This is a genomic window from Fusibacter sp. JL298sf-3, from assembly GCF_053842995.1.
Genome location: NZ_CM132608.1, coordinates 230,687 through 288,357 on the forward strand (window position 1 = coordinate 230,687; position 57,671 = coordinate 288,357).

Annotated in this window: 56 protein-coding genes and 1 other annotated feature (2 of these 57 running past the window's edge); of the genes, 19 read left to right on the top strand and 37 right to left on the bottom strand. The window is 44.6% G+C overall.

The window, feature by feature from the left end; translation table 11 throughout:
* Positions 1-310, top strand: partial view of a B3/B4 domain-containing protein gene (locus ACR6HW_RS01105; protein ID WP_455730845.1) — the 3' portion only. Its footprint begins 179 nt before the window's first position; the window shows 310 of its 489 coding nt (coding positions 180-489); the start codon falls outside the window, past its left edge; its stop codon occupies positions 308-310.
* Positions 311-412: 102 nt separating this feature from the next.
* Here ACR6HW_RS01105 and ACR6HW_RS01110 read toward each other — a convergent pair whose 3' ends face one another.
* On the bottom strand, positions 413-1,543 hold the full coding sequence (locus tag ACR6HW_RS01110) for an IS4 family transposase (RefSeq protein ID WP_455727911.1): 1,131 nt from the start codon (positions 1,541-1,543) through the stop codon (positions 413-415).
* A 320-nt stretch (positions 1,544-1,863) separates the two neighbouring features.
* Entirely contained in the window at positions 1,864-3,183 is a 1,320-nt protein-coding gene (locus ACR6HW_RS01115) for an IS1380 family transposase (protein ID WP_455728668.1), read from the bottom strand.
* Positions 3,184-3,560: 377 nt separating this feature from the next.
* Between ACR6HW_RS01115 and ACR6HW_RS01120 the strand changes: the two genes are divergently transcribed.
* The 14 genes from ACR6HW_RS01120 to ACR6HW_RS01185 all read left to right on the top strand — a co-directional run bounded on the left by ACR6HW_RS01120 (position 3,561) and on the right by ACR6HW_RS01185 (position 18,734).
* Positions 3,561-4,250, top strand: a complete 690-nt coding sequence (locus ACR6HW_RS01120) for a radical SAM protein (RefSeq protein ID WP_455730846.1) — start codon at positions 3,561-3,563, stop codon at positions 4,248-4,250.
* 544 nt (positions 4,251-4,794) lie between these two features.
* Complete coding sequence (locus ACR6HW_RS01125) at positions 4,795-6,387, top strand: diguanylate cyclase (RefSeq protein WP_455729328.1); 1,593 nt, start codon at positions 4,795-4,797, stop codon at positions 6,385-6,387.
* A 262-nt stretch (positions 6,388-6,649) separates the two neighbouring features.
* Positions 6,650-7,663: a deoxyguanosinetriphosphate triphosphohydrolase gene (locus tag ACR6HW_RS01130; protein WP_455729329.1), complete on the top strand. Its 1,014-nt coding sequence runs from the start codon at positions 6,650-6,652 to the stop codon at positions 7,661-7,663.
* A gap of 189 nt (positions 7,664-7,852) precedes the next feature.
* A complete protein-coding gene (gene dnaG, locus ACR6HW_RS01135) occupies positions 7,853-9,628 on the top strand; it encodes a DNA primase (protein ID WP_455729330.1) in 1,776 nt (591 codons plus the stop codon).
* Positions 9,629-9,643: 15 nt separating this feature from the next.
* Positions 9,644-10,843 (top strand): RNA polymerase sigma factor RpoD, encoded by a 1,200-nt coding sequence (rpoD, locus tag ACR6HW_RS01140; protein WP_455729331.1) that lies wholly within the window; start codon positions 9,644-9,646, stop codon positions 10,841-10,843.
* 531 nt (positions 10,844-11,374) lie between these two features.
* Positions 11,375-12,100, top strand: a complete 726-nt coding sequence (locus ACR6HW_RS01145) for a tRNA (adenine(22)-N(1))-methyltransferase (RefSeq protein WP_455729332.1) — start codon at positions 11,375-11,377, stop codon at positions 12,098-12,100.
* Positions 12,084-12,875: a Nif3-like dinuclear metal center hexameric protein gene (locus ACR6HW_RS01150; protein ID WP_455729333.1), complete on the top strand. Its 792-nt coding sequence runs from the start codon at positions 12,084-12,086 to the stop codon at positions 12,873-12,875. The genes ACR6HW_RS01145 and ACR6HW_RS01150 overlap by 17 nt, the downstream gene beginning before the upstream one ends.
* 128 nt (positions 12,876-13,003) lie before the next feature.
* On the top strand, positions 13,004-13,270 hold the full coding sequence (locus tag ACR6HW_RS01155) for a stage V sporulation protein S (protein ID WP_455729334.1): 267 nt from the start codon (positions 13,004-13,006) through the stop codon (positions 13,268-13,270).
* A 14-nt stretch (positions 13,271-13,284) separates the two neighbouring features.
* Entirely contained in the window at positions 13,285-13,545 is a 261-nt protein-coding gene (locus tag ACR6HW_RS01160) for a stage V sporulation protein S (RefSeq protein WP_455729335.1), read from the top strand.
* A gap of 197 nt (positions 13,546-13,742) precedes the next feature.
* Complete coding sequence (locus ACR6HW_RS01165; protein ID WP_455729336.1) at positions 13,743-14,138, top strand: MarR family winged helix-turn-helix transcriptional regulator; 396 nt, start codon at positions 13,743-13,745, stop codon at positions 14,136-14,138.
* The gene (locus ACR6HW_RS01170; protein ID WP_455729337.1) at positions 14,138-14,989 is read left to right on the top strand and encodes an SDR family oxidoreductase; all 852 of its coding nucleotides are present in this window, start codon (positions 14,138-14,140) and stop codon (positions 14,987-14,989) included. The genes ACR6HW_RS01165 and ACR6HW_RS01170 overlap by 1 nt, the downstream gene beginning before the upstream one ends.
* A 238-nt stretch (positions 14,990-15,227) precedes the next feature.
* Positions 15,228-16,658: an adenylosuccinate lyase gene (gene purB / locus ACR6HW_RS01175; RefSeq protein ID WP_455729338.1), complete on the top strand. Its 1,431-nt coding sequence runs from the start codon at positions 15,228-15,230 to the stop codon at positions 16,656-16,658.
* 268 nt (positions 16,659-16,926) lie between these two features.
* Complete coding sequence (locus ACR6HW_RS01180; protein WP_455729339.1) at positions 16,927-17,430, top strand: QueT transporter family protein; 504 nt, start codon at positions 16,927-16,929, stop codon at positions 17,428-17,430.
* Between the two features lie 170 nt (positions 17,431-17,600).
* Positions 17,601-18,734: a tyrosine-type recombinase/integrase gene (locus ACR6HW_RS01185; protein ID WP_455729340.1), complete on the top strand. Its 1,134-nt coding sequence runs from the start codon at positions 17,601-17,603 to the stop codon at positions 18,732-18,734.
* A 70-nt stretch (positions 18,735-18,804) separates the two neighbouring features.
* Here the strand turns inward: ACR6HW_RS01185 and ACR6HW_RS01190 are convergent, their stop codons facing one another.
* Positions 18,805-19,128 carry a LysM peptidoglycan-binding domain-containing protein gene (locus ACR6HW_RS01190; protein WP_455729341.1) on the bottom strand — a complete coding sequence of 108 codons (324 nt, stop codon included), beginning with the start codon at positions 19,126-19,128 and terminating at the stop codon, positions 18,805-18,807.
* 156 nt (positions 19,129-19,284) lie between these two features.
* Here ACR6HW_RS01190 and lexA point away from each other — a divergent pair, with 156 nt between their 5' ends.
* On the top strand, positions 19,285-19,917 hold the full coding sequence (gene lexA, locus ACR6HW_RS01195) for a transcriptional repressor LexA (protein WP_455729342.1): 633 nt from the start codon (positions 19,285-19,287) through the stop codon (positions 19,915-19,917).
* Positions 19,918-20,054: 137 nt separating this feature from the next.
* Positions 20,055-21,392 carry an NADP-specific glutamate dehydrogenase gene (gdhA, locus tag ACR6HW_RS01200; RefSeq protein WP_455729343.1) on the top strand — a complete coding sequence of 446 codons (1,338 nt, stop codon included), beginning with the start codon at positions 20,055-20,057 and terminating at the stop codon, positions 21,390-21,392.
* A gap of 50 nt (positions 21,393-21,442) precedes the next feature.
* On the opposite strand, the gene ACR6HW_RS01205 is transcribed toward gdhA, so the two are convergent.
* The 17 genes from ACR6HW_RS01205 to ACR6HW_RS01285 all read right to left on the bottom strand — a co-directional run bounded on the left by ACR6HW_RS01205 (position 21,443) and on the right by ACR6HW_RS01285 (position 40,791).
* Positions 21,443-22,615, bottom strand: coding sequence for an NAD(P)-dependent malic enzyme (locus ACR6HW_RS01205; RefSeq protein ID WP_455729344.1), 1,173 nt, complete (start codon positions 22,613-22,615; stop codon positions 21,443-21,445).
* Between the two features lie 70 nt (positions 22,616-22,685).
* Positions 22,686-23,966 (bottom strand): methionine gamma-lyase family protein, encoded by a 1,281-nt coding sequence (locus ACR6HW_RS01210; RefSeq protein ID WP_455729345.1) that lies wholly within the window; start codon positions 23,964-23,966, stop codon positions 22,686-22,688.
* Positions 23,967-23,978: 12 nt separating this feature from the next.
* Positions 23,979-25,604 carry a putative manganese-dependent inorganic diphosphatase gene (locus ACR6HW_RS01215; RefSeq protein ID WP_455729346.1) on the bottom strand — a complete coding sequence of 542 codons (1,626 nt, stop codon included), beginning with the start codon at positions 25,602-25,604 and terminating at the stop codon, positions 23,979-23,981.
* Between the two features lie 78 nt (positions 25,605-25,682).
* Positions 25,683-26,390 (bottom strand): purine-nucleoside phosphorylase, encoded by a 708-nt coding sequence (deoD, locus tag ACR6HW_RS01220; protein WP_455729347.1) that lies wholly within the window; start codon positions 26,388-26,390, stop codon positions 25,683-25,685.
* Positions 26,391-26,461: 71 nt separating this feature from the next.
* The gene (locus ACR6HW_RS01225) at positions 26,462-30,673 is read right to left on the bottom strand and encodes an acyl-CoA dehydratase activase-related protein (RefSeq protein WP_455729348.1); all 4,212 of its coding nucleotides are present in this window, start codon (positions 30,671-30,673) and stop codon (positions 26,462-26,464) included.
* A gap of 17 nt (positions 30,674-30,690) precedes the next feature.
* Positions 30,691-31,521 carry a response regulator gene (locus ACR6HW_RS01230; RefSeq protein ID WP_455729349.1) on the bottom strand — a complete coding sequence of 277 codons (831 nt, stop codon included), beginning with the start codon at positions 31,519-31,521 and terminating at the stop codon, positions 30,691-30,693.
* Between the two features lie 16 nt (positions 31,522-31,537).
* The gene (locus tag ACR6HW_RS01235) at positions 31,538-32,686 is read right to left on the bottom strand and encodes an AI-2E family transporter (RefSeq protein ID WP_455729350.1); all 1,149 of its coding nucleotides are present in this window, start codon (positions 32,684-32,686) and stop codon (positions 31,538-31,540) included.
* Between the two features lie 245 nt (positions 32,687-32,931).
* Complete coding sequence (gene deoC / locus ACR6HW_RS01240) at positions 32,932-33,597, bottom strand: deoxyribose-phosphate aldolase (protein WP_455729351.1); 666 nt, start codon at positions 33,595-33,597, stop codon at positions 32,932-32,934.
* Between the two features lie 85 nt (positions 33,598-33,682).
* Complete coding sequence (hpt, locus tag ACR6HW_RS01245) at positions 33,683-34,228, bottom strand: hypoxanthine phosphoribosyltransferase (RefSeq protein WP_455729352.1); 546 nt, start codon at positions 34,226-34,228, stop codon at positions 33,683-33,685.
* 54 nt (positions 34,229-34,282) lie between these two features.
* Positions 34,283-35,194 carry an FHA domain-containing protein gene (locus tag ACR6HW_RS01250; protein WP_455729353.1) on the bottom strand — a complete coding sequence of 304 codons (912 nt, stop codon included), beginning with the start codon at positions 35,192-35,194 and terminating at the stop codon, positions 34,283-34,285.
* On the bottom strand, positions 35,188-35,379 hold the full coding sequence (locus tag ACR6HW_RS01255) for a Flp1 family type IVb pilin (protein ID WP_455729354.1): 192 nt from the start codon (positions 35,377-35,379) through the stop codon (positions 35,188-35,190). Before ACR6HW_RS01255 ends, ACR6HW_RS01250 begins: the two co-directional genes overlap by 7 nt.
* 18 nt (positions 35,380-35,397) lie before the next feature.
* Positions 35,398-35,904 (bottom strand): hypothetical protein, encoded by a 507-nt coding sequence (locus ACR6HW_RS01260; protein WP_455729355.1) that lies wholly within the window; start codon positions 35,902-35,904, stop codon positions 35,398-35,400.
* Positions 35,905-35,917: 13 nt separating this feature from the next.
* Complete coding sequence (locus ACR6HW_RS01265) at positions 35,918-36,613, bottom strand: type II secretion system F family protein (RefSeq protein WP_455729356.1); 696 nt, start codon at positions 36,611-36,613, stop codon at positions 35,918-35,920.
* A complete protein-coding gene (locus tag ACR6HW_RS01270) occupies positions 36,585-37,778 on the bottom strand; it encodes a CpaF family protein (RefSeq protein ID WP_455729357.1) in 1,194 nt (397 codons plus the stop codon). Before ACR6HW_RS01270 ends, ACR6HW_RS01265 begins: the two co-directional genes overlap by 29 nt.
* Positions 37,769-38,548 (bottom strand): hypothetical protein, encoded by a 780-nt coding sequence (locus ACR6HW_RS01275; protein ID WP_455729358.1) that lies wholly within the window; start codon positions 38,546-38,548, stop codon positions 37,769-37,771. The genes ACR6HW_RS01270 and ACR6HW_RS01275 overlap by 10 nt, the downstream gene beginning before the upstream one ends.
* A 351-nt stretch (positions 38,549-38,899) precedes the next feature.
* Positions 38,900-39,241, bottom strand: coding sequence for a hypothetical protein (locus ACR6HW_RS01280; protein WP_455729359.1), 342 nt, complete (start codon positions 39,239-39,241; stop codon positions 38,900-38,902).
* Positions 39,242-39,393: 152 nt separating this feature from the next.
* Positions 39,394-40,791 (bottom strand): oxaloacetate decarboxylase subunit alpha, encoded by a 1,398-nt coding sequence (locus tag ACR6HW_RS01285; RefSeq protein ID WP_455729360.1) that lies wholly within the window; start codon positions 40,789-40,791, stop codon positions 39,394-39,396.
* A gap of 143 nt (positions 40,792-40,934) precedes the next feature.
* Between ACR6HW_RS01285 and ACR6HW_RS01290 the strand changes: the two genes are divergently transcribed.
* The gene (locus ACR6HW_RS01290; RefSeq protein ID WP_455729361.1) at positions 40,935-41,384 is read left to right on the top strand and encodes an Lrp/AsnC family transcriptional regulator; all 450 of its coding nucleotides are present in this window, start codon (positions 40,935-40,937) and stop codon (positions 41,382-41,384) included.
* A 195-nt stretch (positions 41,385-41,579) separates the two neighbouring features.
* Here the strand turns inward: ACR6HW_RS01290 and ACR6HW_RS01295 are convergent, their stop codons facing one another.
* The 12 genes from ACR6HW_RS01295 to ACR6HW_RS01350 all read right to left on the bottom strand — a co-directional run bounded on the left by ACR6HW_RS01295 (position 41,580) and on the right by ACR6HW_RS01350 (position 50,506).
* Positions 41,580-42,344, bottom strand: a complete 765-nt coding sequence (locus ACR6HW_RS01295; protein ID WP_455729362.1) for an MBL fold metallo-hydrolase — start codon at positions 42,342-42,344, stop codon at positions 41,580-41,582.
* A gap of 37 nt (positions 42,345-42,381) precedes the next feature.
* Complete coding sequence (locus ACR6HW_RS01300) at positions 42,382-42,924, bottom strand: hypothetical protein (protein WP_455729363.1); 543 nt, start codon at positions 42,922-42,924, stop codon at positions 42,382-42,384.
* A gap of 15 nt (positions 42,925-42,939) precedes the next feature.
* Positions 42,940-43,710, bottom strand: coding sequence for a tRNA threonylcarbamoyladenosine dehydratase (locus tag ACR6HW_RS01305; RefSeq protein WP_455729364.1), 771 nt, complete (start codon positions 43,708-43,710; stop codon positions 42,940-42,942).
* Between the two features lie 117 nt (positions 43,711-43,827).
* A complete protein-coding gene (locus tag ACR6HW_RS01310) occupies positions 43,828-44,091 on the bottom strand; it encodes a hypothetical protein (protein ID WP_455729365.1) in 264 nt (87 codons plus the stop codon).
* Positions 44,088-45,338: a DNA polymerase Y family protein gene (locus tag ACR6HW_RS01315; RefSeq protein ID WP_455729366.1), complete on the bottom strand. Its 1,251-nt coding sequence runs from the start codon at positions 45,336-45,338 to the stop codon at positions 44,088-44,090. The genes ACR6HW_RS01310 and ACR6HW_RS01315 overlap by 4 nt, the downstream gene beginning before the upstream one ends.
* A 124-nt stretch (positions 45,339-45,462) precedes the next feature.
* Positions 45,463-45,675, bottom strand: a complete 213-nt coding sequence (locus ACR6HW_RS01320) for a hypothetical protein (RefSeq protein ID WP_455729367.1) — start codon at positions 45,673-45,675, stop codon at positions 45,463-45,465.
* A gap of 325 nt (positions 45,676-46,000) precedes the next feature.
* Positions 46,001-46,801: a metallophosphoesterase gene (locus tag ACR6HW_RS01325; RefSeq protein WP_455729368.1), complete on the bottom strand. Its 801-nt coding sequence runs from the start codon at positions 46,799-46,801 to the stop codon at positions 46,001-46,003.
* A gap of 13 nt (positions 46,802-46,814) precedes the next feature.
* Positions 46,815-47,753: an amidohydrolase family protein gene (locus ACR6HW_RS01330; protein ID WP_455729369.1), complete on the bottom strand. Its 939-nt coding sequence runs from the start codon at positions 47,751-47,753 to the stop codon at positions 46,815-46,817.
* Positions 47,754-47,762: 9 nt separating this feature from the next.
* On the bottom strand, positions 47,763-48,482 hold the full coding sequence (locus tag ACR6HW_RS01335; RefSeq protein WP_455729370.1) for a class I SAM-dependent methyltransferase: 720 nt from the start codon (positions 48,480-48,482) through the stop codon (positions 47,763-47,765).
* Between the two features lie 167 nt (positions 48,483-48,649).
* Positions 48,650-49,408 (bottom strand): MerR family transcriptional regulator, encoded by a 759-nt coding sequence (locus ACR6HW_RS01340; protein WP_455729371.1) that lies wholly within the window; start codon positions 49,406-49,408, stop codon positions 48,650-48,652.
* Positions 49,409-49,465: 57 nt separating this feature from the next.
* A complete protein-coding gene (locus ACR6HW_RS01345) occupies positions 49,466-49,954 on the bottom strand; it encodes a hypothetical protein (RefSeq protein WP_455729372.1) in 489 nt (162 codons plus the stop codon).
* A gap of 45 nt (positions 49,955-49,999) precedes the next feature.
* Entirely contained in the window at positions 50,000-50,506 is a 507-nt protein-coding gene (locus ACR6HW_RS01350) for a tryptophan transporter (RefSeq protein ID WP_455729373.1), read from the bottom strand.
* Between the two features lie 132 nt (positions 50,507-50,638).
* Positions 50,639-50,872 (bottom strand) — a binding site (T-box leader).
* A 123-nt stretch (positions 50,873-50,995) separates the two neighbouring features.
* Between ACR6HW_RS01350 and ACR6HW_RS01355 the strand changes: the two genes are divergently transcribed.
* The gene (locus ACR6HW_RS01355; RefSeq protein ID WP_455729374.1) at positions 50,996-52,177 is read left to right on the top strand and encodes an MFS transporter; all 1,182 of its coding nucleotides are present in this window, start codon (positions 50,996-50,998) and stop codon (positions 52,175-52,177) included.
* Between the two features lie 243 nt (positions 52,178-52,420).
* Here the strand turns inward: ACR6HW_RS01355 and ACR6HW_RS01360 are convergent, their stop codons facing one another.
* The 5 genes from ACR6HW_RS01360 to ACR6HW_RS01380 all read right to left on the bottom strand — a co-directional run.
* Complete coding sequence (locus ACR6HW_RS01360) at positions 52,421-54,259, bottom strand: deoxyguanosinetriphosphate triphosphohydrolase family protein (RefSeq protein ID WP_455729375.1); 1,839 nt, start codon at positions 54,257-54,259, stop codon at positions 52,421-52,423.
* A gap of 19 nt (positions 54,260-54,278) precedes the next feature.
* Positions 54,279-55,055 (bottom strand): GNAT family N-acetyltransferase, encoded by a 777-nt coding sequence (locus tag ACR6HW_RS01365; protein WP_455729376.1) that lies wholly within the window; start codon positions 55,053-55,055, stop codon positions 54,279-54,281.
* A 249-nt stretch (positions 55,056-55,304) separates the two neighbouring features.
* On the bottom strand, positions 55,305-56,219 hold the full coding sequence (locus ACR6HW_RS01370; RefSeq protein ID WP_455729377.1) for an NAD(P)H-dependent oxidoreductase: 915 nt from the start codon (positions 56,217-56,219) through the stop codon (positions 55,305-55,307).
* Between the two features lie 29 nt (positions 56,220-56,248).
* Positions 56,249-57,154, bottom strand: coding sequence for a LysR family transcriptional regulator (locus tag ACR6HW_RS01375; RefSeq protein WP_455729378.1), 906 nt, complete (start codon positions 57,152-57,154; stop codon positions 56,249-56,251).
* Positions 57,155-57,283: 129 nt separating this feature from the next.
* Positions 57,284-57,671: the end of a helix-turn-helix transcriptional regulator gene (locus ACR6HW_RS01380; RefSeq protein WP_455729379.1), read on the bottom strand. 494 nt of this gene lie beyond the right edge of the window; 388 of the gene's 882 nt are visible here — the last part of the coding sequence; the start codon falls outside the window, past its right edge — the gene reads right to left on this strand; the stop codon is at positions 57,284-57,286.

The following is a 57,671-nucleotide window of genomic DNA, read 5'->3' on the forward strand; positions in this document are numbered from 1 at the left end:
AAATCCTTTAGTAGATATTTATAACTCCTGTTCAATGTTATTTGCGCTCCCAAACGGTGGTGAGGATATAGACAAGTTTGAGGGAGACATAAGATTAACATTTGCGGATGGTACTGAGGAATTTGTTACTCTAGGCAACGAAAAAAGCGAATCACCTTTAAATAATGAATTAGTTTACAAAGATGATGCAGGAGCTATTTGTAGATGTTGGAATTGGAGAGAAGCAGTACGAACAATGCTAACAGAAGAAACACTAGCGTTGCATAAACTCAACTACAAATCTAGAGCAAATCCATATTACGCTTTATAAGGATAAAAATGTAACCCTGTCGATTCTACTAATGAAAAAAAGCTGACTCTAAGCAGACAGTCTCGTTGCACAGTGATGGGAGCCATATATGGATAGATTAATCTAAAAAGGATTGAGCCTCATAATCTTTCGTTTGAAACTTTCAAAAGTACTGTAAAGACTTGCTCTTATAGCAACCCTGATCTTGTTTAGTGGTGCGTCTGTTCTCAGGTTTTGCTTAAACAGAGCGAGTAGACAGTAGAGAATGAGCGAAAGGTAAATTTGGTTTACCGCGCCCACTTCATCAGTCGCAAAGAAATGCTTGACTTTAGAATGCTGTTTAAGCCATTTGAAAAAGAGTTCAATTTTCCACCTGAGTTTATAGATATTACAGACGTCTTCAAAACAGAGCCCTGTGTCGGTTTCAAGGTCAGGGACGTTTGTCAAAAAGTGATAAATAGTTCCGTCATCATCTGCTTGCTGAATATAGTGGTATTCATGCCTAGTCTTTTTGCTGCCTGAACCCACAGGGCCTTTTGAGGCGTAAAGAACGCCCTTTGGATTATCATAGCGCGTATTCGCCCATGTCACAGAGTTGCTCTTCATGCGAACGACAAAACAACCACCAGCTTCGTGGATTTGATCTAGGCGATCGTAATCCACATAGCCTCTGTCATAAACATTGATGACGCCTGGTGTAAAATCCGTCACGCTGAGCATTTCACTCACATCATGTTCTTTTGCGCCAGTGACAGTGGCTTTACTTGGATAAAGTGCGTTTTCACCATAATAGCGAAGGCCGAGATGTAATTTGACACCCGCTTTTGTTTTTCGGTATTTCGCCCACGCCATGCCCGTTAATGCTTTTGTGATAACGCTGGCATCAACAATATTCAGTGCCAATGTATCTTCATTTAACTGGGCGCTCTCAAACTGCCCGTGAAGCTGTGACACCAGATGCGTGAAGATGTTCTGGAGCACAGATGTATCGAGAGCTGACAGTCGTCTATAGAGCTGAGAAGGGCTTATAGAATCTAGTTTAAGATACCTCTGATAATTGTCATCAAACAGCAGATCCGTTGAGATGGCTCTGAGGCCATCATGTTCTTTCAGGTTTGCGGTGACAAAGAGTTTGATTAGGTTTTGAGTCGTTAACTTCTTGGCATAAGCATCACAGTTATTCGTTTTGATGATATTTTTAACTTTTTTTGAATTTAGGGGTTCAAGTACTTTACCAATGGTCTTAAATTTCATATAATATAGATGTTGTGTTCCTTGTATTAGATTTGTGCGAGACCATCTATGTGTGCTCCATGAATCTAGTATAAGGACTTTTTTATTGATTTTAAACCCCTTAATAGACATTATTGTTATTTATTGTTCTTTTGCTATTGATTAAGCCTGAATTATTCATGAACCCATGATATCACCAAAAATCGAGCGGATTTAAGTTTTTGCGCTTCATAATGCTTATCATAGAAGACGTCTTCCTGTTTATCACCTAAAAATGGGCAGACTTATCCTGTGGACAATACTTTTCTCGATTTTCAGATTTCAAAGTTCATCAGTTACGTTTATTCCAACTGTGGAAGTCGACGGATGTTCTCAAGAATTTCATAGAACTCATTCTTGTATGGACAACTGCTACACAGTTTGAAATGAATATATCTTGCTGCTTTAACAACCTTTGATGCGATTTTGAGCAGCTTCAATCGAATAGTATCTATCAACATTTTCTTCATGTTTTCAGGTAATACCAATCGTTTAAAGTAATTAAATAGGTTGTATGCTAGGACATGGAGCAGTAGATGATTTGCATTAACGACTTTGTCCTTACTTGGTGTTGATGCAAAGTTGAAGCCACTTTTACCTTCTTTGATAAAGTTTTCCATGGTGCCTCGATTTCGATAGAACTTAATGAGTTCTTCAGGACTGAGATCCATGTTGGTCACAATAAAGGCATACTGATTGGTTAGCTGATTGTACGGTTTCTCGACCTTGACGATAACCCGTCTAGGATAGTCCCATTTACCGGCTTGGTACAAGAACTCATCATAACGGACCACATAATCAATCATGTTATCCTTTGTAGCTTCGGTTATTTCATCATCCAAATGTTTTGCGTGAGCATACAGTATTTTGTTTGCTTTCAAGCGTATGGCATAGGATACACCATTGCTTTCACACTGTTTGTACAAGTCTGGTGTTGCAAAACCACTGTCTCCACGGAGGAACAGATGGACATCAGGATACTTTGTAAAGTATTCATCAAGTAAGGGCTGCATGAACTCGCAGACGCCTGTAGAACTATAGGCGGTACCATCTCTAAGCTCTGCTTTGAGAAGATCTCCAGTGAGTCCGTCATAGCAGAGTAAGGGGTGATATCCATGAGCTTGATAGTGGTAATTAAAGCCTTCGCCTTCCTGCTTGCCGTACGTGTTAAGTAGGGTTGAATCAAGATCAAGCAGAACTTGTTCTGGCATTTTAGTCCTGTAGGCCGATGACCTCATATGACGGATGATATCTTCAAACTGTTTGACTGTATCCCCATCCATACGGTTCCAGAACCTCGACAGTGTGGGTTGTGAGGCAAGAGCCTGTTTACCCAGAATACTTTTAAAGACAGGTTCATTGGTCAGTTCGTCTGCATCATTGTCATTAAAGTATCCAGCAAGGATTTGATAAATTAGCTGGGATAGATTTTGATGGTCTTTGTGTTTACGGAAGCTATCATTTTTGTCCGTTACAAACTGGCTGATGTGTTTATTGAAGCCAAACTTATGGGCGAATTCTTTTATGAGAAGCAGCCCCGAATCGGAGGATAAATCGCCTCCATTGAAATTTATTTTGATTTTACTATTGCTTTCGAGCTGAAGTGAACTTACACTAGACATGAAGAGTTTCTCCTTTGTTTTGGTGTTTGTGTGGTAACTACATTTTAACAAAGTTGGAGCTCTTCTTCTATTTATTTAGGTTTCACTTGATAAGTGAAAAGCAAAAGTAATCTAAAATACAGTAACTATGCGGTTTTGGGGAGTATTTCGTGAACCGTCATGAATAATTCAGGTTAAGTTTTATGCAACGCTAGTGCAGAAGAAACAAAAAATGCTTTTTTATGTATAGAATCAGTTGATTTAGATAGAGATGAGAGTTTTAATTCTGCTCTTAAATATTTACATGAAAGTGTTACTAAAAATATCGGTGGCGAATGCTTAACATTTGTATTAGATATCAACAATAGAAGTATTGAGTTTTAAGAAAGGGTTAAATGATGTACATGTTTAAATATAAAGAAGCTTATAAAGAGGAAGATAAAAGAATATTGGAAGTAAATATTCTTCCAGAAAAATGTTGTAACTTTGATTGTATATTTTGTCCTATTGGTAGGTCTAATAATAAGACTGATTTAGTGAAAGATTATAAAGACGTTGATGCTAATATTGCAGACTTAAAGCATAAAATCGAATCTTCATCTGCTGATCTAGTCTTTATTAATTCATCTGGTGAAGCACTTTTTCATTCAGGTATAGACAGAATAATTGATTCAATTAAATCACAGGGAAAATTAGTAAGGCTTTTATCTAATGGATATATACTTAACGATGAAAGTTTAAAAAAAATTGCTAGTAAATGTGATGAAGTTATTGGTGAAATAAAAGTCATTAGTGAATTAGACTTTCAAAAACTACAACGTCCTTTAAATGGATACACTTTAGAAGATCATATATTTAATATGGTTACGTTTAGAAATTTTTATAAAGGCAAATTTATATTAGAAATGACTATTATTAAGGGATATAATGATACAAACGATGCAGTAGAAAAGATGGAAAGAATAATAAGAATGATTAAACCAGATGAAATTATAGTAGTAACAATGGATGGAGTGTTTGAGAAGAAGTTGGGTGTTACAGATGATGTTTTAGAAAGTATAAAAAGTAAATTGATTAACGTAATTTAGAATCAGTTATATCATACAAAATAAATAATTAAGATTACAAATCTTCTAAAAGGTGCTTTGTTTAATTCAAAGCATCTTTTTTAATTAGAATAGAGTCGAAAGATATTGGTTAGCATTGAAGTGTATTTTGATAAAAGCTTCAAGAAGGGGGACTAAACGATAATTTTTAAGGGATGTTAAGTGAGGCTAGGTAATTACAAGTTTGAAAACTTATTCAGATGATTTTATAACATCTATAAACTCAGATAGAGACTGTAAAATTTCAGCTATATACAGATAGATGAACTTTTTAGACCGTTAAACATACATTTCATAGAATAAGAATGAAACAAAGTGAAAGGAGTTATTAAAAAAGTTTGAGAAAACTTAAAAAAATCCGACTATACGGTACAAAAGTGGTATATATACTAATAGTATATAGAAATTTATTTTCAGGAGACAACTCAGTAAGACGAGGAGTAAAGTAATGATTAGTGGTAGATTTAAATTCAAGGAAAACTCACGAGTAGCTGTTTTTATCGCAGGATTAGTTTTTGTATTGCTTATGTCTATTAGTTTTGTGTTCATTCACAACTTTTCCATGAGAGTCAGAGAAGATGAAGAAAACAAAGTAGCTATTTCCTATTATAGCTTAAATGAGGAAATCAGGGATTTTAAGAACCAGAACGTCAGTTTGTTATCTGGATTTGCAGCATACATACAGTTAAAAGAGACGACTGATGAGGCGGAAATCTACGAGTATTTAGGTTTTCTTTTGAGAGATCATCTAGATGATATTAGAAATATCGGCGTTCTAGTTGACACGACGATAAAATTGATACAAGGTGGCACGGCTTTCATCGTTCGCATGCCGCTTTTGAGGGACAATGCTTATTGGGGAATGGTGAGCATCGTTTTAAAAGCGGAAAATGCGTTTGAGTTTGTCGACAAACACGCCGATAATTACGAGGTAGATTATCTGATTACCTCAGCAGATGAACCCGATGAGGTCATATATGGCAATAGCCGGGTGCTAGGCATGTCGCCGCTCAAATTCAGAACAGAAGATTCAATTGGCGGTTGGGATGTCTACGCTGTTCCCATGAAGGGGTGGGATAACAGAGTTGTACAAGTGGTACTGATTCTTTTGCTTTGCCTAGTAATAAGCCTACTGGTTTCCTTGAGCATTCTTTCTTGGATGAGGAAATACAGTGCAGTGTTAAAAGACAAAGTCGATTTAGAGAGCAAATACATTCTGGATAGGTTTACAAAGATTTATACTAGGGAGTATTTTAACCTTCGATTAAAAGAAGAAGTTGGTAGCAGCTTAAGGCACAGTCACCCCATTTCTATGGTCTATTTTGATTTAGACCATTTTAAAAATGTTAACGACGTCTATGGGCATTCGGCAGGAGACGATGTTTTGCTCGAGGTGGTTGCAAGGGTCAAAACACTTATTAGAATCGAGGATATCTTTGCAAGATGGGGTGGCGATGAGTTTATTTTATTGCTTCCTAATACGGATCTCGAAGGAGCAGAGTATGTAGCAGAAAGAGTTCGAGCGGGGATTGAGTCCTTAGAGATGAATCGTTCTTATGGCGTCACAGCAAGTGTCGGTTGCTCTGAGTGGAAGGCGAAAGAATATATAGAATCGTGGTTTATTAGAACGGATGATGCGCTGTACACCTCTAAAAACACCGGGAAGAACAAGGTGACGGTCAGCAATCACCACACAGCCAAAAACATACTGTCAAAGATGGATTGGGACGAACGCTCAAATTCCGGCTGTAAGACAATTGATGACGAACACAAGGCCATATTAGAGCGCTGTAACACAATTGTAGAAAGCGCGTTGGAACAATCTTCATTTGATGAAACCATAAGAAATGTGGAAATCCTACTCCTCGAATTGGAGCAACATTTTAAAGATGAAATAAAGACGCTTCAAAAAGTGGGGTATCCGGATGTTGAAAATCATCAAAGAATTCACGACGCACTGTTGAAGAAGACAAATGCGCTTTTTCAAAAAACCATTCAAAGAGAGGTCACAGCGGTTGAGTTCTTTTCATTTCTTCTGATAACAGTGGTTGAAGGCCATTTTCAAGAAGAAGATGTCAAGTATTTTTCTTATATTGCAGAACATGAAGAGGTGAAGTAGTCGTGTCCATCGGATACAAGCGAATCTAGATGCTAGAAATCAAGCTTCTAGTAAGTAACAGGGTGGATTTCTATAGAGTGCGCGAGAGCACGTCCAAAAAAAGGGCGTGCTCTTTAAGTTAAACGATGCGGTTGTATTCAGCCCGTTGCCTGATGGAAAATGGCTGACGGCATTAATGTTAAGTTTATATTACGGCACTACAAATAAAAGGGTTTTAGAGGGGCAATGTCTAATAGTAAGTACATCGAAAAGGAGGCGAACGATGGTTAGTATAAGAGAACGTTACGAACAACTTGAAAAACAAATCTTATCTCCCAGCGCCCAGTTCTCTTCAGAGAGCAAAGGGCGACGCTTAGATGAAGAACCTTGTGAAATCAGAACCGATTTTCAGAGAGACCGCGATCGAATTCTTCACTCGAAAGCTTTTAGAAGGCTGAAACACAAAACCCAAGTGTTTTTGTCACCGGAGGGCGACCATTATCGGACGCGCCTGACCCATACACTAGAAGTGTCTCAAATTGCACGGACTATAGCTAGAGCGCTTAGACTCAACGAAGATCTTACTGAAGCCATTGCCATGGGACATGACCTCGGTCACACACCTTTTGGACATTGTGGGGAAGAGGCTCTCGACCGAGTCCATCCTTTAGGGTTTGTTCACAACGACCAGAGTCTCCGGGTAGTGGATTTTATTGAGCGCAAGCATCATCACCCGTATGGCCTCAATCTGACGGAAGAAGTGCGCGATGGTATCATTCACCACAGCGGAGAGGTTCTGCCAAAGACCTTAGAGGGGCAAGTGGTTAAGTACTGTGACAGAATCGCTTACCTAAATCACGATATAGACGATGCGGTTAGGGCACATGTCCTAGATGAATCGAGTTTACCAAAATCGATTATAGAGGAACTGGGTGAGACCCATAGCAAGCGCATTGATACTATGATTGTCGATGTCATTCAGAACAGTCTGGACCGGTCGTCCATTCAAATGAGCAAAGCGCGTTACGAGGCCTTTTTAGAGTTGCGGGCGTTTATGTTCAAAAACGTTTATCTCAACGAACAGGCCAAAGGGGAGGAGAAGCGCGCGGCTTCCATCGTCGAAACGCTTTACCACTACTATCTGGAGCACCCTGATGAAATGCCGACTGATCGGTACTCAGACTATCAAAACGGCGAGGATATTGATGCGGTGAAAGACTACATTGCCGGTATGTCCGACCGCTATGCGGTGAATTTATACAAAAAAATTTTTATACCAAGGTTTTGGTATTACTAGGTTTTCCTTTTTTGGATAGACACCACCGATTAGTGATACAGTGTACAGGGCTACAAGATATTGCGTGTGGGCAGGTGTACAGGGTATATATGGTATAAGACGTGTAAACATTAAAAAAAATTAAAAATAAAGGATTTTGATAAAAGATGTCGAATAATAACCAGATGTGACAAAGAGTAAGGAGTAGACATGAACAAAGGCAATATCTTTGATTATATAAATGAACAAGTCGATATCGTCGATGTGATATCCAGTTACATCTCTTTAAATCGCGCTGGGAAGAATTACAAAGCGCTTTGTCCGTTTCACAATGAGAAGACACCTTCTTTTATTGTGTCGGAAGAAAAGCAGCTTTTTCACTGTTTTGGTTGTGGCGCGGCGGGCAATACCGTCGGGTTTATTATGCAGTATGAAAATCTAGACGCTATAGATGCCGTGGAATTTCTCGCCAATCGCTACAACGTCGATATCTCAGAGTTTAAAAAGAACGGTCAGGGGAAAAATTATAGACAACAGGCACATTACTATGATATACTTAGGGATGCTGCGATTTTCTTTTATAAGAATCTCAGAAAGCACCCTGACGCACTCAGTTATCTGGAGCGTCGAGGGATTGATTACGACTTGATAAAGAAGTTCGGCATTGGTTTTTCAAGTGATGCGTGGGCGACGCTGATAAAAACCCTTTCTGGGAAGTACAGCCCCGATGCGCTTGAAAGTGTCGGACTCGTCATACACAATAAGGAAAAAGATCGTTATTATGATCGTTTTAGAAACCGGGTTATGTTTCCAATCATCAATCCGCAGGGACGCATCATCGGTTTCGGCGGCAGGGTAATGGACGATGCACTCCCCAAATACCTGAACTCACCTGAGTCAGAAGTCTTTAACAAGAGCCGTACGCTGTACGGACTCAACATCGCCAAGAATTACAAAAGTGACAAGCGACAGTTGATTGTCACCGAGGGCTATATGGACGTCATCGCACTACATGCTAGCGGGTTTGGCAACGCGGTGGCGACGCTTGGAACTGCGCTGACAAAAGAGCATGCCCGCCTAGTCAAACGCTATGCCGACGAGGTCATTTTATGCTATGACTCCGATAGTGCCGGACAAAATGCGGCCTTAAAAGGGCTCGATGTCTTAGAGGGCGTTATTGAGCACGTGAAAGTCATTAAACTTGGCGAAGGGCTCGATCCAGACGATTTTATTAAAAAACACGGCCGAGAGGCCTTTCAAGAGAAAATTGACGAGGCGGTTTCCGGAACGACTTTTCGAATTGACCGTTTAATGGGACATTACAATTTGTCAGACGATGCGTCAAAAATTGAATTTTTGTCAAAGGCGGCGGCAATTGTTAGGAAGCTCGAAAACGGATTTGAGAAGAACTTGCACATTGAACGACTGGGGACACTGCTCGGCGTCAACACCGACTTAATTGCACGAGAAGTCCTCGAAGATCAGTACCGTGAGAAAGCACATTACGGTTTCCATTCAAAAACTGCACAAATCCCCAAAGTCGGCAGTGACAGAAGGGTTCATTTGGAAGAACAGTTGCTGGTTTATTGGGTGCAGCTTTCAGATCAACTTACTGAGGAACAGCGCAACTTTATTGAGACGTTTTCGTATTCGCAGGGGACGGTGCCTATTTACGACAGTTTAATGCGGCACTGGACTGAGTACGGTGGCTTTAATAAAGAACGCTTTATTGAAGAAGCGGATATTACCGCCTCTACCCAGCTGGTCAATTGGCTGGAAAAGCATGCCGTGACTTACGATGCTTTTGATTTTGAACTCATTGTGTACAACTTGACTATTATGGCGCTCGACGATGACATCGAACACCTGAAACTTGCACTTAAAGAGAGTAATGATAAAGCGGCTGTGCAGAAGCGTATTCATGAAAAAATACTTGCAAAGCAACAGCTGACAATGAAAATGCCTAGGCGCAAATTAAATAATTGAAAGGAGGCCATTCAATTGAGCAATAGATTGAATGCCAAGAACGAAGAACTGGTAAAGAGTTTAATTAAAAAAGGAAAGAAAAAGGGGACTTTATCGTACCGAGAGATTCAAGATAAACTTTCGGATCTTGAAATCGACAAAGACCAGATTGAAGAAATCTACAACGCCTTCGCCGCCATGGGCATCAGCATTGTTTCAGATGATGAGTCAGACGAGACCGATGACGATGAGGAGGATATCGACGATATCAACATCGACGACGTCGACGATATTGAAGATCTTAAAAACATGGGGCGCATCTCCGTTATTGAAAAGCTCGATGACGACGACGATGGCGACAATGAAGAAGACGACAAAATACTGGACATCACCGTGCCCAAAGGCATTAACATCGACGATCCCGTACGTATGTATTTAAAGGAAATCGGAGAAGTTGCACTCTTGTCCGGCGAGGAAGAAATTGAACTGGCCAAGCGTATGGCAGAAGGGGATGAACTGGCAAAGCAGAAGTTGTGTGAGGCCAATCTGAGACTGGTCGTCAGTATTGCTAAAAAATACGTAGGGCGCGGTATGTTGTTTTTAGACCTTATTCAAGAGGGCAATCTCGGATTGATTAAAGCCGTCGAGAAGTTTGACTGGACAAAAGGCTTCAAATTCTCAACCTATGCCACATGGTGGATTCGCCAGGCGATTACGAGAGCCATTGCCGACCAAGCGCGTACCATTAGGATTCCGGTGCATATGGTTGAAACCATCAACAAGCTTATTCGCGTACAGCGCCAGTTGCTTCAAGAACTGGGGCGAGAGCCTTTCCCAGAGGAGATTGCTAAGGAAATGGATATGACCGTAGAAAAGGTGCGTGAGATTTTAAAAATCGCTCAGGAGCCCGTTTCATTAGAGACCCCAATTGGCGAAGAAGAAGATTCGCATCTCGGCGATTTTATTCCCGATAACGATGCACCGGCTCCGGCTGATGCTGCGGCTTTCTCTATGCTTAAAGAACAGTTGATTGAAGTTCTTGAAACGTTGACACCACGTGAACAAAAGGTGCTCAAGTTAAGATTCGGCCTTGAAGACGGTCGCGCGAGAACGCTCGAAGAGGTTGGCAAGGAGTTCGATGTAACCAGAGAACGTATACGTCAAATCGAAGCAAAAGCGCTTAGAAAACTCAAACACCCGAGCAGAAGCAAAAAACTCAAAGATTATCTCGAATAAAAACAAAGCCAGTTTACACAATGTGTGGCTGGCTTTTTAAGCAAACAAGCAACAAAATTTGAGCCGAAAGGCTCTCCGCGAATGTTTAACGCGGAGGGCTGCAAGCGAAAATTGTTTTGATGCACCGAGGGGAATCAAATGTTGCCAGTGACAAAATTTGAGCCGAAAGGCTCTCCGCGAATGTTTAACGCGGAGGGCTGCAAGCGAAAATTGTTTTGATGCACCGAGGGGAATCAAATGTTGCCAGCAACAAAATTTGAGCCGAAAGGCTCTCCGCGAATGTTTAGCGCGGAGGGGTGCAAGCGAAAATTGTTTTGATGCACCGAGGGGAATCAAATGTTGCCAGCAACAAAATTTGAGCCGAAAAGCTCTCCGCGAATGTTTAGCGCGGAGGGGTGCAAGCGAAAATTGTTTTGATGCACCGAGGGGAATCAAATGTTGCCAGCAACAAAATTTGAGCCGAAAGGCTCTCCGCGAATGTTTAACGCGGAGGGCTGCAAAGCAATAGGGAGCAACGAGGAGCAGAAATACATGAAAACACATCCGATTTCTAAACGTCTTAAAAAAATTGCCTCTGTGGTAAAGAAGGGGACCACATTAGCAGATATCGGCACAGACCACGGTTATCTGCCACATTTCTTAATGGAGCGGCAGTTGATTGATGCAGCGATTATGTGCGATGTCAACCAAGGGCCACTTGACAATGCGCGAAAAACCTTTGCCGATTGGCCTGTTCCCGGTCGCGTAGCATTTAGACTGGGGTCTGGTCTTGAACCCGTTGAAAACGCCGAAGTGGGGACTGTCGTTATCGCCGGTATGGGCGGTGGCCTTGTCAAACGTCTCCTTTCTAATGACATAGATAAAACACAGTCGTTTAAAACGTTGATTTTACAGCCGCAGACAGAACAGGAAGACTTGAGAGACTATGTTCTAAACGAACTTAGAAGACCTATCGCCTACGACGTTTATGTCGAAGACGCTGACAAACAGTACGAGCTGTTTGTCGTATCCGATGAAGCCGTCGACACCGTAGAGACCTATGCCGTATCAGGTGACTTGGAGTTTGGCTATAAAATACGTACAATCGACAGCGCGGCGTACAGCGCTTTTTTAGCGCATAAAAAGCGCAAGTACACATTGATTCAAGAGCGTTTACCTTTCAAAGAAGAAACGCTTGAAAAACGCACTGTGTGTACAGAAAAATTGAAAACCATCGAGAAACTAGAGGAGGTATTGCGCCATGCTGACAACTGTTGAAAAAATCGTGCGGTTAATGGATCAAATTGCACCGTTTGAAACACAAGACGACTGGGACAACTCCGGACTCTTGGTAGGTAATAGAGATAAAGAGGCGCTTCGAGTATTGCTGGCGTTAGATGTCACAGAAGAGGTTGTGGCGGAGGCCATTGCTGAAGGCTACGACACACTCTTGGTACATCACCCTTTGATTTTTAAAGGGCTCAAACAAATAACACAAGATACGAGACTAGGAAAACTGCTTTACAAGTTGATTCAAAACGATATCGCCGTTATTGCGGCGCATACCAATGTAGACAAATCGCTTTTGTACGGTACTAACAGCTATTTAGCCGAGTGCTATGGCATAGAGAATCCCACTGTATTAAACGAAGTGGGGTATGGCCTGTACGGCACTTTGCCGGAAGCGCTCTCCCTCGACGCCTTCGTTGAAAAGACCAAAGCCATCTTTGATACGACAACTGTCAAGGCCAGCAATTTTACAAGTTCAAAGGTCATTAAGACCGTTGCACTCTGTAGCGGGGCCGCGTCGGATTTTATAGGCGATGCCGTTCGCGTCGGCGCAGATGTCTACGTTACAGGTGATCTCAAATACCACGAGTACCAAACGGCTATCGGGACGCGCACGATGCTCGTCGACGTAGGTCACTATGAAAGCGAAAAAATTTACTTAAATGCATTATTAGGGCATTTAAAAACGCTGGCAGAGGCACAAGCTTACGACCTTCTTTTTGCTGTATCCCAACGAGAAACTGCATTAATTCACACTTTATAAGCTTTGTTATGACAAAGCTTTTTTTATGTTTAAAAAACAAAAAATAGAAAAAAGTTTGTTTCTCGACGTGCGCCGAGGGTATATAAAGAATATTATATTGCCAAGCTCGCAGTAAGGAGGAATTAGATATGGAAGTACTTAAAGTAGCAACGCGCTCAAACCCAAATTCAGTTGCTGGTGCTCTCGCTGGTATAATAAGAGAAAAAGGCATGTGTGAAATTCAGGCCGTCGGTGCAGGTGCTCTAAATCAGTCTGTTAAGGCCATTGCCATTGCTAGAGGCTTTATGGCGCCGAGCGGTATTGACCTTGCTTTTGTTCCTGCCTTTTCTGAAATCGAAATTAATGGTGAACCAAGAACCGCAATAAAACTCATTATTCAGAAGTATAATCTTTAGTAGGAGGTCGTAGAATGGAAGTATTAAAAGTTTCATCAAAATCAAATCCAAACTCCGTTGCAGGTGCTTTGGCAGGGGTTATTAGAGAACATGGCGGTGCAGAAATACAGGCAGTAGGCGCCGGTGCCATTAACCAATCGGTTAAAGCCATTGCCATCGCGAGAGGGTTTGTATCGCCGTCGGGAATTGATCTCATTTGTATTCCGGCGTTTTCCGATATCCTTATCGATGGTGAAGAAAGAACCGCTATAAAACTTATTGTACAACCTAAATAATGTATAGAATCCAAAAAGAGCGTATTGCTCTTTTTTTTTATGCACTCTTTATGACTTACAAAGTTGCAAGTTTGTGGGGTCACTAAGTTTAGGCGTTTAACCTTGACAGGATGACAAATAGAAAGTACACTAACTATATTCAAACTAATTGTATAAATTGAGTAAGAGGAGAAAATATTGTGTTGGCATATTTAATTATGAAGACATCGAGAAACTTAAAATGTAAACTCGACAGAGAACTTAGAAAGCATGACGTTACGTCCTCTCAATTCTCTGTTATGAATCAAATTGAAACAATGGGCAATCAGTCAGCAGCTCATGAAATTGCAAACATTCTAGGATATGATAGACCGACTATATCGGCGATAGTTCAAAGGCTGGTTAAAGCTAAAATCGTTATTAAAGCCGACAATCCACAGGATAAAAGAACACAGTATTTATCCCTTTCACAACATGGATTAAACGTTCTCTACCAGATTCGTCACATAGCAGATGAAGTTAGTAATGATGTTTTTACAACTATTGATGCAGATGCCCAAAATGCTTTAATTCAAGCACTAGAGAAAATAAACATAGCTTTGGAGGATAACTAATGACAGATGTATTTATTACAGGATACTCAGGTAATGTTGGAAGCGCTGTTGCGAATTACTTTGAAACTAAAGGATTAAGTTTTGTTGCCGGAGTTCGTAACCCTTCTATGTATGAGAACTTAACTGGTAACGTATCATTTAGAAGATTTGATATAGAAAATAGAACAACCTTTGCTTCTGCTTTAGAAGGTATCAACAAAATATTCTTAATTAGACCACCTCAACTTACAAACGTCGACGGCGTCTTTAAACCATTTATTGATTACTGTAAAAGTATTAATATAAAGCATATCGTTTTTCTTTCACTACTCGGCGTAGAAAAAAATCCATTTCCACCACACCACAAGATTGAAAAGCTAATAAAAAACGTTGGTATACCTTATACATTCATTCGACCAAGCTTCTTTATGCAAAATCTGATTGATCCACACTCAAAGGAGATTCGTGAAAACAATGAAATCTATATACCTTCAGGTAAAGCGAAAATTTCATTTATCGACACTGATGATATAGGGGAAATTGTAGGAAGAGTATTACAAGAAGAAGCCCACTTTTTTAAAAGCTATACGATAACCGGCTATGAAGCAATCGATTACTTTTATGTTGCAAAAGTGATGAGCAAAGTCCTTAAAAGAAATATAGTTTATGCCAATCCCGGTCTTCTTAAGTTTAGGAAAACAGTTATTCGTAGGGGGACAAAAAAAGAATTTGCCAATGTAATGACGGTTCTTTACTTAACTACAAAGTTAGGGATGGCTAAACGTGTTACTTGTACAGCTGAGCAAATCCTTGGTAGAAAACCCCGAAGTATAGAAGATTTTATTACTAAGAACCAATCGATTTGGAAATAGCAAATTGGCTGTGAGTCGACGGGGTTATTTCTCTGTTGATTACGCTTTCGAATGCCGAGTTCACGTAAGCCAATGCCAAATTCACGTGATTGCTGTTCTCTATTTTTTAAACAATCGCATGGTGTAGGTTGTCAACGGGAACATCTTATATTATAATAAGACGTAAGGTGTATAATTTGATTAAATAATTAAAAAATGTTCGTACTTTGAACGATTAAATCATATTTTGGAGGTCATCATGCACAACTTTTACAACAACCCATTGATTGAACGCTATTCAAGCGAGGCCATGCTGCGCGTCTTTTCACCGAACAACAAGTTTACAAACTGGCGGAAGTTATGGATTGCACTGGCAGAGGCGGAAAAAGAACTTGGTCTGAACATTACAGAGGCGCAGATTGAAGAAATGAGAGCTCATGTCGACGCCATAGACTATGAAAAAGCGGCAGCTTACGAAAAGAAATTTAGACACGACGTCATGGCGCATGTACACACGTTTGGCGACCAATGTCCTTCGGCAAAAGGCATTATTCACTTAGGCGCCACAAGTGCTTATGTCGGCGACAACACAGATTTAATCGTCATGCGTGAAGGCTTGTGCCTCGTTCGCGAGAAATTGGCCGTACTCATTGATAAACTTGCCACTTTTGCAGAAGAAACAAAGAACATCCCGTGTCTGGGCTTTACACATTTTCAACCGGCGCAGTTGACAACAGTAGGCAAGCGCGCCGGTCTCTGGCTGTACGATTTCGTCCTCGATATGGCCGACATCGACGTGCTCATCGATCAGTTTAAGATGCGTGGGGTCAAAGGTACAACCGGTACACAGGCGTCGTTTTTGAACCTCTTTGAAGGGGATTGTGAGAAAGTTGAGCAGCTCGACAAGCGTGTGGCTGAAAAACTCGGGTTTGACGATACGTTAACGGTTACCGGTCAAACCTATAGCCGTAAAATCGATGCCAAAGTGCTCAACGTGCTCAGTGGCATCGCCTTATCTCTTCACAAAATGACCAACGATATTCGCCTGCTGCAGTCGATGAAAGAGCTGGAAGAGCCATTTGAAAAGAGTCAAATCGGTTCATCTGCAATGGCCTATAAGCGCAACCCAATGCGTAGCGAGAGAATCGCAGCGCTTTCTAAATACGTGATGTCTTTGACGTCTAGCCCTGCGATGGTTGCCGCAACACAGTGGTTTGAGCGCACGCTAGATGACAGCGCCAACAAGCGATTGGCAACGGCAGAGGGCTTTCTAGCGCTGGATGCGGCGCTGGATATAGCGAACAATGTTACCAGCGGTCTCGTCGTATATGAAAAAGTAATTCAAAAGCACGTAGAGGCTGAATTGCCATTTATGGCCACTGAGAACATCATTATGGAGGCTGTTAAAAAGGGCGGCGATCGACAAGCGCTTCATGAAGCCATTCGCGTCCATTCTATGGAGGCAGGTAAGCGTGTAAAACTAGAAGGCTTAGACAACGACTTGTTAGAGCGTATTGCAGGCGATTCTATTTTCGGTTTGGATAGAACGGCAATCGATAAGCTTTTAAACGCCTCTGATTATATCGGTAGAAGTGCCGAGCAAGTGGAAGTGCTCATCGAAAAAGAAGTGGCGCCAATTCGCGAGCGTTTTAAGAGTGCTCTCGGTCAATCGGTAACGCTTAAAGTCTAGTGTTTCAATGAGGTCTCAACAAAGACAGTAGACGAATCTATTGTGGACAATTAACAAATTGTTTGAGCACAACCGCTACTTGTGTTATACTGAATGAAGTCGTAAAAGTGTTTCCTTGGCACCCACTTTAAAAATCAAGGGCTTTAGTTCCGTGTGTATTAAAGTCCCTAACGATTTAAAAACGTTGGGGACTTTTTAGGTGCACTAACTCAGTGAACAGTGACAGTTCGTAACCATCCTGTCATTAAACAAAACTAGGAGGAAGAAGATGAAGAATTCGAACAAGTATTTGGTACAAGCGGGGCTGATTGCGACGCTGTACGTCGTTTTGGTTATGGCGTTTAGTTTCAGCAGTTTTGGCCCAATCCAATTTAGAATTGCTGAAGCGCTGACAATTTTACCGTTTTTTACGCCGGCGGCAGTTCCGGGACTTTTTGTGGGCTGTTTATTGGCCAATTTAATCGGTGGCGCGATTATCTGGGACACGATTTTCGGCAGTTTGGCGACGTTGCTGGCGGCGTATTTGTCCTATAGACTCAGAGACCACAAATGGCTCGTTCCCGTGCCGCCGGTACTGGTGAACACCGTGGTGGTAGGTGTGCTGCTCAAATACGCCTATGGCATACCGGATGGTTTGCCGGCGCTTATGGGCGGTGTGTTCCTAGGACAAATGGTTTCAGCTTATGGCTTTGGGTTGATTTTACTAAATGCGCTGTCGCCAATTCGGGCACATGTGTTCGGTGAAATAGAAGAGCAAGTCGTCTATAAATAGAGCTTTTACGAAAACACACTGTGAAGGTGTGTTTTTTTGTGCATAAAAACAGGCTGTAAGTGTTGATTTTACTTGAATTTAGATGAAGAGAGTGGTATAATAAAAACGTATCAACTATTCCTTAAATGTGTATTTTCGGAATAGTTCAATAAAATCAATAGGAGGTCGATATGGCACGTCAAAAATCGGATAAGCCTTTAAAAATTCATAATAAAAGCGACATCCCCGACAATATTCTCATTAAACGCAATACCACCATCGAAAAATGTCTCACACTCGAGTCCGAATTGCCTCAGTTTTTATACGATTATTTTATCTACTTAAAAAATGCCGTTGAAGTGACCACGCGATTGGCGTATCTTCAGGATATCTTGTTTTTCTGTAAATACTTATGTACGGAGACGCATCTCACAGCATCTGAAGTCCCCCGACACATAAAATTGGAAGAATTTACAGCACTACAAGCGCGCGACATCAATCGCTTTATTGGCGAATACTGCACGCGGTATATTCTTGAAACGGAAAATGCCAGTTATATTATGGAAAATCACAATCGATCACTGGCGCGAAAACGTTCGTCTTTAAGCATCCTGTTTAAGTTTTTGTACCGCGAAGAACTTATGGAAAAGAATATATCCGAAGGGTTTAACCCCATCAGATTGCCCAAGCCGCAGCCGGATGCCATTAAAAAGCTTGAAATCGAAGAAGTCACACGCCTTCTCCACATCGTCGATACCGGCGAAGGCCTTACTAAAAAAGCGCGAGCGTATTGGCAAAAGACTAAGTATCGAGACAAGGCGATTTTGGTACTCTTTATTACCTATGGTCTACGAATCAGCGAACTTCAGCAACTCAACTTAAGCTCTATCAACGAGATGCGTCAGTCTTTTAAAATCTACCGAAAGCGTGGCAAGGAGGTCGACATGCCCCTTAACCACTCTGCTGCTAAAGTGATTCGAGAGTACGTGACTCTAGAACGCCCTTCGACGGATCTAGACGACTCCCCTCTCTTTTTATCGCTACAGGGGAAGCGCTTAACAGAGCGCGCTATTCGCGATTTGGTGAAGAAATACACGGCTCTCGCCATGAACACGTCGATTCAAAAAGGCTACAGTCCTCACAAATTACGTGCCACAGCGGCCTCCTCTCTCATTGAATACGGTTTTTCGATATACGACGTACAAAATTTATTGGACCACGACAATGTCACCACCACGCAGCTCTATGCAGCACACCGTAAACATGTTAAACGCGACGTCGTCAGCAATTATGAGCTCATCGACGAAGACCCCCAGGACGACTAAAAAGCCCTCCTCTTCTTTAATGATGATTGAAAAGAGGGGGCTTGGGGAGACGCACATGCGCCGGTATAGCCTATGGGTTTAATGGTATCTGGAGTTGCTGGCCACTGTAGATATCTGCAGAAGACAACGCGTTATAAGTTTTGATGTCGTATATATACGCCCTGATGTCCCGGTCGCCTTCAAGATGTGTTTTAGCGATGCTCCAAAGGGTATCCCCTTCCATAACCGTAATGGTTTTATACGCTTCAAAAGATGAAGCCGATGTTAAGATGTTTCCCGTTATATATGAAAAAATTAAGCTGAGGACAATAAGGGTTAAAACCGATGCAATAATAAAACGGGTTTGACTGACGATGACGAGTTTCTTCTTTCTTTTTTTGTAAGTAGAATGCACAGTATACGCCTCCTTTCAAACCAAATGTACAGAACGTGTGTTCCTTTATTCTCATTATACACGAACGCACGTTCTTTGTAAAGTCAAAAAAGAACTTATGTTTGATTTTTTTTGTGGATTATGTTATACTATCAAAAAGAATTAAGGAGGCAAAATATGTCACAAAAGCTGTCCAAAAAACAACAAATGATATTAGATTTCTTGAAAAAAGAAGTTTCAGATAAAGGCTATCCCCCTTCAGTACGTGAGATTTGCATGGCAGTTGATTTAAAGTCCACTTCCACAGTTCACACCCACTTGACAAAATTAGAAGAAAAGGGCTTTATTAGACGAGACCCTACAAAGCCCCGCGCCATAGAGATATTAGATGGTGAGCGCGACGAAAAAGTCATTCCGTTTCCCGTCGATCACAAAGGAATTAGGAGCATCCCCATCGTCGGCGAAATTACCGCAGGTGCGCCAATACTCGCTGTAGAATCCTATGAAGAATCGTTTCCGCTACCACAGGACTATGTAGAAGACGGCGATTATTTTATGCTTAAAATTAAAGGCGAGAGCATGATTGAGGCCGGAATTTTTGACAAAGACCTTGTGTTGGTTCGAAAGCAGAACTACGCACAGTCAGGCGAAATCGTCGTCGCCCTACTCGATGACAGTGCGACGGTCAAGACGTTTTACAAAGAGGCCAATATGATTCGTTTGCAGCCGGAAAACGCTTCAATGACCCCGATTTACGCTTCTGACGTAGCCATATTAGGAATCGTCAAAGGCGTGTTTAGAAAATTTTGATGTGATGAACTGTCGATGTGTATCGGCAGTTTTTTTATGCTTTTTTTTGTTAAGTATTAAAGATTCGTGAATCTGTTGTTTTTCCTTTTTGAGATTCGGGTATACGAACAGTATTAAATAAGTGATTGGAGGCGACTATGAACTATATCGATCGTGTACTTTCTGAACTCAAACTTAAAAATGGCTGCGAACCTGAATTTCTACAAGCTGCTGAAGAAGTGTTGGACTCTATTCGGCCTGTAATTGAAAACAATCCCGAGTACGAAGAAGAAAGCGTCCTAGAGAGACTGCTTGAACCTGAAAGACAGATTGTCTTTAGAGTGCCCTGGATAAACGATCAAGGGAAGACCATTGTCAACAGAGGTTACCGCATACAGTACAACGGCGCCATCGGTCCTTACAAGGGTGGGTTGCGTTTTCACCCTTCTGTGTACATTGGCATTATCAAATTCTTGGGGTTTGAGCAAATCTTTAAAAACGCACTCACCGGCCTCCCTATCGGCGGCGGCAAAGGCGGCTCTGATTTCGACCCAAAAGGCAAATCAAAAGGCGAAGTTATGCGATTTTGCCAAAGTTTTATGACAGAGCTCTACCGACATATCGGCCCGGACCTCGACGTGCCTGCTGGCGACATCGGTGTCGGCGGTCGTGAGATCGGTTACTTATACGGTCAATACAGGCGTATAAAAGGCGTCTTTGAAAACGGCGTTTTAACGGGGAAAGGCCTCGACTACGGCGGTTCACTTGTGAGAAAAGAGGCAACGGGCTATGGGCTAATGTATTTTGTCGACGAAATGTTGCGCTACAACAAGACTGCGATTAAAGACAAGACCTTGCTCATCTCCGGCTCCGGTAATGTCGCCATTTACGCCTGCGAGAAAGCCAAAGAGTTTGGTGGCCACGTCATAGCGATGACCGACTCGTCGGGCTGCCTCATCGATCGCAACGGCATCGATCTCGAAGCGGTTAAATTTTTAAAAGAAGAAAAACGCGAGCGTTTGTCCGCTTATCTGAGCATCCATCCGGAGGCGGAGTTTGTGCCGGATACCAAACACATTTGGACTCTTAAGGCCGACATTGCCCTACCGTGTGCCACCCAAAACGATATTACATTGGTGGACGCAGAAAAATTGGTGGCAAATGGCGTCTTAGCTGTTGGAGAAGGTGCCAATATGCCGTGTACCAACGAAGCGGTTAAGTATTTTATAGAAAAAGGCGTTTTATTGGCACCTGCTAAAGCGGCCAATGCCGGCGGCGTCGCTACCTCTGCTCTTGAAATGAGCCAAAACAGTTCAAAATACGCGTGGTCGTTTGAAGAAGTCGACGAAAAGCTCAAAACAATTATGAAAAACATTCACCTCAATTGTGCCAAGGCTTCCGATGCACACGGGCTCGGATACAATCTCGTCGCGGGCGCCAATATTGCGGGCTTTATTAAAGTAGCCAACACCATGATTGCACAGGGAAATTATTAATGACTTAACATTTAAAAGCCGTACACTTTAAACGTGTACGGCTTTTTGTGCTATAGACGAGCTACCCCTGACGCCACGGCGGCGTCGTAAACAGCTTTGGCAACCGAAGTGCCGATGCTCTTGTCCAGAGCGCTTGGGATAACATACGTTTCTTTAAGTTGATCTGAAGTGACGAGGTCTGCAATGGCGTATACTGCCGCTATCTTCATAGCCTCGTTGATATCACTTGCTCGGGCATCAAGTGCCCCTCTGAAAATTCCCGGGAAGGCCAAGACGTTGTTGATTTGGTTGTCGAAATCAGAACGTCCTGTACCGACGATGCGCGCACCAGATTCAAGGGCAAGGTGCGGTAAAATTTCAGGATCTGGATTGGCCATAGCAAATACAATGGCGTCGCGGTTCATGGTCTTAATCATTTCCTGCGTCAGTACGTCTTTTGCAGAGACGCCAATAAAGACATCTGCGCCGCTAACGGCTTCTTTTAGGCCACCTTTTAAGCAGTTTGAATTGGTCATCTCGGCAATTTCATCTTTAACCCAGTTGTTTGAAGACACGTCTTTTGAAAGAATCCCTTTGCTGTCGCAGCAGATAATTTGTTGAACCCCTAAATCGATGAGCATTCTCACAATGGCATTCCCCGCTGCACCGGCACCGTTGACGACGACGCGAATTGTATCGAGTGTCTTGTCCACTAGTTTAAGGGCATTGATTAAAGCGGCACAAGTTACAATTGCCGTACCGTGTTGATCGTCGTGAAAAACGGGGATATCGAGTTTTGCTTTAAGTGCACGTTCTATTTCTACACAGCGCGGCGACGCAATATCTTCTAGGTTGATGCCGCCAAATACAGGGGCAATCAGTTCCACTGTGCGGACGATTTCGTCGACGGCCTGCGTGCTCACGCAGATTGGAAAGGCGTCGACATCGGCAAAGCCTTTAAAGAGAATCGCCTTCCCCTCCATAACGGGGATTGAAGCTTCTGCCCCGATGTTTCCGAGCCCTAGAACTGCCGAGCCGTCTGAAACCACGGCGACGAGATTGCCCTTAGCGGTATATTTGTAAACGTCGTCAGGATTGGCCGCAATTTCTCTACACGGCTGAGCAACCCCCGGCGTGTACGCCGTCGATAAGTCTTCTCGGGTTTTTAACCCAACTTTGCTGACCACTTCAATTTTTCCTTTGTGTGCTTCGTGTAATGCCAATGCTTTTTCGTTGTAATTCATACTGCCTCCTTAGAAATAAAGATGATCTCCTGTGGTCTGCCGTCCGCTCTGTAGCAGGCGGTACACCACATTACAGCAATTTTTCTTTTATCAATTGATCGAGCGCTTTAATAACGCCAAATTTTGAGTGTTCGTAGGTGAGTCCGCCTTGAAAATACGCCACATAAGGCGCGCGAATCGGCGCATCTGCGCTGAGTTCTATGGACGAGCCCTGTACGAAGGCACCTGCGGCCATAATAACGTCGCTGGTATACCCCGGCATAGCCCAAGGTTCCGGAGTGACAAAGCTGTCCACCGGTGCGGCGTATTGAATGCCGCGACAAAAGGCGACGACTTTCTCAGCATCTAGGAACTCAATGGCCTGAATGATGTCGCTGCGTGTTTGATCAACCGTTGGGTTGACGCTGTAGCCAAGCTTTGAAAAGACATCGGCACAAAGCATCGCGCCGCGCACAGCACCTGAAACAACCTTGGGTGCCATAAACAACCCTTGAAGAATCGGACGCGTTTGGCCAAAGGTGAGGCCACACTCTTTTCCAATCCCCGGACTCGTCATACGCGCGGCCACTTTTTCAATGAGACTGGCTTTACCTACAATATAACCGCCGCTTAAAGCGAGGCCGCCCCCCGGATTTTTAATGAGACTGCCGGCCATGATGTCTGCGCCGACTTCTGTGGGTTCCAGATGCTCTAAAAATTCACCGTAACAGTTGTCGACCATAACGATGCAGTTAGGGTGCTGTGCTTTAATATGCGCAATAACCGCCCCGATCTCGTCGATAGAAAGTCCCCTGCGCCAGCTGTATCCCGCTGAGCGTTGAATGTACACCACATCGGGTTGCGTCTTTAGTTGGGCGGTAATGGCGTCGTAATCGAAGGCGCCGTTCTCGAGCAAAGACACATCGTCGTAAGCGACGCCGATGTCCATTAGTGAAAAGCCTTCAGAAGGCTCGAGGCCGATGACTTTCAGCAGCGTATCGTAAGGCTTGCCCGTAATGCTGAGCATTCTTTTGCCAGGCCCTAAAATCCCTGTTAACATCAGTGTCAGTGCGTGCGTTCCCGAAACGATAATCGGACGGACAATGGCATCTTCTGTCTTAAAAACGGTCTTATAAATGGCCTCTACGGCGTCGCGCCCCGCATCGTCATAGCCGTAACCGGTATTCCAGCTAAAGTGTCTGTCGGATAAGTGGTTTGCCTGCATGGCACTTAACACTTTGAGTTGATTGTATTCTGCGACATCGTCGAGCGCTTTGGCACGGTTTTCAATGGCTTTTTCAGACGTCTCAACGCAGGTGATGGCGCGCTGGGAAACGCCCAGTTCTCTATAGTAATCGTATTTGGTTCGCATGTTGTCTGTCTCCTATTTTAAGGCGTTGGTGGCCTCTATAACACGTGGAATGACTTGTTTCTTTCTCGAAACACAGTTGTCGATAAAGACCCCCTGCGCCATTTTCGTTTTAAAGGCGTGGGATAAAATCAGTGTGTGATCAGTTGCGTAGAGCATATAGGAGCCCTCTTTGATAATATCTGTGACGAGCATCAACGTTATAAAGTGTTCCTTTTGCTTGTGGTACGATTGAATGTAATCGATGTAGCGGTCTTTGTCCTGTAAAATCTCCTCGTAATTTAAAGTGAAGACCTGTGAAATACCGATGGTATAGCCGTCCACAGAAAACAGTTTAAAATCGTTGTGGAAGACTTCCGGAACAGTCTTGCCTTCAAGTGAAGTGCCATTTTTAAACATTTCCATTGCAAAGGCCTCAGTTGAAATACCCGTGTGGGCACTGAGCGCTTGCACCGCATCGCTGTCTAAGTCTGTTGTCGTCGGCGATTTTAAATAGAGGGTATCTGAAATAATGCCCGCCATCATTAAGCCTGCAATTTCACGGGGCATTGCTATACCGGTTTCTTTGTACATCTGATAGACGATGGTGTTGGTACTCCCCACCGGCATATTTCTAAAAGAAATCGGCAGTGTCGTACAGATGTCCCCCAATTTATGATGGTCGATAATTTCGAGAATTTCCGCTTGTTGCAGGCCGTCTGCCGATTGACCATATTCGTTGTGGTCGACGAGGACCACCTTCTTTTTACTTGGATTCAGAAAATGCGTCCTGCCGATAATGCCGAGATATCGACCGTCATCTGATACAATGGGAAATTTAGAGTGCTTAGACGTTTGAACGATTTCTTTACAGTTGTCCATATACGCAGACTCTTTAAACTTTGTCAGACGTTTGGATTTCATAATCGTGCTGATAAAGTTGGTCTGATTGATTATTTTCGACGTGTCGTAAGTGTCAAAAGGCGTCACCAAGATATTGACGCGAGAAACAGCGGCGCGTTCTTTGAGCACTTGTGGAATGTTTTGTCCGCCAGTGATGATAATCAGCTGGACATTGCGCTCAATGGCGTAATTGATAATTTCAAAACGGTCTCCCGTTATGACCACTGTTTTGTTGTTAAACACTTCGTTTTCAATAATGGTGTCTTTGTGGAACGCCGTAATAACGACAGTGCCTTTAACCGATGGGTTCGCATAGTGGATGATTTCCCCGTTGAGGTCATTCTTCAGGTTTTCAAATGTGGTATCCAGTGTTCTAGAATCGCCGTTAACCGCATTCATGGCGATGTCTTTCATGGTTACAATACCGAGGAGCTTTTGGGCGTCATCTACAATGGGCAATGTTCGGATTTTATTGGCGTTCATGTGATGATAGGCCATTAAAATGGATTGTTCCGGCTTGAGCGGTACGATTTCGTCGTAATTCAGATCTTTCATTTGAATTTTGACGTCTTCAATAAGCGCCGGTGAAGGCACTTTGAAGTAGTCCAAAACGTACTGACTTTCTTTTGGAATTTCGCCGAGGACAAAGGGCTTCGACTTCTTTCCGAGTTGGGTTCTTAAATGGGACAGCGCAATTGCCGATGTCACACTGTCTGTGTCTGGGTTTTTATGTCCGAAAACCATCGTCATATCGTTCATAATACGTTAATTCAGTCCTCCTTTTGACATGGAAAAACACCAGATGGCGTTACCATCTGGTGTATGCGCTGCAATGGCTTATTGTGTCACGGCGTCGAGGACGAGCGTGATCATTTCGCCGAAAGTTCTTTCTCTTTCGTCGGCAGTGGTCTCCTCTTTGGTCACCAGCGAGTCGCTGACAGTCAATACACAAAGTGCTTGAACATCGTGTTTTGCTGCGAGGGTGTAGAGTTCTGCAGCTTCCATTTCAACAGCGAGGATGTTGTAATCGACGAATTTTTCATTGCGATACGTATCGTAGTCGTCATAGAAGCTGTCTTCTGACAAAATATTGCCGACGTGTACATTTAAGTTTTGAGCTTTCGCTGTCATATAAGTTTTATGCAACAGCTCGAAGTCTGAAATCGCGGCAAAGTTACACGTTCCGAAACGTCTGTTGTTCATGTTTGAAGTGGTGCTGGCCCCTTGCGCCAAGATGATGTCTCTTATGTGGACATGTGGCTTCATGGCACCACAAGAACCGACGCGAATCATTTTTTTGACGCCGTAGAAGCGAATCAATTCATTGGCATATATAGAAAGCGAAGGCATGCCCATACCAGTACCTTGAACCGAGACGCGAACGCCGTTGTAAGTGCCGGTAAAACCGTACATGCCCCGTACTTGATTGTAGCACGTTGCATTTTCTAAAAAGTTTTCTGCAATGTACTTCGCTCTCATCGGGTCGCCTGGAAGCAATACGATTTCTGCGATATCGCCTTGTTGTGCATTAATATGTGTACTCATTATAACCTCCAAATTCTGTGCGCGTTGCGCTAAGTCCTATTATAACAAAAAACCATGTGATGCACCATGTCTTATTCTAAATTTTCAAAGGCGGTGTTCAGCATAAGTTTGATTCGATTGAGTTGATTGACTTCGCTGGCACCAGGGTCGTAGTCGATGGCGACAATGTTGGACTTAGGATGCGTTTTTTTCAGTGACTTTATCATGCCTTTACCCGTAATATGGTTAGGCAAACACGCAAACGGCTGCATACAGACGATGTTGTCCACGCCGCTGTGCATAAGCTCTACCATCTCGGCTGTGAGGAACCATCCCTCACCCGTCTGGTTACAAAGAGAGAGGTGTTCTTTAGCGAGATCTCCGAGGTCGTGTATCGGTTTTGGCGCTTCAAACCGCTTGCTTTTCGCCAGTGCCTTGGTCATTGGAGACCGGTATTGTTCCAGCAGTTTGATGAGGACTTCGCTAGTGATTCGGTTTTTAAAAGACCCCGAGAGTTCTTTGTGTTTGACAATAGCGTTGTAGGCGCAGTAGCTGAAAAAGTCGAGTAAATCCGGCATTACAGCTTCTCCCCCCTCGCCTTCTATAACATCGACGATGTTGTTGTTGGCAGTGGGATGGAATTTGACGAGTATCTCACCCACGAGACCGACTTTCGGTTTTTTAACAGCCTTAAGCGGTAGGGTGTCAAACGCCTCGACAATTTGTTTGACATTGTTTTTAAACGCTTTTCGACCTTCGAATTCAATGTCGTGTTTACACTTCTCCGTCCATCGCTCGTAAAGGGCGTTTGCGGCACCCGGCTCGGCTTCGTACGGACGCGTTTTGTAGAGCACCCGCATAAACAAGTCGCCGTAGATCATCGCTTGAATGAGTCGTTCCAGCATCGGGAGCTTGACTTCAAATCCGGGGTGGGACTCGAGGCCTTGCGCACTTAAGCTGATGACGGGCACTTGTTTGATGCCTGAATCGCTCAAAGCCTTTCGGATAAAGGCGATGTAGTTGGTAGCACGGCATCCCCCGCCGGTTTGGGTGATGATTAAAGCGGTTTTATCGAGGTCGTATTCACCTGAGTTAATGGCTTTCATCATTTGCCCGACCACGAGAATGGATGGGTAGCAGGCGTCGTTATTGACGTATTTGAGCCCCTCGTCCACCGCTTTTTTATCTATAGATGGGAGGACTTTGATGTTGTACCCTTCTCGGCGCATAGCCGGTTCTAAAAATTGGAAGTGAATCGGCGACATCTGAGGCACTAAAATGGTGTGTGTCTTGCGCATTTCTTTTGTGAAAAGAACTTTTTTCGGCATTTCGTAAATGTCGTAGACCCGATGTTTTCTTTCACGCTGTTCAATAGCTGCAATGAGTGAGCGCACGCGGATACGCACGGCACCGAGGTTGTTGATTTCATCTATTTTAATCAATGTGTAGAGTTTGTGATGTTCTTTTAAAATCGACTGCACTTCGTCTGCTGTAACGGCATCGAGGCCACAGCCGAAACTCGTCAACTGTATGAGCTCCAGATCTTTTGACTCGGCGACGTAGGCGGCAGCATTGTAGAGCCGTGTGTGGTACATCCACTGGTCGACGGCGTTAAGTGGTCTTCTAACGGGTTTTAAATGCGCAATGGCATCTTCCGAAAGTACGACGAACCCAAAGGACTGGATAAGCTCCGGTATCCCGTGGTTGATTTCCGGATCGACGTGGTATGGGCGACCGGATAGGACAATGCCTTTTTTCTGATGCATTTTCATGTACTCGAGGGCGCGTTCCCCTTCTCTTCGAATGGCGGCCTTGTACGTGGACAATGCTTCGTAGCCAGCTTCCACAGCTGCGTCGACAGATTTCTTATCGAGCCCCCACGCTTTAAAGTACGCAGCGGCACGCTTTTTCATGTGCGGTGCTGAATCCAGTGGGAAAAACGGGTGGTGGTAATGGGTGTCCACCATTTTAAACGTCTCCACATTGGCGTTAATCGTTTCAGGGTACGAAGTAACCACCGGACAGTTGTAGTGGTTGTCAGCATTTTGATCCTCTTTAAGGTTGTAAGGGATGCTCGGGTAAAAAATATGATCCACTTCTTTTGCAATGAGGTCTTCTATGTGACCGTGCACCAATTTTGCCGGGTAGCAGACGCTTTCCGACGGAATACTTTCAATGCCCATTTCATAAATTTGCTTTGTCGAATGCGCCGAGAGCACCACTTGGTAGTTGAGCGTTCTGAAAAACGCTTCCCAAAACGGAAAATCCTCATAGAGGTTCAACACTCTAGGAATTCCAACTCGACCGCGTGGGGCTTCCAGTGTCTGTATCTTAAAGACTGTATCGTTTTTAAAGGCGTATAAATTCGGAATGTCGTGGTCCAACGTGTCGATACCCAGCCCTTTTTCACAGCGGTTGCCGGTGATGTACCGTTTGCCGTCTGAAAATTGGTTGATGGTCAAATGACAGAGATTGCTACAGCGACGACACCGTGCAGTGGACAGCTTCACAGAGAAATTGTCGAGTGCCTCAAGGTCGAGGAGTGTGGAGGTATGGGATTCAGTCCGGCGCTCTTTTGCAATGAGGGCACAGCCAAAAGCGCCCATTAGCCCGGCGATATTCGGTCGAACCACTTCTCTTTCAGAGATGCGTTCAAATGCTCTTAAAACGGCATCGTTGTGGAACGTACCACCTTGTACGACGATTTTACCGCCTAGATCGTCTTTAGAACGCATGCGAATTACTTTGAACAGAGCGTTTTTTATAACGGACACGGCGATCCCGGCAGAGATGTCGGCAACAGTGGCCCCTTCCTTTTGCGCCTGCTTGACGCGAGAGTTCATAAAAACGGTACATCGGGTTCCGAGGTCGACGGGTTTTTTGGAGAAAAGGCCAACTTTGGCGAAATCGGCGACGTCCATTCCCATGGCCTTGGCAAAGGTTTCAACAAAAGAGCCACAGCCTGAAGAACACGCTTCATTGAGCATAATGGATTCCAAAATACCGTCTTTTAAGCGCAGACACTTCATATCCTGCCCGCCGATATCTAAGATAAAATCGACGCCCTTTAGGAAGAAATCAGCGGCTTTGCTGTGTGCAACGGTCTCTATTTCTCCGAAATCGACGTCTAGAGCCGCTTTTAATAGGTATTCACCGTATCCGGTGACTGCCGATGAGGCGACGTAAGCGTCTTTCGGACAGACGCTGTAAAACTGCTTGAGTCCTTTGATAACGGATTCAAGCGGATTCCCCTCGTTGGACTGATAATGGGAAAAGACCACTTCATTCGATGCATTAATAGCGACGAGCTTTGTCGTGGTAGACCCGGCATCTATGCCGATGTAAAGCGGTCCCGATGCTGTTTCAATGGGGGCAGACTTTACAGCGTTTTTATCGTGTCGGGCTCTAAAGGCCTCGTAGTCAGCTTCTGATTCAAAGAGCGGTTTTAAGGCTTCTTTGCTGTCTTTTACTTCACAATAGACACTTGGCATTTTTTCGTATAGGCATTTGAACTCAATATCCCCACAACTTTCGGAAGAAAGTGCTGCGCCAAGTGCTACAAAGTATTCGGTGTGATTGAGTTTAATCTCATCCCGTTCCTCAAGTTTTAAGGTTTCTTTAAAACGCGTTTTAAGTTCAGGCATAAACGTCAACGGGCCACCGAGAAATGCTACTTTTCCTCGAATAGGTTTGCCACATGCGAGGCCGCCGATGGTTTGATTGACAACCGCCTGCAGGACACTTGCCGCAATGTCTTCTTTGGCAGCCCCTTCGTTAATCAGTGGCTGTACATCGGTTTTGGCAAAGACGCCGCATCTGGAAGCTATCGGGTAAATGTTTCGATGCGACGATGCCAACGTATTCAGCCCGCTGGCATCGGTCTTGAGCAATGAGGACATCTGATCTATAAAGGCGCCCGTGCCCCCTGCACAAGTACCGTTCATGCGCTGTTCGACAGAGTGACCAAAATACATAATTTTCGCATCTTCTCCGCCGAGTTCTATCGCCACATCGGTGTCGGGAGCGTAGCGCTTAATCGCTTTTGTACAGGCACTTACTTCTTGAATAAAGCCGGTGCCCAGTTCTTCTGCAAGTCCCAGCCCTGCAGAACCTGTAATCATCAATTTCAGCGTAAAACTAGAGAAAACCTCTTGCATGTCACTTAAGAGGTCTATCACCGTTTTTTTTATGTCTGAAAAATGTCTGCGGTAATCTTTAAATACAATTTCTTTATTTTCATCTAAGACGACGATTTTTACAGTTGTAGAGCCGACGTCTAATCCAACGTTTACTACGGATTTCATCTTTCACCTCAATTTGTTTAAAGACCGGCGTTTGCCATTTTTTCTTCTACGCGTTCTGCGAGAATAGTCAACGCATTTTGATTGGGGTCGACTTCGTTAGGCAAGCTGATCAAAGCATTGGTAATAAGTGTGTTTTTTAAGCCCAATTCTTGAATAAAATTGCTTGAAAAGGTATCGAGCGCCTGCTCTGCCTCTTCTTTAAAGGCAAAGGCGCGCTTCGGCATGACCAAGACAAGCGCGTTAGAACCGCGTTCAAAGACTTCATCTCCTTCATGTAAATACGCCTCGATTTTGGTGAGAAAAACTCTGAGAACTTTGGCATCTTTGGCGTCGGTATCTGTATAAACCGCCCTATCTTTATGAGTAAAGACGACGAGCCCGATACACATTTCGTAGTGCTCGCGAATCGCCTTTTTAACGGCGGTATAAATAGCGGATTCCAACTGCTTAGGCGATGTTTCAGGCAGGCGTTTGGCCGCCTCTGCCGCCAAGATGTGTTCGGCCAACTTGTTTTTCAAGTAGTCCAAATCGTAGGGTTTTAAAATATAATCAGCGGCGCCTCTCTTAATGGCCTCCACAAAAGAATAACGGGTATTCATGCTTGTGAGGATGACGAAAAGCGTCTCTGTATGTAGTCGGTGCATTTTTTCGAGCAAGTCAAAGCCATCCTCTGCACCGAGATTTAAATCTGTTACAACCAAGTCATAGGGAGGGTCTGCCGCGTTCATTCGATTGACGGTTTCGTGAACAGTCGTCGCTTGATGCACTTCTACGTCAAACTCTGACAACAATTTTTTTATTCTGTATGAAGTCGATATGTTGACGTCTACAACCAATAGATAGGTCATAACTCCCTCCCATTTCTTATTTTTTGAGTTTTAACTGTCGACGCACTTTGGGCCTTATAACTTTGAGATTTTGGCGTTCAAAACTGCTGTACCCTTTTTCATCGAGCTTTTGTTCCACGTCGTCTTCAATTAGCGTTTTAGCAAGCACGCAAACAGGTACCCCTAGGAACATGCCGAGGAGACCAAATGCAGCGCCACCTGCTGTGACGGCAATGACAATCCAAAAGGCGCTGACGCCTACGGAGTCACTTAAAATCATCGGTCCGATAACCCAACCGTCCAACTGTTGGATGATTAAGATAATGATCAGTATCCAAAAGACATTCCACGGTTCTGTCGGCGTCGCGACAAAAGTAATAATCGCAGAAGGCACAGCGCCGATAAACGGACCAAAGTAAGGAATCATATTGGTGATGCCGATGATAACGGCAATGAGCATGTTGTATTCGAATCCGGCGACTTTTAAAATTACAAAAGATAAGACGCCGATGATAAAGCTGTCGAGCAGTTTCCCGACAAAGAAGTTCTTAAAAATATCATCTGCTAAGTTGCCGATGTAGTAAATGCGTTCAGCGGTTTCGTCTTTAAAGTAAGCAAAGACCGTTCGCTTAATCCGCGCGAGCAAATCTCGCTTTTCCGCCAACATGTAGATGGCGATAATCAGAGAGACCATAAAGCTGATGACGCCTGTTGTCACGCGCTGTAATTCGCCGACGATGACGAGGAGCGCCGTCCCGGTGAAGTTGGTCACCTTTTGAATAAAAGGATTGAGAGCGTCCATGAGCATCTGCTGAATCTCTGTCAAATAGGGATTGTCAAAAGACAGCTTGTCCAGCACAGTCATATCGATGCGTATGTTACTCACGGTTGTAATAAGCGATGCCGTGGCATCGACAATCTTCGGAACGATAATGAGGCCTATCAAGGCAATGGTCATGGCAAAGAGTATCAGTGTAATGGCGATACTGACACCGCGTTTCAGTTTAAATCGATTCTCAAGTGCTTTAACGACGTAGTCGAGCATATAGGCGACGACAAGTGCGTAGAGAATCGGCGTTATGCCGTTCATAAGAACTGACCAGACATTTGAACGCGTTACCAGCACAAAGACGATTGCGACGATAAATGAGGCCTTTATCAGCCATTTGAGATTGAGTGCCTTCAAATAAAAGTCCTCCTTAATTTTTCACTATACTTTATTATACACCAAAAGAATACCCCTTAATAGCTTTTTTAAGAGTTGTTTATTAAGTGTTTATATTCTTATCAACTTTGATGTGGTAATAAATGCATTAATGTGGCGATTTAATAGATGAGAAAAGTGCCCTGTGTATTAAGTGCTAAAAAAAGCTTTTGATTCAAAAAAACATGAACCAAAAGCTTAGTAATACGTAGTGCTAAACTTTAAAATTAGTAGTCGCTGTCTGACTTGCCGCCGTTTGCAATAGCAACCGAGGCTGAAGCCCCAATACGCGTCGCGCCGGCTTCAATCATTAGGCGCGCGGTTTCAGAATCTCTTACCCCACCGGAAGCTTTGACTTCAAGTGCCTCTCCAACGGTGTCTTTCATCAACTTGACGTCGGCTGCTGTAGCACCGCCGGTACTAAAGCCCGTTGACGTTTTGACAAACTGCGCTCCGGCTTCCTTAGAAAGTCTACAGGCTCTCACCTTCTCCTCTTCGGTTAAAAGGCAAGTCTCAATAATGACTTTAAGAATTGCGTGCCCCTTAATGGCGTCGACGACAGCTCGAATGTCTTCCAAAACAAACGCATCTTTCTTGTCTTTTAAAGCGCCGACATTGATGACCATGTCGATTTCGTTTGCACCGTCTTCTACGGCTTGCTTCGCTTCAAGTGCTTTTAATGCCGTTGTGTTTTGTCCAAGGGGAAAACCGATGACAGATGTTACTTTTACATCGGAACCCTTTAGCGCTTCTGCGACGGTTTTCACATAATAAGGGTTGACGCAAACAGAGTAAAAATGATGTGTTTTGGCTTCTGTACAAACCTTGAGGACATCGGCTTCCGTTACGTCAGGTTTTAAAATCGTATGGTCGATATACTGTGCTAAATTCATAGACTCACCTCTTTCGTTTAATCACCTCAATCATAACCAATACATACCCAAGCGTCAAATAAAAACGCGTCTTTTTATAAAGAAGTTACAACGACTTCTCGTATACTGACGGTTTTAATGTCGCAATATAAGGCAAATTTCGGTACTTTTCAGCGTAGTCTATGCCGTAACCGACAATGAACTCATCGGGGATTTTAAAGCCCTTGTAATCGATGTCGAGGTCTGCGATGCGACGCTCCGGTTTGTCGAGCAACGTGCAGATTGCCACGCTGTTAGGCTTTCGGGTCAAGAAGTTTTTAATCAGATACTTGAGTGTGAGACCGGTGTCGATAATATCTTCTACGATGAGGATGTTCCTGCCCTCTATGCTGAAGTCTAAATCTTTCATAATCTTTACAACACCTGAGCTCTCGGTGGAATGCCCATAGCTTGAAGCTGCGATAAAGTCGATTTGAATCGGTTCGTCAATAGCGCGCATCAAGTCGCACATAAACACATTGGCCCCTTTTAGGACGCCAATCATCAACAGGTCTTTGCCTTTATAATCACGGGTGATTTGATCCGCGAGCTCTTTTACTTTCGCCGAGATCACGTCTTCCGAATACAAGATTTCTTTTATATCGTTTTGCATGTGTCTACTCCTTTAACTCTTATAATACGTGTCACTATCATAATACCATAAAAATTAGAGGATAAAAACGAATTCTTTTGTCCCGAGTTTGACGACGTTACCACTGGCTAAGGTGAACGAATTTTCTATCTTTTCACCGTCGACAAATGTACCGTTTTTTGAACCGAGATCTTTAATGTAGTAAGCGTTCCCCAGCTTGCCTATTACGGCGTGTTCTTTGCTGATTTCGGGGTCGTTTAGACAGATGTTGCAATGTGTTCCCCTGCCGATGCTGTTGATTTCAAAATGTAGGGTGTGCACGATGCGGCGGTCTTTTTTATCGATTAAGCAGCCGCTGAGCGGCATGAACACCGTTGCTGTCGCCGTTTGGTAGACGGGCTTTTTCTCAGGCGTCGGCGACGTCTTGTTAAATTTATTTAACAACCTATCGATAAAGCGGTTTTTTTCGTCGGTAGGTGCCACCTGAGCAGTAGGTGCTGTTTGTAAAGAAGTTACAAGGGTGTTGAGGTCGAAATGTGCTTTTTTCAGTAACCCCATATCGAAATCGTTTAAGTTCAAGTTGGATTCAATGAGCACGCTTCTGGTAAAATCAAGGAGTGCATCTTCTGATTCCAGCGTCTGTGAAGGCGCGTAACAGAATTTAAATGACGACACGTCGGGATCGAAAAAGACATGTGTCATCTTGAACACAATTTGTCGTTGACGCAACATAAATTTTTCAACCGTTTTTTGGACGTGAAGGATGTCTTTCAGCAAGACGAGAAGATGCTTTCTCTCAAAAAAACCCATAGACAGCAGGCTCTCTACGGACTTGTACGCAGTCGTCGGCTGGTAGACGAGTGTGTAAGCTGCGTTTTTTTCGTCAAAGAGAAATTGAATCGGCAAAAGCTCGGGAATGTGAGCATGTGTTAAGATGTCTTTCTCGAGCTTTTCCATATGAACCTGCATTATTTCTGCCTTTACCATACCATCGACATGATATTTTTAATATTGGTTTCATCCTTGATGCCATCTGTTAGACTTTTGAAAAAATCAAAGACGAAATCCTTCAGAAGAAAGGCCAAGCCTATGAGCACTGCGATAATAATAACAACTTCCAGTGTGCCCATCCCCTCTTCGTTTTCCATTAATGGTTTTAAAAACTGTTTCATTTATTGCTTCCTCCTCTTTTATAATGTCAACATCACAGGCGAAACTGCAATGATGATAACGCTGATAAGCGACAGTGATAGCAAAAATGTCAACTGTACGCTGATTTTTTCCGATTTTTGTTTAAAGGCTTCAAAACGCTCGTTGAGCATGTCTTCTGCAGCTTTTTCAAGGGTTGCCATAAGGTGCACGCTCCCCGTTTTCTTGCTTTGACTAATGAGCCGAGCCACGCGTGAGACCGTTTCGCTGTTGAGATGCCGTGTGTAATAGATGAGCCCTAGTGTCGGATTGGCGCGAATGGCGAGCTCGTGCCGGTAGGCCTCGGGCATATCGAGATTTTCGGCGGCCAATACAAGCGCCTGATCGACAGTTAATCCAGAATTGACATTGAGTACGAAAGACTGAATATAACTGGGGAGCTTGAGTTCAAATGGCGAAAGTACACGCCGCTTTAGTCCCGCTTGTATCAGCTTTTCGTCGATAGCGGCATTGCCTTTTTCCAGCGCGGTTTTTAGATTTTTGAACATGTGAACATCCTGCTTAAATGTCGACAGAAATTGAGACGATTTTTTGCCCAATCCATTTCATGGCGACGACGATGGCAAAGGCGACGAGCATAATACCACGCCCTGTAAGCGTTGTGTACAGCGGTACCAAGTAGCTTTCAGAACTCATATTGATAAAGGCGATAATACCAATCGGCGCAAGGCAAAGAATGGACTGTTCCAGCTTCTTTTGAAAGAGAATGGACTTGATTTCTCGTCTGATCTTGTTCTTGGCGTGCAATTGGTTGAGAATAATGCCGACGACAATGCTGACCGAGGCCCCTGTTCGTTTGGATTGACCGAGCATCTCTACCAGTATTCGCGCTTCTTCTATAGGAAACGCTTCTTTTATAACCGCGTAAACCGGCGCGTCGTCACCGCTGAAGTGCACCTCTTTTTTCATGCGCTGGATATAGGGCGCCAACCGCTTCGGAAAATTTTCCGATTCCAATTTTAGCAATGCGTTGTTGAAGTTCAGGCCTACTGAAAGGTTTGCGTGCAACTGGTTGAGCCAATCGGTAAACTCAAAGAAATGTGTGCTGTACATGGCCTTGTCGTATAGAGGGCTCCAGCGAAAGAGTGCCATAATAGCGCCGGCTACTATGGGAATGCCGATAAAGTCGTTAAAGAAAAAATAGTAGCCCAACGTATAGAAGGCCATGTCAACGGTGAGTTTTTGATAATCTTTCAAGGTATCGCCTCATTTTCTGTTTATTTTGCATCCGCGCTCGTATTTCAGTGGCGGAGACCTCTGGCATCTCGGCGTCATAAAGTGGGGTCAGACAATAGGTATCCGATTGCTTGGCGACTTCGCCCACATAGGAAACTTGACGTTTGCCTAAAGGCGTCCGCTCAATGTAGACGACAATGTCCACGGCAGAGATAATTTGTCTGCGAATAAGCGCCGGATCCATATCTGAGTGACTGCTGGCGATGACTTCTAGACGGACGAGCATATCGAGGGCTGAATTGCTGTGTCCCGTGGAGACCGAGCCGTCGTGACCGGTGTTCATAGCCTGTAGCATATCGAGCGCTTCGTCGCCGCGCACTTCCCCGACGATTATTCTGTCAGGACGCATACGCAGGGCATTTTTTATAAGTGCCGACATGGTCACTGGCGATTGTGAATTCCCCTGCCGCGTTTCAAGGGCAACTGAGTTGGGAATGTGGTCAATCTTTATTTCCGATGCGTCTTCGATGACGATGACACGCTCTTCCGAAGGAATATGACGACTCATGCAATTTAAGAAGGTCGTTTTCCCAGACCCCGTTCCCCCTGCTACAAATATATTGTAGCGCGCCTTAAAGACGTCTTCGAAGAAGTCGCAGAGTGCCGGCGTCAACATCCCACTTTCGACGAGGTCTTCAGGGGCATTAAATGCACAGAGAAATTTTCGGATGGTGACAATAGGCCCTTTAACGGCAACGGGGTCTAAGATGACGTTGACGCGAGAACCGTCTTTTAGACGGGCATCCATCGTCGGCTTGCTAAAGTTGACCTCCCGACCGACCTCCGTCGCAACTTTTTGAATCCAAGCATCGAGATGCTCTTTTTCTGAAAAGGCGATGTTGCTTTGTGAAAGACGCCCTTTTTTTTCTACAAAGATTGGCGCGAGACCGTTAATCATGATTTCACTGATGTCGGGATCGTCTAAAAGCGGCTGGACAATATCGTATTTTAGGATGGCATCTTCCAGCCTTTGTACATACGCCAGTTTTTCGACCACTGTAATGTCTGTTTGATTTTCTAGAACGGTTTTGATGCGTTCTTTTACAGCGGCTGTTTCCAAAGTTTCCAGTTGGTCGATGACCAATCGCTTGTAGTGTTCCAATTGACTAAACGATTCTATTGCCATAGGTGCCCTGCCTCTCTATAATTTTCAAGCCACTGTACCTTGCCGATCCATTCGATGACCTCTAGTTTGAGGGCGGGTTTTAAAGTTTTTAAAGCGCTGAGCAGTCGGTTGCCTTCGGCTTTTTCAGTCAAGTAGAAAATTTTGTGAACTTTCTCTAGACATTTGTAAGCCAGTTCATTTTTTAGTGGTGCGTCCAATAGAAAGACAGGTTTGTGTCTGGCGACGTCGTCGATTAAGAAGAGCACCCACGACACCGGCGGCATCATAAGATCCTGCAAAGTGGTGAAAGCGTTTACACGACCGCGGATTTGTCTTGACAACTGTGATTTTTCAATTGCTGAACTGTTGATGTACTGGAACATGTCGATGCTCTCTGCATCACCTAAATTGAGGTCTAAGACGGCGCAGTCTTCGTGGTGCGTCGCCAGCTCGTCGACAAATTGCAACAACTGCTCATAGGGGACATCACCGGTGACCAGTGCAATCGGTGTCGCCGACCCCATTATTTTTTCGACGATGGCTTCGACACTTTGATATTTGTACACGTTATTTGGACATACCGCTTCTATACTGCCACTGAACACGTAATGCCGCTGTTGCTTTAAGAAGTCTTCAGCGACTTGCCCTATGGTGGCCTCGTCAATTAAGAGTACATCCCCCGGTTTAAAAAAATAATCCTGATAGTGATGGATGTATAGGTTTTCTTTTAAGTGATGCTGAGCGCGGTTGTAAAAACGCTCCATGTAGTGTGAATGCAGAAAAACAAACACTATAACCTCCTAAAATATGTCATGTTACTATCTATATGATAAACCATAAAATGGAATATATCAATAGTTAATTCTATATTTTGGAATTTTATTTTATGTGGTATGTTTTGCACAATTAAATGGTTTTTACTGAAGACGCTTCGCGTCGAAAATTCGAAGGAAGTCTTGGGGTTCACGTCTTGTTGTTTAAGTAAAAACGGCTCTAACAACATTTGACACGCTTTTAGCGTAGAAAAACGTCTTTCGCTGATGTGTTCTCGCGTTGAACATTCGCGAGAACACTTTAGGCTCAACGTTTGTTGTTAATGAAAAAAAACGCCGGTCACAATCGACCGGCGTTTCCGCATAACATTATTTTTTATTTTTCTTTTTAGGCTGGCTGTACGGGAATTTCTTCAAATATATTTTCTCGTTGCGCGTCCACAGCACGATACCGTAAACGACACCGAAGATAATGAAGATGGCTACAGAGGTAATCAGTTGATAAATCAACCCGTCTGTAGGTGCCTTGGTCAACCAGTTGAGCAAGGACAGAAGCAACCAGTAGAGCACAAAAGTCACTCCGCCCCACGTTAAAACGCCAAATTTAAAGACGAAGGCCCACTTGCCCCCTTCTCGGCGCGTATGCCAATTTTCTAGGACGTTTTTTTCATACTCTTTTTTTCGTTCTTCTCTTTTACTTGAATTAAACATGTGTAGCTCCTCGTGTCCTATATCATCGAGATTCAATTAAAATAGAGTGCGTATCCGTGTCCAGCAAAAATATCGATGACAATGCGGGACTTTGTTGAGAGATTTTAACGCCGCAATGATGCGCTTTTTTTAACTGTGCACGAGACAAGACACTAGACTGGATGTGTTCCGTCTTCTTTATTAGTTAACTCGGGGTCGAGTTTGTATTTCTCAGCTTCTCTGTACTTGAAATAGTCCATAGCGACTTGCGGGAAGAGCGTGTACGAAAGTACGTCTTCCTCTTCTTCGAGGAATTCTTTCATCTTGTTGCGTTCCTCTTGAAGTTGCGGCTTAATAATATCGGCCGGTCTGCAAGTGATAACTTCTTGGTCGCCAATGATTTTCTTGATGATTTCATCGCTAATCGGAACGGTTGGCTTGCCGTACATCCCTTTTACATACTCTTTAATTTCTTTAGGAACCATCTTATAGCGTTCGCCCATAATGACATTGAGTACGGCTTGAGTACCGACCATTTGGCTCGTCGGTGTCACCAGTGGTGGGTAACCGAGGTCTTCTCTTACGCGCGGTACTTCTTTGAGCACGTCCTCGTATTTGTCCATTGCATTTTGTGCTTTGAGCTGAGAAACGAGGTTGGAAAGCATGCCACCAGGTACTTGGTAAACCAAAGTATTGATGTCGACGCCGAGCATCTTCGGATTCAGAAGCCCTGTATCCAACGCTTTTTGGCGAATCGGCGCAAAGTATTGCGTGATTTTGTCCAGTGACTTGAGATCCATTCCCGTGTCGTACTCTGTTCCCGCAAGTGCAGCGACGAACGGTTCTGTTGCAGGTTGCGATGTCCCCAGCGCAAATGGTGAAATCGCCGTATCGAGAATATCGATGCCGGCTTCCACGGCTTTGAGATAGGACATACTCGCCAAACCACTTGTGTAGTGCGAATGCAGTTCAAGTGGCACGTCCACTTTTGCCTTAATGGCTCTGACGAGTTTCTCAGTTTCATAAGGTGTCAAAAGTCCCGACATATCTTTGATACAGATAGAATCAGCCCCCATAGAAGCCATCCCCTGTGCCAGCTCAACATAAGTGTCGATGGTGTGAATTGGACTGATGGTGTAAGAAATAGCAGCCTGTGCGTGTCCACCTTCTTTTTTACAGGTAACAAGGGCTTTTTCGATGTTGCGCAAGTCGTTGAGCGCGTCGAAAATTCGGATGATGTCGATGCCGTTGCCTATAGAGCGCTTGACAAATTCCTCTACAACATCGTCGGCATAGTGCTTGTAGCCGAGAATGTTTTGTCCTCTTAAGAGCATTTGAAGTTTTGTGTTCTTAACGTGTTTTCTAATGGTTCTGAGTCTTTCCCATGGGTTTTCACTTAAATATCTTAACGATGCATCAAAGGTCGCACCTCCCCAGCATTCGAGCGCATGGTACCCGACACTGTCCAAACTCTCTAAGATGGGGACCATCTCTTTCGTGGTCAGTCTCGTTGCGATGAGCGACTGATGAGCATCTCTTAAAATCGTTTCCGTTATTTTAATTTTAGCCATTTGGTTCCTCCTCGTGTTATTCATGAAAAGTGTAACATTTGGCTAAATGACTGTACAGTTTTTTTTAAAAGTGTTACTATTATAATGGCTAAATAATTTAATACTTTAGCCGGTTTACTTTATTAATTATGGGGAGCTGTCACATGGACATTACGGACTTAAGGATTTTGAAAATTTTACAGAATGAGGGTCGAATTTCGATGAAGGAACTCGGTCTTAGAGTGAATTTGACGTCACCGGCGGTATCCGAGCGGGTTAAGCGATTGGAGGAAAATGGTGTTATCGAGGGCTACACAGCCATTGTAAACCCTAAAAAACTCAATTTGTATGTAGAGGCCATTGTACAAGTGAGTATGAAAGTCAGCGAGCACGCGCGTTTTAAAAAATTTGCCAACGTCGAGCCCACCATTATAGAGTGCCATCACGTTACTGGTGAAGAATGTATGACGGTCCGAGTCGTCTGTCAAAACACCCATGAGCTCGAAGAAATTTTAGATAAAATTCAAGCCATTGGAAACACCAAGACGTCGATTATTCTTTCGAGTCCACTTAAACGCAAAGCGGTTTTACCGACGACGGATTTTGAACTTTAGCACCTACAGCCCTTTCCGCAATTTGACGGAAGGGCTTTTTTAATGCGAGGGATTTAAACACAGTAGACAAAAAAATAAAAAAAAATCCTCTAGATAGAAACCAGAGGAAATAGGGGGGAAATATATTATACTTAAAAAAGCTTTAAGTATGGTATTTTTTATATACCCCTCTTTTTTGAGTTTACACAGATTTCATCACTCAATTTCAAAATGATACCCTGTAAACGCGTATTTGACATTGGCTTGAAGCGTCGTCTTCAGTCGCATGTACCCATCGATGCCCGTACAGTGATTGGTGTAGAGATTTTGAATGCCGAAAATTGAAAAGCGCTGTAAATGACTGTCGAGTTCGTGTAAAATATCCCCGTTAAAGTGCATGCCGCCGCAAACGGCGTAAATCTTCTTGCCCGTCTTTTGATAGGCCGTTTTTAAAACGTTGAGGATGCCCTTGGGTGAACAGCCTGTAAAGAGGACTTGTTTGTTTCGGTATCTCAGCACCATAAAGAGCTCGGAAGAGGCTTTCTGGGGATCTGTCTCACGCTTTAAGTAATCGTCTTCTCCTGAGCCATAAACATAGATATCGGTAATCAAATGAATCTTATCGTCTAAAATCAAGTCTTTTTTCAAATAGACGAACTTGTTGTTGTACCTTGAGAAGCGCTTTTGTACGCCCTGAGCCTCTGTGGCAAACGGACAGGCCTTTAAATAAATCACCGCTGTGTCGTTGACCTTTAGAAAGGCTTCTAGCCCTTCGAGATGCTCGTGGATGTGGCTGATGACCACATAGTCCACATCGGAGAGCTCCACACCGAGCACACCGGCATTGTGTAAAAGGGCTTCGCTTCGCCCCGTTCCGAACAAAATACGCTTCTGATTGAATTGAATTAAAAAAGACAAACCGTGCTCTGCAATAAGGCCTTCTCCATATACCACATTATCAACTAATGTTAAAATTTCCATCTTCACCTCGTGTTTGTCTGACTTTTTCAAAAAATGCTTACGCGAGTTCAATGGCGATGACTGTCCACGAGACCTGATCGCCGCCTTCAAGGGTGTATTTTAGAAGGGCATAGCCCGCACTATGACCGTCTTCAAAGTACCCGAGAACCCACTGGGTATTGATTAATTTAAATTCTTGTGGAAACCAGCGCATAGTACCGCCGAGCGACCCGTCGTAAGGGATTTCAAGAGACGCCTCGAGAACGCTTTCATAAAACGCGTCGAGCGACTCAAAACCGGCATCGGTTATGCGCTTCACAGCGTACTCTGAAGGGACAACGGCTCGTTCCTTAAGGGCATCGAGCTCTTTTTGGAGCGTTTCAATAGTCTTTTTCCCCGAAGCCACTTCTTTTAAGAGGGCTTCGATTTCAGCCTCTTTTGCCTCAAGTGTTGACAGGTCTGTTTCAGAAGCGTTTTTCAACGCGGTGTTTTCCGTTTTTAATCGATTGAGACTTTGGGTCTGGCTGACGACACCAATTAAAAGCAATACCACTAAAGCACTTAAAGCAAGGGTTGTTACCTTAAAGCGATTTGCTTTCATAGCGAACCTCCTCCCCTATACAATACGGTGAATGGTTTTCAACAAATCTTTGACGACCTCGCCCCCGACGATAAGTCCGGCGACAGAAGGGACAAAAGCAATACTTCCAGGGACCTGACGTCTCGTACTGCAATTTCTCTGAACGTCTTTTGGACAAATACAGTTGGTTTTACAACTCGAGTCCGGCGTCTCAATAGGCTTCATTGCCGGTTCTTTAGAATAAACGACTTTCAACCCTTTGATGCCTCTGTTCTTCAACTCTCTTCTCATAACGCGTGCAAGTGGACAAACCGATGTTTTGTAGATGTCAGTAACTTCAAACTGAGTCGGATCGAGCTTGTTGCCGGCGCCCATGCTACTGATAATGGGCACGCCGTGTTCAGCGGCCTTCTCCACTAAAAGCAGCTTTGAAGAAACGGTATCGATGGCGTCGACGATGTAGTCGAGGTCTTCATAAGGAATCTCATCTGCCGTTTCTGCACCAAAGAAGCAACGGTTGGCATGAACCACGGCATCCGGGTTAATATCTAGAATGCGCTCTTTCATAACGTCGACTTTGACGCGTCCCACGGTTCGACGTGTGGCAATGAGCTGACGGTTGATGTTGGTGAGGCAGACTTTGTCATCGTCGTAGAGGTAGAAAGTCCCGACACCTGTTCGCGCAAGCGCCTCTACTGTAAAAGAGCCGACGCCCCCGACGCCGAATACGGCGACTTTTTTGTGTTTCAAATGGTTTATACCCATTTCTCCAATCAGTAACTCAGCTCTAGAAAACGCATTTAACATATATTTCTTCTCCTTAAAATTTCCTATTAATCATTTGTGGTTTTGATGCTATCACACATTATAACACATGTAAAATACAAGATTCTAGAGACTTGAGAAAATTTCTCACTATTTCGATTAGCATTTGAATAAAATCCACCTACAGGTGGCGAGTTCGTATTTGAGGACAAATACTTTTTCATAAGCGCCGTCGTAACAGAGGCATTTGTAGACCCACATGGCATTTCCGGCGAGCTTTTCAAACGAGCGCTCGACAATCTTTGAAATTTTGAGAACTTGACCTTCTGATGCCGTCTCAAAAATGCGAAATCGGATGGGGGTGATTTGGCCGTCGGCATCGAACCAGGAGATGACTTCAATCGACTTGTTGACCACTTTCATAGCACACTTCCCATCATAATAAACTCGTCTTCTCCGACGCCGCCGGAGACGGCCGGCACACCGCTGTTCAACAAACAGCCTCGTACGAGAACGTCCTTGCTGTATTTTGTTCTAAGGGCGTCTAGTGTGGCGTCCAACTTTAAGCGCTTGTCTCGTTTGGCGCCTTCAAAGAGGTCGTATTGTACAAAGTCATCGCGTGTCAGTGCGCTAGTGGCGACGCCGAGGTGTCGCAGCGGCGTGCCGTCCCAGAGAGCTTTCAATAGCATTCTGGCTTCATTAAAGAGCGTCAGTGTGCTCTCAATAGGGTGTTTGACTTTAATCTGTTTGGAGCGGGTCTCAAACAGGTGATTTTTTACATGAACCTGAACGACTTGAGCTCGTATCCCCTTTTCTCTGAGGCGTGCGCCTACGGACTCGCACAAACTCAGAAGCACCAACTCTGCTTCTTCAACCCTATCGACGTCATAGCCAGTCGTCGTGGAATTGCCAATGCTTTTCTCGGGAATGTGACCGTTTTTTTGTACGGGAGAAAGGTCTATGCCGTTGGCGTATTGCCATATGAGAACCCCATGTGACTTCAATTTGGATTTTAGATAAGCCGGTTCCAACGCGGCCAAATCGCCTATAGTGAGTACCCCCATCTGTTTGAGTTTTTTAAATGTCGCACGCCCTACCATAAAAAGGTCACTTACGGGAAGAGGCCATAGCTTCTGAGGCACTTCTTCCGGATAAAGGGTACTGACGCCGTTGGGCTTTTTCAGCTCGCTGGCCATTTTGGCGAGCAGCTTGTTGGTGGATACGCCGATGCTCACTGTAAACCCCAGTTCTCTGTAAATCGTTTGCTGAATTTTATAGGCTGTGGCCACCGGTTCTCCGAAAAGTGCCTGAGCCTCTGTGTAGTCGACAAAGCACTCGTCGATGCTGTAGCGTTCAATCTCCGGAGAAAAGCGCTTAATAACATCGACCATTGCTTCAGAGCTCTTGACGTAAAGCCCATAGGTCGGAGGCACAACTGTTAAAATCGGACATTTTTTAAAAGCCTCCATTAGCGACTCGCCTGTTTGAATCCCGTATTTTTTGGCCGATAAGCTCTTGGCGAGCACAATGCCATGACGCCTTTCAGGATTGCCCCCTACTACTGCCGGGATGTCCCTTAAATCTCTTTTTTCACCGCGTTGCAATCGATGAACGGCTTCCCAAGATAGGTAAGCGCTGTTCACATCGATATGAAAAATAACACGTTTCATGTTCCCACCTTCTTACTCACAATAATAAATCGAACGCTTGTTCTATTTATTATTATACAGAACAAACGTTCGAAAGTAAAGGTGCCAAAGGGGGATGAACTTACTTTTTATTTATGCGCATTAACTATAAGGGCAATCCCGGGTAAATTTCTTCTTCAACAGCATTTTCTACTGCAAAAGGGTACCATTCAAAAAGTGCTTCCAAATCCATATTGTTAATATTTTCACTAAAATCTTTGAAATAAAAAAGGTTTTCCATGTCAAATTCCTCTTCTTTTAACGGGTTTTCCATTAAAAAATGCGATGTCCAGTGATTACAATCGTTACTTTTAATCATAATCGTCATCTCCTCTCACTATAAAAGGCTTTAAAAAGATAAATTTCGTTAAAATATTATCATATACATGTATACATTTTAGCACAAATGGTGTCTTGTGTCAAAGGGGGACGGTTCTTTTGTGCCAGATTTCACTAATATTTTACATATCATGCCTCTTGATTGAACTGAAATCAGCGGTTCTTTAGGTGAACGCTCTTTCTCCCCCGCCTCTGCAAATGAGAATATAGGGTATGGGCATTTAAAGACGTCCTACGACAAACCAACATAAAAAAACCCGCTATTACCTACAATAGCGAGTTTTAAAATGGTAAATTATAGGGTTTTACGGCACAAAAGAACCGTCCCCCTTTAAAGTGACCAGCACAATCTCCGGTCGATTAAACACCCTAAATGGAAAAGCACTGTTGCCGAGACCGCGGCTGACCACCATGGCCGTTTCACCGGACTGGTGAACACCCGCTGTGTATTGAGGGAGCAAGCCTTGGTTTGGCGCATATAAGCCGCCTACAAATGGCAGGCGAATTTGTCCACCGTGAGCGTGTCCGGAAAAGACTACCGCTGCGCCGGATTCCACGTAGAGGGGGAAGCGCTCCGGGCGGTGAGAAATGACGAGACTGTAGGGCGACGTAATGAGCGCATCCAGTGTCCTCGCCATATCCCCACCGAACATTGGATCGTCTACCCCGATGATGTCGAGACCATTTGAAAGCGTCGCTTTTTCGTTGCGCAACACGTGAACGCCCAGCGCTTGAAAGGCCGCTTCCATTTCGGGATAAGCGCTTACGCGTTCTTCGTGATTTCCCGTGGCGTAATACACCGGTGCAATCGCCACGAGTGCTTTCATGGCCTCAATGGCCACTTCGATGTCCGTGCGCCGGCTGTCGACCACATCACCGGACACCACAATGATATCCGGCGTCAATTCGGCCACCTGTCGAGACAGTCGGTCGCCAAACGACTTGTTGTGCAAGTCGGATAGATGGACGATTTTAAAACCGTCAAAAGTCTGTGGAAGCCCCTTAGGACTCAGAGTGACTTCGTTAACGGTGAGTGCGTTGTTTTGCCAGTATAAAAAAGCGCTCAGGGCAATGAGGCCCACGAGCGCAATCTGCCACCATTTCATCTTTTAACCTCCGTTATTCTAAACCGTATCGCCGAATGACATCCAGCTCTTCTGCCGTCAAGCAACCGGCTTCATACAACTGTAAAAACTCTTCAGAAACACTTTTGTGGAAAAACAGCAAATCATCTGTATTAACAGTGACTTTTAGCCCTGCGTCGAAAAGTTTTCGGATAGGATGATTCTCTATAGAAGCCACCGCTCCGAGAACGACATTGGAAGTCGGACAGAGGTTCAGGCGGACGCCGTCTGCCTTGAGACGTGCCATCCCCTTAGGATCCGCGTGAAGGGCGATGCCATGCTGTAAGACATCGGGTTTTAAAAAGTCGTAGACGGCTAGTGTCGTCTCAGCATCAGAAAATTCTCCAATGTGTATTTTCGTCTTGAGCCCCAGCGCCTTGGCGCGAAGCAGACACCGCTGCGTAAGCGCCGGTTGGTAGTAGCGCTCTTCGCCGTAAAAATCGATGGATTCAAAGACGCCGCTGTCGAGACACGGCCATAGAAAGTGCGCCACCATGTTTTCAGAGAAGCCTTTAAAGACGCCGACTTCGGGTTTGAAAGTCAAACGGTCTTGAAACCGGCGCTTGCACTTTTGAATATAGCTGAAGAAAGCTTCGGGTGCCTCGGAATAGTAAGAGAGCCACCCGCAGTCAATACTGGGTTCAATAACAGTCACGCCGTCAGTTACCGCATGGGCAAGTGTCGCCTCGAGTAAAAACTCAAAGCCTTCTCGCGACGCCACATATTTTGCCGTCGTAGCCATATAGGCATCCATTTCGGCGATGCCCGCCATCTTCTTAGGCGGAGGCGGAAGCGGATGACCGACCCATTGCTCAAAGGTTTCAAAGCGCATGCCGAGGCCGGCGTGGTTGTGAAGGTCGGCTTTGGGAACGGTTTGAAGCGCTTTTAAATCTTTGCTTTTTAAAGCGTCTATAAATTTTTCAGAATCGGTCACAAAGACCTCCTATGCTTTCTTTGCCGTTATGACGAGCGGCAATTTCTCTGAGTCAAACGCCGATGCGTCAAAACCACTAAAGACCTCAATCGATTCAAAGCCTATCTGCTTCATCGCCACCAAAAGTGGTTTTTGAAGCAGTGGGAAGAGCTGCGTCGAACTTTCGAGGGTTTCCGAAGTGTCCTTTAAAGTCAATGTAGAAGCAAAGGTTATTCGGTCGCCTACGTATTGGTATCGGCGTTCAAATCGAACGCATGCGTTGTCGATAAGGGGGAGTGCCTCTAGGCGTTCGTTTAAAATTTTATCGTAATTTAAAAGTTGCAAGACCAATGTCCCACCGTGTGAAAGCACTTTGTAAAAAGCGGCTAAGGTCTTTGAAATGGCTTCAAAGTCTTCAAGGTGAACCAGCGTGTTACCGATACAATAGACGCCGTCAAAAGATTCTGCGGGAAAAACGGCGCCGACGGCGGTCATATCGAGTTCGATGATATGTATCGCCTCATAAGCCGCAGTCACTGTCTTAGCCACCTGAATTAAATCACTGCTCAAATCGATGCCTGTAATCTGATAGCCGTTTGCCGTATCCGCCAGCGCCGCCGCTACACGGCCATCTGCACAGCCGATGTCCAGCAGCTTGCTCTTGGGTTTAAAGCAGTTGCTGAGAAAGGCCTTCTTTTGACCGACGGGGAAAACGTGGTGGTAAACTGGCGCGAGATTTTTATAAAACATTTGGCACCTCCAATGTTGTTTTAATTTTCAGTATATTCTTCTATATTATCATTATTTTGACGAAAAGACAATTTTATTAATAGATTGACATAGTCGCTTGCAGCAGTTGGCCCCTCAATTGGAAAAGGATGCATACCGTAGCATGCATCCTTTTTGGTGCTTAACCTTTACAGCGCTTGTACATAGGTGTCAATAGCGGTTTTCAGGTAATTGGCACAGCCTGCCTCCGCCTTGTCATAATAGGCCTTAAAGCGGTCGTCGGCGATATACATTTCACCGAGACCCTTGTGCGCCTGCGCATCGTAGTGCCCCCAGGCCATTTCAATCCATCGACGGTGCATTTCACCGATTTTACGCCGTGTCTCGAAGGCGTTGTCCTCCATTGCCACGGCCTCGGCGAGCGCCTCTAAAATAGAGGCACCTAGAACTTGCATCTCGTGGAATGTCTCTTCTGACATGCCTTTAAAAGCATTTACAGACGCATTGACTGCAGCCTCCCCGTATTTCGCTCTGATTTCCTCACCGTACTGCACCTCGTTTTCCGAGAGCATCTTTTCCTTTAATCCTTTGAATTTATCGCCATCTTTCATGGTACGACCTCCTCTTTTAGCTTCAATGGAGCGCTCGACAGTATCGATTAAAACGTCGAGCCGCTTTTTTTCTTCAAGGAGGGCCGTTCTGTGTGCTTCCAGTGCAGAGACGGCATCGAAATCCCCGTCGTCTAAAATCGACTGAATGGCCTTTAAAGAAAATCCCATGCGCTTGTAAAGTCGTATCTGCTGCAGCCGCTCTACTTCGGCCTCGCCATAGAACCTGTAGCCCGAATCATCGATTTTACAGGGGTTTAAAAGTCCGACGCTGTGGTAGTAACGCAACGTTCGGGGACTGACCCCCGCAAGTTTTGAAAGACCGTCTACTTTGTACATCAGAACACCTCCTAAAAAAAGCATACACCATGACGCAGCGTCAAGGTCAACCCCTTTTTAGGCACCTTTTATCAACAATTGAAAAAAAGTTTCAAATGTTTTGTAAATCTCTTCAGGGGTCTGGGGGGCGTCGCCCGGATAGAAACAAATGCCGAAGGCGTTTTCTTTGCTCTTCTCAACGCCGTTTTTAAAAGTGGCACCGGACATGCCGTCTCGGTAATAATCTTTTTCGCAGTCTTTGGCACCGTAGACTTCCACTGCGCATGTTTGCGACAGTGTTTCAATATCGAGTCTAAGCGCTGTTTCTTTGCGAATGAAGAACTCGTAAAAGCGCCCGTCTAAGTTAAATCCAATGTCGCCTTTGCCCACAACGGTGAGAATCGGAATCGGATACCCCTGCACTTCATAAGCGTCGCCAATTTTGATGGTGTTGTTGCTGATAAACTGCAGTTTGCTGTCAATGCCCCTGTCGTCCAGATACGCCTGTGTTTCACAAGCGTTTAAATACAATTGATTCAGTGTTTCGTGTATTTGAATATAGTCCATGTAATCGCCTCCTCTTTAGGATTATACCGCGTTTAACCGCAGGATTCAATGTGCGCTTTTAAAGGGCAGTACCGTGGTCAGCGTCTTAAAGACCACCGCCGTTATCACGGCATTGGCAACAGCTGTAGGCAATACGACGCCTATGACAAGTGCCTTAAACGGCGCGGGCAACCCCGCCATGGCACTGGCAGTTACCAGAAAAATAACGCCGCTGGAAAGGGTGCCGATAAAGCCGACAGCCCCCATAACCGGCAACTTTTGCACCTGTTTGCCAAAAACTTTCAGCACGGCAAAAACAATGAATGCCGTCGCCAGCTTGTCGACGATGTTGGGCACTTGCCCGCCGGGAAACGTCGTGGTCATCGCTGTTAAAAGTCCGCCGAGCGCACCGGTGAGAACCGTATTTTTAACAGTGGGATTTAGGTAGAGTGCCAAAAACATAAACGTCAATAGCAAATCGAACTTCATGCCGAAAATACCGGGGACAACTGTGTGAAGCGTCAGTCCCATGGCGAGTAAAAGTGCCGTTGTCATCATTTCTTTAATTTTCATTTTCATCGTCTCCTTTTTAAATGGTTTATAAGTACGCCAGTCCGGTTCAGTTCACAACATCTCGTCCCCTCCTCTCTTCTTTTCTCTTCTTTTTGCACCGCAGAGTTGCACTAAAAAAACCGCTTACTCCTATAAAGGAGCAAACGGTTCGGTTCGCGGTACCATCCTTTTTAAAGCCCTTGGGCTCTATCTCTCTCGGGTACATTCATACCCATCCCCTGTAACGTGAGGACACGGCTGCGGCTACTTAGATTCACCTCGCATCTCATGGGCCCATTCACCTCCTGACATTCTGTCCCGTTTCACCACCCCGGCACTCTCTGTGAGAACATCTGAGAGACTACTCTCCCCAATCAACGATTTAAAAATGATTATACACGTTTTTTCAAAACATGCAAGAGAAAAATAAAATAAAAGGGACGGCACTTGAAGTTTTACAACAAAAGGCGTAGACTATTTAGGGCTTCTAATAAAAAAGGAGAAAGACAAATGGAACGCTGGAAAATCAATTTATACACACTATGGCTCTCACAAGTCATCTCATTGACGAGCTTTGGATTTGGCCTCCCCTTCATCCCGTTCTTTATACAAGAACTCGGTGTAACCGATCCCGAATCGATTCGCATATACACGGGGATTCTAAGTGCCGCCCCGGCGCTAACTATGGCCTTTATGTCGCCGGTCTGGGGCATGCTCTCCGACCGATTCGGGCAAAAACTCATGATTCAACGCGCCATGCTGGCGGCGGTCTTTATCATTGGCGGCATGGGGTTTGCACAAAGCGTGGCCATGTTGATCATCCTGCGGTTTTTACAGGGTTTTTTTACCGGTACCGTCACAGCCTCGTCTGCTTTTGTCGCGGTTAACACCCCGAACCATAAGCTCTCGTATGCGCTGGGAGTGCTTTCCTCGTCGACGTTTATAGGGTATTCGATGGGGCCGCTCCTAGGGGGTGCTGTCGCCGAAAACTTCGGTTATCGCATGAGTTTTTACATTGGCGCCGTCCTCATGCTCGTGGGCTTTCTACTGGTGACTTTCATCGTCAAACCCATTCATTTGCCAGATAGAGAACAAGCTGTACGCGTCAAGGTCAAGCGCAAGTGGTCCGAGCTGTTGTCCGTCAGCATTTTAATGCTCCTCTTAATGCTCTTTTTACAGCGGTTGACGCGTTCGCTCTTTTCACCGTTTGTACCGCTCTACATTCAAGAAATCACCGGAACGATTGAAGGTGCAGCTTCAAAGACCGGGTACATCAACGGCGCAGTGGGACTGGTTTCAGCGCTGTCCGCCTTTATCATCAGCCATCTGAGCAATCGGTATGACAAAGTCAAGATGATTCAGCTAATGCTCGCCATTGGTGTGGGGATTGTACTGGCCATTAACCTGAGCCATTCGTTCTGGGTATTTTTGATTTTGTACATGGGTCTCTTCCTCGTCATTGGAGGCGTAGAACCGCTCTTAACAGCGACGACCTCTGAAATGACGCCGGCGGAAAAACGCGGAACGCTCTTTGGTGTGCAAGGCTTGGTGGGCAGTCTCGGTTGGCTGGTTTCACCTGCAATCGGCACTTATGTGTCGGTTCAATATGGGATTAAAGAAATCTTTTGGGTGCTCATTGTGGTGCTTTTGCTCAACTTGAGCGTAACGTTCGCCATTACCAAGCGAACTTAAAGGGACGGTTCTTTTGTGCCGGATTCCACTATAATTTACCATTTTAAGCAGTGGTGCGCGCCTAGGACTGCTGAAAATCCACGTTTTTCAAACGGCGTCTATAGGCGTCTACTTGTGAACTTTTAGCCTATCCCCCTCTGGGAAGGCGCGCGGTCACAGCGCATAAAAAACCTCGCTATTCCAATGAATAGCGAGGTTTTTATATGGAAAATTCATTGATTTTGGCACAAAAGAACCGTCCCTTTAAAACCACTCGCGATAGGCGTTCATCGCGTAATTGTCTGTCATGCCGGAAATGTGATCGAGAATAGAGCGCAGCAAAGCATCAAATTTATAAGCGTATGCCTCGTCGGGGTCCTCAGACGCTCGATAGTTTTTAATGCGGTCCAGTTCCTTTGAAATCACCGACAAATCGCTGTCTCTAAAGTCGATGACATCCCCATTTAGACGTTTGATTTCTTTAAAAAGCCGCCTGAGGGAACTGTCCGGTAACAGTCTCGGGTTCTTTAAATAAGCATCGAAAAGCGTCTCGATGATTCGCGCACTCAAGTCGTCGAAGTTCGCAACTTCTCGGCTGTTGATGACCTTCTTAGAAATCTCTTTTTCGAGGTATTGGACGATAAACTGGACGTCGACACTGAAATCCACCAGCAACGTTTTGATGCGCCCCTTCTCGGCATACAAGCGGTCTGTAACATCGTAAGCCGCAATGCGTTCTTGGGTGGAGCGGACAATGTCTCGAATTAAAAAGCCTATAATTGAGGACACCAACTCCGCGCGAATGACGTTGTGTTTATCGACAAAAAAGCGTTCTTCTTCAGCGGCCTTGGCGTTGGCCTTTTCCACAAGTGCTTTTAGGGGAGATAATTTTTTAATATTGCACAGTTCTTCAAAAGATTTGTACGTCAAGAGCTTCGAGGCAAACGCATCGTCTAAGTCGTGACCGCGCTGAGCGATTTCATCGGCAATGCGCACAATTTGGCCTTCCAGCGTCGTCGGGTATTTGTACGTCAGATAGAGATGCTCCGGTGCCCCACCTACTAAAAAATGTTCCATATCGACACAGTGGTGGTCGCACTGCCCTTCAGGACATTTTTTTCCTTTTGGACAAGTACCGGTATGTTTTAAAACCCCTTCCATCACTTGATAAGACAAATTAAGGCCGTCGTAAGCCGTGTATTTTTCTTCTAAGTAACTGAGGACGCGCACCCCTTGTAAATTGTGTTTAAATCGGCGATTGGCGCGCATGGCTTCTGGAAGGCGCTCGACTTCTCGATTTAAGAGCCTTTGCAACGTGCGTTCTCCTTGGTGTCCAAACGGCGTGTGCCCAATATCGTGAGCGAGGGCAATAGCTTCAGTAAGGTCTTCATTGGCCCCTAGTTCTCGCGCGATGCCACGTGCAATTTGGGAGACTTCTAGCGTATGGGTCATACGCGTTCGAAAGTGGTCGCCCTTGGTTGCCGTAAAAATCTGAGCCTTGTCTACAAGGCGTCTGAAGGCCTTTGAGTGCAAAACGCGCTCTCTGTCCCGTTGGAATTCTGAGCGGTTGCTTGGGGACAGTTCAAAGGCCCTGACACAGTGTCTATTCTTCTGAGACAAAGGCCCTTCGGGATCGAGGCGATGCGCTTCGTCTGGCGCTTGATGAAAAGGCACTTGGGGCAACGGTGGCTGTCTAAGTGAATCCAGCAGTTTCTGATAGAGCATTTTGGCCGTCTCAGTAATAAGGTACGACCCTTTTTCAAAATCGTCTTTTAAATCAATTCCCGCACTGGAAGTAAAATTGTCGATAATGAGTTTGGACATCGTATGCTCTTTCAACGTGCATATGAGAAATTTTCTATTGCCCTCGAGGCCAAAAGTCCCCTCGGCAATATGCAGGGCACAGGCGTCGTAGACAGCCCCTTTTTTTTCAAACACAATAAAGACGACGTGAACGGCACAACCGATTTCGAAGTCGGCAACAGCGGGTTGATCGTTATCGGCAATAAAATACTTAAACGCGTCTGGGTATTTCTTTAAATTCTGCTCAACAGCGTTGTCCTTTAAAATTTTGACAATAACAAACGGGTGGTCTTTGCGCATGTCCCCTCCTCACTTTGTATTAAAGGTAAAATCGAATTTCAGCCATCTCGCCTATTTTCTCAAACCCCAGCTTGTTGTACATCTCTTTGGCACTGTCGATCTCATCTGTCACGAGATAGAGCGTGTGCGCTCCTTTTTCAACAGCCCGTGCCATTAAGGTTTTCAGTAGAGCTGTACCGTATCCCTTGTGTTGATGTGCCTCTAGAATACAAAAATCTTCGAGTTTTGCCACGCCGTTGTGAAGAAAGAGATCGCACCTTCCGACGAGGGTGCCTTCTGAATAGCACAGATAGGCTTCTAATGCTTCAGAGGCTAAATAAACAGGGCTTTTACCATAGCAGCGTCTTACGCAAAAATCTCTCCCCACAGTTTTGACATCCGCATCGATATCGACGGTCAAGACGTCGTCAAATGCCTCAACCGATTCGACTTTGACGACTTCGCAAGCCGTCGGGGCGTTTATCCCCTCTATTTTTCGAGGGTCGAACTCATAGAAACCTATAGCTGTCAACCTCGATGGGTACTTAATGTAAGATAAGATAGCCGGCCGTACAGAACTATTGGCGAGGATATTGCAGAAAGAGGCTCGCTCTTTTAAGCTATAGGCAATCGCTTCTTCAGTTAAACTTCTAATCTTCAAATCTTTTTCCTGCTTTTTAATATACGTCAAATTGTGGCTGTACATATCTGGAATAGCGGCGTTTCGGAACCGCAGCGTATTTTCATCTTCATAGACCTCGGAAAAACACTTGATATAAGCAATTTCACAAGCGATAATTTCATTGTTTAAAATCATGGCACTCTCCTTATTAGCATTTCATTCGTTCACTATCCAGTATACCGCGTACAGCCTTCTATGACCACCACTTTTTAGGTCAATAAACCAATTTTTCTGAATCTCCAGTAAAATTAACCGCGTTTATCAGGGCTTGATGCAGAAAAAAACATATTCTAGTTTACATAAATGGTAAAATATATAGGATTTTGGCACAAAAGAACCGTCCCCAAAAGAAAAATCGACATGGGGTAGCCATGTCGATTTTTCTTAGTTGTCGATAAACACGCTCTTTAAATGTGCTCTTAAATCGTCTCTAAGCACATTGAGTGTTTCTTCGTAGTTTTCGTCGTTGTTCTTAGGCGATCTATCGTTGACAAAGCGACCGAGGTTATCAGTTCCCCAGAAACCTGCAGTATCGTCGTCAAATACTTTAAACGCGTTCATGTACGCGTCCCATGCCGCATCGTCGATGCCCACGCCGTCGCCGATGTAGCCTCTACCGCCGCCGAGGAAGCCAGCGTTCATAATGGTGAAGATGCCCTTGTCTGAAAGCATGCCTTCTAAGCCGTTTTCGGTATCTTGGTAAGCGAATTTCTTAGCAAAAACCGTTTCCATGTACCCTTTTGCCATTGCCGTCGGCGTGTCGTGCCAGTTCGGATAACAGAAGATGATGTAGTCGGCTTTGGTAACAAAGTCTTGCTCGACTTTTACAGCGTCGCTTGGCTCGCCTGTACCGTCTTTGGCGTAATAGAAGTTCTCCATTTCGAGGACTGGGTTAAAGCCCATCGCGTAGAGGTCGCGCTTTTCAACTTCGATGCCGTTTTCTTCAAAATACGCCATTGCCGTATTGGCGAGATCGTAGTTGACACTGTAGCCTCTCGGATCGGCGATGACAAAGAGTGCTTTCTTAGCGTCGCCTTCGGTGAAGCCCTTTGGCTCGTAAGAAGCCACAAGAGCCTCCGGCACAATACTTGCAGAAGTCGTCCCATCCACTGATGCAGAGGTCACGGCGTCTTCTTCAGTCGCTTCAGGCGCCTCTTCTTCATTTTCAGGGGCTTCTTTTTCAACAACCGGCGTTTGGTTGACAGCCGCTTCTTTTTCTTCTACCGGTGCTTCTTTTTGACAACCGGTTACACCTATGATTAACATACCCGCAATTAACAGTCTTACATAATGCTTCATAATTTCCTCCACTTTAGAGGCATCAACTGTCAACGGTAAGAGTCGATTAAACGCTGAGCAAAGTAATCCAGTTCTTCTTTTAGAGTTTCGTTCTTTCGTTTGACCATCGCACAGTGAATTGCAAGAGGCGGTCCACTAAACGGAACGCGTGCAAATGGACTGTCGATTTTGTATTTGCACTGCCAATCGATTTCAACCGCATAAGACGACAAGTGTGTGAGGGCGTCGTTGTAAATTTGGTTGCTGTTTGCAAAAATCGTCTTGGTTGCCTCGGGAATACCGAGTGTGTGCATCTCTTGGTCAAAGCTGAACATCCCCCTGTACAAATACGACTTTTTGACGAGGTGCAACGACGCGAGGTCGGCTTTTTTGAGAAGCTTTTTTCGAGACAGCGGGTTGTCACAGCTGATGTGAATCTTGGCTGTGCCTGTAAAGAGTGTCCTGTACTCTAAACCGTGTGCCTCTACGTATTGGCTGAGTTTGTTCTGCTGAGCGTCGCTAAACAGAATAATGCCGATATCGCAGTCTTTTGAAACCACTTTTTCAATTGCCTCTTCAGTGCCGCATTCGTGAAGTAAGAACTCGTAATTGCTCTGATCGTATTTGGAACACACTTCAAAAAAGCGGTAGTTGATGATCTCTGATCCGAAACTCGCCACTTTGATTTTGTTTTGATTGACCTTAAAAGAAACCTTCTTCTCAAGCACCCAAAATTGTTCGAGCAACGCCTTGGCATCGTGGTAAATGTCTCTGCCGAAAGCGGTTAGCTTAACCCCCTTGTTGGTGCGTTCAAAAATCTTCTTACCCAGTTCATGCTCTAATTTATTAATCTGTTTGCTTAAATTAGGTTGGGAAATAAATAGATTTTTAGAAGCTTGTGAGATGCTGCCGGCTTCTACAATCTCTACCACGTAGCTTATCTGATTAAAATCCATTGTTTCCTCACTTTTGATAAAAATTTGTCAAAATTACGGGTGTGCACGCCCTAATACCCATTATATATAATAAAAGACAACAATCAAGGCTTTGGATATGCGTATTTTTTAGTGCTGATAGACTTTTTTTTATATTTGACACCGCGTGACGGCACGCATAAGTACGAAACCGTTTTCGTCGTCGTCGTTGTAAATAGGCAGTGTCGAGCGCCCCCAGCAATAGCCCCATTTCTCGGGTTCAAACTGCGCCATGGCGTCATAAGTAGCCGCCACAGCGGAACCGTGTGCATGCGGTGCATACGGCGGACATCTGAAAACGATGTATTCCGAGCCTTCAAAAGCGAAAGTCTCGCAGAGTGACGGTAAAGTGCCTTCGTAATCCGCCGGGAGCTCTTTGCCGTAAAAAGACAGTACCGGACGCCCTTGGGCATTGATCATGTACCCTCCGCCGTTTCGCATGTCCCCCGGCAAGTTGTCCACAATGTCCATAAGCCCATCGGCTTCACATTGATCGTAA

What these genes read in the sequence shown, in the direction of transcription:
- ACR6HW_RS01110 (WP_455727911.1), bottom strand. Translation starts at nt 1,543, where the DNA reads ATGAAATTTAAGACCATTGGTAAAGTACTTGAACCCCTAAATTCAAAA.
- ACR6HW_RS01115 (WP_455728668.1), bottom strand. Translation starts at nt 3,183, where the DNA reads ATGTCTAGTGTAAGTTCACTTCAGCTCGAAAGCAATAGTAAAATCAAA.
- ACR6HW_RS01120 (WP_455730846.1), top strand. Translation starts at nt 3,561, where the DNA reads ATGTACATGTTTAAATATAAAGAAGCTTATAAAGAGGAAGATAAAAGA.
- ACR6HW_RS01125 (WP_455729328.1), top strand. Translation starts at nt 4,795, where the DNA reads ATGTCTATTAGTTTTGTGTTCATTCACAACTTTTCCATGAGAGTCAGA.
- ACR6HW_RS01130 (WP_455729329.1), top strand. Translation starts at nt 6,650, where the DNA reads ATGGTTAGTATAAGAGAACGTTACGAACAACTTGAAAAACAAATCTTA.
- dnaG (WP_455729330.1), top strand. Translation starts at nt 7,853, where the DNA reads ATGAACAAAGGCAATATCTTTGATTATATAAATGAACAAGTCGATATC.
- ACR6HW_RS01145 (WP_455729332.1), top strand. Translation starts at nt 11,375, where the DNA reads ATGAAAACACATCCGATTTCTAAACGTCTTAAAAAAATTGCCTCTGTG.
- ACR6HW_RS01150 (WP_455729333.1), top strand. Translation starts at nt 12,084, where the DNA reads ATGCTGACAACTGTTGAAAAAATCGTGCGGTTAATGGATCAAATTGCA.
- ACR6HW_RS01155 (WP_455729334.1), top strand. Translation starts at nt 13,004, where the DNA reads ATGGAAGTACTTAAAGTAGCAACGCGCTCAAACCCAAATTCAGTTGCT.
- ACR6HW_RS01160 (WP_455729335.1), top strand. Translation starts at nt 13,285, where the DNA reads ATGGAAGTATTAAAAGTTTCATCAAAATCAAATCCAAACTCCGTTGCA.
- ACR6HW_RS01165 (WP_455729336.1), top strand. Translation starts at nt 13,743, where the DNA reads ATGAAGACATCGAGAAACTTAAAATGTAAACTCGACAGAGAACTTAGA.
- ACR6HW_RS01170 (WP_455729337.1), top strand. Translation starts at nt 14,138, where the DNA reads ATGACAGATGTATTTATTACAGGATACTCAGGTAATGTTGGAAGCGCT.
- purB (WP_455729338.1), top strand. Translation starts at nt 15,228, where the DNA reads ATGCACAACTTTTACAACAACCCATTGATTGAACGCTATTCAAGCGAG.
- ACR6HW_RS01180 (WP_455729339.1), top strand. Translation starts at nt 16,927, where the DNA reads ATGAAGAATTCGAACAAGTATTTGGTACAAGCGGGGCTGATTGCGACG.
- ACR6HW_RS01185 (WP_455729340.1), top strand. Translation starts at nt 17,601, where the DNA reads ATGGCACGTCAAAAATCGGATAAGCCTTTAAAAATTCATAATAAAAGC.
- lexA (WP_455729342.1), top strand. Translation starts at nt 19,285, where the DNA reads ATGTCACAAAAGCTGTCCAAAAAACAACAAATGATATTAGATTTCTTG.
- gdhA (WP_455729343.1), top strand. Translation starts at nt 20,055, where the DNA reads ATGAACTATATCGATCGTGTACTTTCTGAACTCAAACTTAAAAATGGC.
- ACR6HW_RS01205 (WP_455729344.1), bottom strand. Translation starts at nt 22,615, where the DNA reads ATGAATTACAACGAAAAAGCATTGGCATTACACGAAGCACACAAAGGA.
- ACR6HW_RS01210 (WP_455729345.1), bottom strand. Translation starts at nt 23,966, where the DNA reads ATGCGAACCAAATACGATTACTATAGAGAACTGGGCGTTTCCCAGCGC.
- ACR6HW_RS01215 (WP_455729346.1), bottom strand. Translation starts at nt 25,604, where the DNA reads ATGAACGATATGACGATGGTTTTCGGACATAAAAACCCAGACACAGAC.
- deoD (WP_455729347.1), bottom strand. Translation starts at nt 26,390, where the DNA reads ATGAGTACACATATTAATGCACAACAAGGCGATATCGCAGAAATCGTA.
- ACR6HW_RS01225 (WP_455729348.1), bottom strand. Translation starts at nt 30,673, where the DNA reads ATGAAATCCGTAGTAAACGTTGGATTAGACGTCGGCTCTACAACTGTA.
- ACR6HW_RS01230 (WP_455729349.1), bottom strand. Translation starts at nt 31,521, where the DNA reads ATGACCTATCTATTGGTTGTAGACGTCAACATATCGACTTCATACAGA.
- deoC (WP_455729351.1), bottom strand. Translation starts at nt 33,597, where the DNA reads ATGAATTTAGCACAGTATATCGACCATACGATTTTAAAACCTGACGTA.
- hpt (WP_455729352.1), bottom strand. Translation starts at nt 34,228, where the DNA reads ATGCAAAACGATATAAAAGAAATCTTGTATTCGGAAGACGTGATCTCG.
- ACR6HW_RS01250 (WP_455729353.1), bottom strand. Translation starts at nt 35,194, where the DNA reads ATGGTAAAGGCAGAAATAATGCAGGTTCATATGGAAAAGCTCGAGAAA.
- ACR6HW_RS01255 (WP_455729354.1), bottom strand. Translation starts at nt 35,379, where the DNA reads ATGAAACAGTTTTTAAAACCATTAATGGAAAACGAAGAGGGGATGGGC.
- ACR6HW_RS01260 (WP_455729355.1), bottom strand. Translation starts at nt 35,904, where the DNA reads ATGTTCAAAAATCTAAAAACCGCGCTGGAAAAAGGCAATGCCGCTATC.
- ACR6HW_RS01270 (WP_455729357.1), bottom strand. Translation starts at nt 37,778, where the DNA reads ATGGCAATAGAATCGTTTAGTCAATTGGAACACTACAAGCGATTGGTC.
- ACR6HW_RS01280 (WP_455729359.1), bottom strand. Translation starts at nt 39,241, where the DNA reads ATGTTTAATTCAAGTAAAAGAGAAGAACGAAAAAAAGAGTATGAAAAA.
- ACR6HW_RS01285 (WP_455729360.1), bottom strand. Translation starts at nt 40,791, where the DNA reads ATGGCTAAAATTAAAATAACGGAAACGATTTTAAGAGATGCTCATCAG.
- ACR6HW_RS01290 (WP_455729361.1), top strand. Translation starts at nt 40,935, where the DNA reads ATGGACATTACGGACTTAAGGATTTTGAAAATTTTACAGAATGAGGGT.
- ACR6HW_RS01295 (WP_455729362.1), bottom strand. Translation starts at nt 42,344, where the DNA reads ATGGAAATTTTAACATTAGTTGATAATGTGGTATATGGAGAAGGCCTT.
- ACR6HW_RS01300 (WP_455729363.1), bottom strand. Translation starts at nt 42,924, where the DNA reads ATGAAAGCAAATCGCTTTAAGGTAACAACCCTTGCTTTAAGTGCTTTA.
- ACR6HW_RS01305 (WP_455729364.1), bottom strand. Translation starts at nt 43,710, where the DNA reads ATGTTAAATGCGTTTTCTAGAGCTGAGTTACTGATTGGAGAAATGGGT.
- ACR6HW_RS01310 (WP_455729365.1), bottom strand. Translation starts at nt 44,091, where the DNA reads ATGAAAGTGGTCAACAAGTCGATTGAAGTCATCTCCTGGTTCGATGCC.
- ACR6HW_RS01315 (WP_455729366.1), bottom strand. Translation starts at nt 45,338, where the DNA reads ATGAAACGTGTTATTTTTCATATCGATGTGAACAGCGCTTACCTATCT.
- ACR6HW_RS01320 (WP_455729367.1), bottom strand. Translation starts at nt 45,675, where the DNA reads ATGATTAAAAGTAACGATTGTAATCACTGGACATCGCATTTTTTAATG.
- ACR6HW_RS01325 (WP_455729368.1), bottom strand. Translation starts at nt 46,801, where the DNA reads ATGAAATGGTGGCAGATTGCGCTCGTGGGCCTCATTGCCCTGAGCGCT.
- ACR6HW_RS01335 (WP_455729370.1), bottom strand. Translation starts at nt 48,482, where the DNA reads ATGTTTTATAAAAATCTCGCGCCAGTTTACCACCACGTTTTCCCCGTC.
- ACR6HW_RS01340 (WP_455729371.1), bottom strand. Translation starts at nt 49,408, where the DNA reads ATGTACAAAGTAGACGGTCTTTCAAAACTTGCGGGGGTCAGTCCCCGA.
- ACR6HW_RS01345 (WP_455729372.1), bottom strand. Translation starts at nt 49,954, where the DNA reads ATGGACTATATTCAAATACACGAAACACTGAATCAATTGTATTTAAAC.
- ACR6HW_RS01350 (WP_455729373.1), bottom strand. Translation starts at nt 50,506, where the DNA reads ATGAAAATTAAAGAAATGATGACAACGGCACTTTTACTCGCCATGGGA.
- ACR6HW_RS01355 (WP_455729374.1), top strand. Translation starts at nt 50,996, where the DNA reads ATGGAACGCTGGAAAATCAATTTATACACACTATGGCTCTCACAAGTC.
- ACR6HW_RS01360 (WP_455729375.1), bottom strand. Translation starts at nt 54,259, where the DNA reads ATGCGCAAAGACCACCCGTTTGTTATTGTCAAAATTTTAAAGGACAAC.
- ACR6HW_RS01365 (WP_455729376.1), bottom strand. Translation starts at nt 55,055, where the DNA reads ATGATTTTAAACAATGAAATTATCGCTTGTGAAATTGCTTATATCAAG.
- ACR6HW_RS01370 (WP_455729377.1), bottom strand. Translation starts at nt 56,219, where the DNA reads ATGAAGCATTATGTAAGACTGTTAATTGCGGGTATGTTAATCATAGGT.
- ACR6HW_RS01375 (WP_455729378.1), bottom strand. Translation starts at nt 57,154, where the DNA reads ATGGATTTTAATCAGATAAGCTACGTGGTAGAGATTGTAGAAGCCGGC.